General features: G+C 40.1%; 47 protein-coding genes, 1 tRNA gene, 2 other RNA genes and 2 pseudogenes. 13 read left to right on the top strand and 39 right to left on the bottom strand.

The window, feature by feature from the left end; all coding sequences use genetic code 11:
- Positions 1 to 161: 161 nt before the first annotated feature.
- Complete coding sequence (locus tag C6H66_RS21905; RefSeq protein WP_105396715.1) at positions 162 to 740, bottom strand: YceI family protein; 579 nt, start codon at positions 738 to 740, stop codon at positions 162 to 164.
- Positions 741 to 766: 26 nt separating this feature from the next.
- Complete coding sequence (locus C6H66_RS21900) at positions 767 to 1,321, bottom strand: cytochrome b (RefSeq protein WP_046397693.1); 555 nt, start codon at positions 1,319 to 1,321, stop codon at positions 767 to 769.
- A 488-nt stretch (positions 1,322 to 1,809) separates the two neighbouring features.
- On the opposite strand from C6H66_RS21900, the pseudogene C6H66_RS21895 reads away from it, so the two are divergent.
- Positions 1,810 to 2,548, top strand: a pseudogene (locus tag C6H66_RS21895) (cyclase family protein).
- Positions 2,549 to 2,776: 228 nt separating this feature from the next.
- Positions 2,777 to 4,507 (top strand): arginine--tRNA ligase, encoded by a 1,731-nt coding sequence (argS, locus tag C6H66_RS21890; protein WP_046397692.1) that lies wholly within the window; start codon positions 2,777 to 2,779, stop codon positions 4,505 to 4,507.
- A gap of 67 nt (positions 4,508 to 4,574) precedes the next feature.
- Here the strand turns inward: argS and C6H66_RS21885 are convergent, their stop codons facing one another.
- The 3 genes from C6H66_RS21885 to rimJ form a co-directional block, all read right to left on the bottom strand.
- Positions 4,575 to 5,354 carry a thioesterase II family protein gene (locus C6H66_RS21885; RefSeq protein ID WP_105396714.1) on the bottom strand — a complete coding sequence of 260 codons (780 nt, stop codon included), beginning with the start codon at positions 5,352 to 5,354 and terminating at the stop codon, positions 4,575 to 4,577.
- 382 nt (positions 5,355 to 5,736) lie between these two features.
- Positions 5,737 to 7,275 carry a murein biosynthesis integral membrane protein MurJ gene (gene murJ, locus C6H66_RS21880; RefSeq protein WP_105396713.1) on the bottom strand — a complete coding sequence of 513 codons (1,539 nt, stop codon included), beginning with the start codon at positions 7,273 to 7,275 and terminating at the stop codon, positions 5,737 to 5,739.
- Positions 7,276 to 8,510: 1,235 nt separating this feature from the next.
- A complete protein-coding gene (gene rimJ / locus C6H66_RS21875; protein WP_105396712.1) occupies positions 8,511 to 9,095 on the bottom strand; it encodes a ribosomal protein S5-alanine N-acetyltransferase in 585 nt (194 codons plus the stop codon).
- Between the two features lie 313 nt (positions 9,096 to 9,408).
- Here rimJ and mdtH point away from each other — a divergent pair, with 313 nt between their 5' ends.
- Positions 9,409 to 10,614 (top strand): multidrug efflux MFS transporter MdtH, encoded by a 1,206-nt coding sequence (gene mdtH, locus C6H66_RS21870; protein WP_105396711.1) that lies wholly within the window; start codon positions 9,409 to 9,411, stop codon positions 10,612 to 10,614.
- 38 nt (positions 10,615 to 10,652) lie between these two features.
- On the top strand, positions 10,653 to 11,216 hold the full coding sequence (locus C6H66_RS21865; protein WP_046397565.1) for a lipoprotein: 564 nt from the start codon (positions 10,653 to 10,655) through the stop codon (positions 11,214 to 11,216).
- A gap of 65 nt (positions 11,217 to 11,281) precedes the next feature.
- On the opposite strand, the gene C6H66_RS21860 is transcribed toward C6H66_RS21865, so the two are convergent.
- Positions 11,282 to 11,821, bottom strand: a complete 540-nt coding sequence (locus tag C6H66_RS21860; RefSeq protein WP_105396710.1) for a TorD/DmsD family molecular chaperone — start codon at positions 11,819 to 11,821, stop codon at positions 11,282 to 11,284.
- A 72-nt stretch (positions 11,822 to 11,893) separates the two neighbouring features.
- Positions 11,894 to 12,835 (bottom strand): glyoxylate/hydroxypyruvate reductase GhrA, encoded by a 942-nt coding sequence (gene ghrA / locus C6H66_RS21855; protein ID WP_105396709.1) that lies wholly within the window; start codon positions 12,833 to 12,835, stop codon positions 11,894 to 11,896.
- Between the two features lie 326 nt (positions 12,836 to 13,161).
- Between ghrA and C6H66_RS21850 the strand changes: the two genes are divergently transcribed.
- From C6H66_RS21850 to C6H66_RS21830, 5 genes are all read left to right on the top strand, one after another.
- A tRNA-Ser gene (locus C6H66_RS21850) sits at positions 13,162 to 13,251 on the top strand.
- Between the two features lie 48 nt (positions 13,252 to 13,299).
- A non-coding RNA gene (locus tag C6H66_RS21845) (RtT sRNA) lies at positions 13,300 to 13,423 on the top strand.
- Between the two features lie 48 nt (positions 13,424 to 13,471).
- Positions 13,472 to 13,595, top strand: a non-coding RNA gene (locus C6H66_RS21840) — RtT sRNA.
- A gap of 80 nt (positions 13,596 to 13,675) precedes the next feature.
- Entirely contained in the window at positions 13,676 to 13,954 is a 279-nt protein-coding gene (locus C6H66_RS21835; RefSeq protein ID WP_036814248.1) for a type II toxin-antitoxin system RelE/ParE family toxin, read from the top strand.
- Complete coding sequence (locus C6H66_RS21830; RefSeq protein WP_046394548.1) at positions 13,954 to 14,256, top strand: HigA family addiction module antitoxin; 303 nt, start codon at positions 13,954 to 13,956, stop codon at positions 14,254 to 14,256. Before C6H66_RS21835 ends, C6H66_RS21830 begins: the two co-directional genes overlap by 1 nt.
- Before the next feature lie 81 nt (positions 14,257 to 14,337).
- On the opposite strand, the gene C6H66_RS21825 is transcribed toward C6H66_RS21830, so the two are convergent.
- From C6H66_RS21825 to C6H66_RS21745, 17 genes are all read right to left on the bottom strand, one after another.
- Positions 14,338 to 14,760, bottom strand: a complete 423-nt coding sequence (locus C6H66_RS21825) for a hypothetical protein (protein ID WP_082300790.1) — start codon at positions 14,758 to 14,760, stop codon at positions 14,338 to 14,340.
- A complete protein-coding gene (locus tag C6H66_RS21820) occupies positions 14,738 to 15,421 on the bottom strand; it encodes a hypothetical protein (RefSeq protein WP_105396708.1) in 684 nt (227 codons plus the stop codon). The genes C6H66_RS21825 and C6H66_RS21820 overlap by 23 nt, the downstream gene beginning before the upstream one ends.
- Before the next feature lie 361 nt (positions 15,422 to 15,782).
- Positions 15,783 to 16,364 carry a hypothetical protein gene (locus C6H66_RS21815; RefSeq protein WP_105396707.1) on the bottom strand — a complete coding sequence of 194 codons (582 nt, stop codon included), beginning with the start codon at positions 16,362 to 16,364 and terminating at the stop codon, positions 15,783 to 15,785.
- Positions 16,365 to 16,532: 168 nt separating this feature from the next.
- Positions 16,533 to 17,645, bottom strand: a complete 1,113-nt coding sequence (gene luxE / locus C6H66_RS21810) for a long-chain-fatty-acid--protein ligase LuxE (RefSeq protein WP_046394551.1) — start codon at positions 17,643 to 17,645, stop codon at positions 16,533 to 16,535.
- Positions 17,646 to 17,741: 96 nt separating this feature from the next.
- Positions 17,742 to 18,719, bottom strand: a complete 978-nt coding sequence (gene luxB, locus C6H66_RS21805; RefSeq protein WP_105396706.1) for a luciferase subunit beta — start codon at positions 18,717 to 18,719, stop codon at positions 17,742 to 17,744.
- 18 nt (positions 18,720 to 18,737) lie between these two features.
- On the bottom strand, positions 18,738 to 19,817 hold the full coding sequence (gene luxA / locus C6H66_RS21800) for a luciferase subunit alpha (protein WP_105396705.1): 1,080 nt from the start codon (positions 19,815 to 19,817) through the stop codon (positions 18,738 to 18,740).
- 34 nt (positions 19,818 to 19,851) lie between these two features.
- Positions 19,852 to 20,775: an acyl transferase gene (locus tag C6H66_RS21795; protein ID WP_105396704.1), complete on the bottom strand. Its 924-nt coding sequence runs from the start codon at positions 20,773 to 20,775 to the stop codon at positions 19,852 to 19,854.
- A gap of 13 nt (positions 20,776 to 20,788) precedes the next feature.
- A complete protein-coding gene (luxC, locus tag C6H66_RS21790) occupies positions 20,789 to 22,231 on the bottom strand; it encodes a long-chain-fatty-acyl-CoA reductase LuxC (protein ID WP_105396703.1) in 1,443 nt (480 codons plus the stop codon).
- Positions 22,232 to 22,572: 341 nt separating this feature from the next.
- Positions 22,573 to 22,788, bottom strand: coding sequence for a hypothetical protein (locus C6H66_RS21785; protein ID WP_181150261.1), 216 nt, complete (start codon positions 22,786 to 22,788; stop codon positions 22,573 to 22,575).
- A gap of 147 nt (positions 22,789 to 22,935) precedes the next feature.
- Positions 22,936 to 23,904: a hypothetical protein gene (locus tag C6H66_RS21780; protein WP_146111093.1), complete on the bottom strand. Its 969-nt coding sequence runs from the start codon at positions 23,902 to 23,904 to the stop codon at positions 22,936 to 22,938.
- A gap of 87 nt (positions 23,905 to 23,991) precedes the next feature.
- Positions 23,992 to 24,867: a class-II aminoacyl-tRNA synthetase family protein gene (locus C6H66_RS21775; protein WP_105396701.1), complete on the bottom strand. Its 876-nt coding sequence runs from the start codon at positions 24,865 to 24,867 to the stop codon at positions 23,992 to 23,994.
- A gap of 184 nt (positions 24,868 to 25,051) precedes the next feature.
- Positions 25,052 to 26,803 carry a carbamoyltransferase family protein gene (locus C6H66_RS21770; protein WP_105396700.1) on the bottom strand — a complete coding sequence of 584 codons (1,752 nt, stop codon included), beginning with the start codon at positions 26,801 to 26,803 and terminating at the stop codon, positions 25,052 to 25,054.
- Positions 26,804 to 27,017: 214 nt separating this feature from the next.
- On the bottom strand, positions 27,018 to 28,202 hold the full coding sequence (locus tag C6H66_RS21765) for a beta-ketoacyl synthase N-terminal-like domain-containing protein (RefSeq protein WP_046397597.1): 1,185 nt from the start codon (positions 28,200 to 28,202) through the stop codon (positions 27,018 to 27,020).
- Entirely contained in the window at positions 28,192 to 28,938 is a 747-nt protein-coding gene (locus tag C6H66_RS21760; protein ID WP_479687612.1) for an ApeI family dehydratase, read from the bottom strand. The genes C6H66_RS21765 and C6H66_RS21760 overlap by 11 nt, the downstream gene beginning before the upstream one ends.
- A complete protein-coding gene (locus C6H66_RS21755; RefSeq protein WP_105396698.1) occupies positions 28,931 to 29,791 on the bottom strand; it encodes a hypothetical protein in 861 nt (286 codons plus the stop codon). The genes C6H66_RS21760 and C6H66_RS21755 overlap by 8 nt, the downstream gene beginning before the upstream one ends.
- Positions 29,792 to 29,852: 61 nt before the next feature.
- Positions 29,853 to 30,101 carry an acyl carrier protein gene (locus C6H66_RS21750; RefSeq protein WP_046397594.1) on the bottom strand — a complete coding sequence of 83 codons (249 nt, stop codon included), beginning with the start codon at positions 30,099 to 30,101 and terminating at the stop codon, positions 29,853 to 29,855.
- Between the two features lie 393 nt (positions 30,102 to 30,494).
- Entirely contained in the window at positions 30,495 to 31,187 is a 693-nt protein-coding gene (locus C6H66_RS21745) for an SDR family NAD(P)-dependent oxidoreductase (protein ID WP_105396697.1), read from the bottom strand.
- Between the two features lie 751 nt (positions 31,188 to 31,938).
- Between C6H66_RS21745 and dauA the strand changes: the two genes are divergently transcribed.
- The gene (dauA, locus tag C6H66_RS21740; protein WP_036814230.1) at positions 31,939 to 33,654 is read left to right on the top strand and encodes a C4-dicarboxylic acid transporter DauA; all 1,716 of its coding nucleotides are present in this window, start codon (positions 31,939 to 31,941) and stop codon (positions 33,652 to 33,654) included.
- Positions 33,655 to 33,789: 135 nt separating this feature from the next.
- Here dauA and kdsA read toward each other — a convergent pair whose 3' ends face one another.
- The 5 genes from kdsA to hemA all read right to left on the bottom strand — a co-directional run bounded on the left by kdsA (position 33,790) and on the right by hemA (position 38,740).
- Positions 33,790 to 34,644, bottom strand: a complete 855-nt coding sequence (gene kdsA / locus C6H66_RS21735) for a 3-deoxy-8-phosphooctulonate synthase (RefSeq protein ID WP_036814229.1) — start codon at positions 34,642 to 34,644, stop codon at positions 33,790 to 33,792.
- A 78-nt stretch (positions 34,645 to 34,722) separates the two neighbouring features.
- A complete protein-coding gene (gene sirB1, locus C6H66_RS21730; protein WP_046397590.1) occupies positions 34,723 to 35,532 on the bottom strand; it encodes an invasion regulator SirB1 in 810 nt (269 codons plus the stop codon).
- Positions 35,516 to 36,364 (bottom strand): peptide chain release factor N(5)-glutamine methyltransferase, encoded by an 849-nt coding sequence (prmC, locus tag C6H66_RS21725; protein ID WP_105396696.1) that lies wholly within the window; start codon positions 36,362 to 36,364, stop codon positions 35,516 to 35,518. Before prmC ends, sirB1 begins: the two co-directional genes overlap by 17 nt.
- A complete protein-coding gene (prfA, locus tag C6H66_RS21720; protein WP_046397588.1) occupies positions 36,364 to 37,446 on the bottom strand; it encodes a peptide chain release factor 1 in 1,083 nt (360 codons plus the stop codon). Before prfA ends, prmC begins: the two co-directional genes overlap by 1 nt.
- A 31-nt stretch (positions 37,447 to 37,477) precedes the next feature.
- On the bottom strand, positions 37,478 to 38,740 hold the full coding sequence (gene hemA / locus C6H66_RS21715) for a glutamyl-tRNA reductase (protein WP_036778674.1): 1,263 nt from the start codon (positions 38,738 to 38,740) through the stop codon (positions 37,478 to 37,480).
- Positions 38,741 to 39,013: 273 nt separating this feature from the next.
- Between hemA and lolB the strand changes: the two are divergent.
- From lolB to prs, 3 genes and pseudogenes are all read left to right on the top strand, one after another.
- Positions 39,014 to 39,659, top strand: a pseudogene (lolB, locus tag C6H66_RS21710) (lipoprotein insertase outer membrane protein LolB).
- Positions 39,659 to 40,534 carry a 4-(cytidine 5'-diphospho)-2-C-methyl-D-erythritol kinase gene (ispE, locus tag C6H66_RS21705; protein WP_036814224.1) on the top strand — a complete coding sequence of 292 codons (876 nt, stop codon included), beginning with the start codon at positions 39,659 to 39,661 and terminating at the stop codon, positions 40,532 to 40,534. The pseudogene lolB and the gene ispE overlap by 1 nt, the downstream one beginning before the upstream one ends.
- A 64-nt stretch (positions 40,535 to 40,598) precedes the next feature.
- On the top strand, positions 40,599 to 41,546 hold the full coding sequence (prs, locus tag C6H66_RS21700) for a ribose-phosphate diphosphokinase (RefSeq protein ID WP_011146321.1): 948 nt from the start codon (positions 40,599 to 40,601) through the stop codon (positions 41,544 to 41,546).
- A 126-nt stretch (positions 41,547 to 41,672) separates the two neighbouring features.
- Here prs and ychH read toward each other — a convergent pair whose 3' ends face one another.
- The 10 genes from ychH to C6H66_RS21650 all read right to left on the bottom strand — a co-directional run.
- A complete protein-coding gene (ychH, locus tag C6H66_RS21695; RefSeq protein WP_036778679.1) occupies positions 41,673 to 41,948 on the bottom strand; it encodes a stress-induced protein YchH in 276 nt (91 codons plus the stop codon).
- A 463-nt stretch (positions 41,949 to 42,411) separates the two neighbouring features.
- A complete protein-coding gene (locus C6H66_RS21690; protein ID WP_105396695.1) occupies positions 42,412 to 43,380 on the bottom strand; it encodes an Ig-like domain-containing protein in 969 nt (322 codons plus the stop codon).
- A 117-nt stretch (positions 43,381 to 43,497) separates the two neighbouring features.
- Positions 43,498 to 44,823, bottom strand: a complete 1,326-nt coding sequence (locus C6H66_RS21685; protein WP_105396694.1) for a hypothetical protein — start codon at positions 44,821 to 44,823, stop codon at positions 43,498 to 43,500.
- A complete protein-coding gene (locus tag C6H66_RS21680; protein ID WP_040148972.1) occupies positions 44,820 to 45,506 on the bottom strand; it encodes a hypothetical protein in 687 nt (228 codons plus the stop codon). The genes C6H66_RS21685 and C6H66_RS21680 overlap by 4 nt, the downstream gene beginning before the upstream one ends.
- Positions 45,507 to 45,589: 83 nt before the next feature.
- Positions 45,590 to 47,110: a hypothetical protein gene (locus C6H66_RS21675; RefSeq protein ID WP_105396693.1), complete on the bottom strand. Its 1,521-nt coding sequence runs from the start codon at positions 47,108 to 47,110 to the stop codon at positions 45,590 to 45,592.
- 405 nt (positions 47,111 to 47,515) lie between these two features.
- Positions 47,516 to 49,018 carry a hypothetical protein gene (locus tag C6H66_RS21670; RefSeq protein ID WP_248000777.1) on the bottom strand — a complete coding sequence of 501 codons (1,503 nt, stop codon included), beginning with the start codon at positions 49,016 to 49,018 and terminating at the stop codon, positions 47,516 to 47,518.
- A 440-nt stretch (positions 49,019 to 49,458) separates the two neighbouring features.
- The gene (locus tag C6H66_RS21665) at positions 49,459 to 50,964 is read right to left on the bottom strand and encodes a hypothetical protein (protein WP_105396691.1); all 1,506 of its coding nucleotides are present in this window, start codon (positions 50,962 to 50,964) and stop codon (positions 49,459 to 49,461) included.
- A gap of 537 nt (positions 50,965 to 51,501) precedes the next feature.
- On the bottom strand, positions 51,502 to 52,998 hold the full coding sequence (locus C6H66_RS21660) for a hypothetical protein (RefSeq protein ID WP_105396690.1): 1,497 nt from the start codon (positions 52,996 to 52,998) through the stop codon (positions 51,502 to 51,504).
- Positions 52,999 to 53,396: 398 nt separating this feature from the next.
- On the bottom strand, positions 53,397 to 54,902 hold the full coding sequence (locus C6H66_RS21655) for a hypothetical protein (RefSeq protein WP_105396689.1): 1,506 nt from the start codon (positions 54,900 to 54,902) through the stop codon (positions 53,397 to 53,399).
- 728 nt (positions 54,903 to 55,630) lie between these two features.
- Positions 55,631 to 57,671 (bottom strand): Ig-like domain-containing protein (locus C6H66_RS21650; protein WP_248000776.1); only part of this gene is annotated, 2,041 nt, incomplete at its 5' end.

Raw genomic sequence — 57,671 nt, 5'->3', positions numbered from 1 at the left:
ATTTCACTTGGCAGATAAGAAAAAGGCCGCATTAAGCATTCAAAAACTCCCCGACTTTTAAAGCTACTTGAAAGTAAGCATTCCACCCTTGTACTAACAAAACAGGCCACGCAATGCGCAGCCGTTAATAAATTACACTACTGAATTAAGTAATCAGCGTATTACTTTTCCCGGACGCCTTCGATAGAGATCAGTAATTCCGCTTCCTGTGATTTAGGCCCTAAATCTTTTTGGAAATTAAAGTCTTTCAGTTTGATTTTACCGTAAGCGTCAAAACCTGCGCGGTAACCACCCCACGGATCTTTACCTTCACCCAGTAGTTCTGCATTCAGTACCACGGGCTTTGTCACACCGTTTAAAGTCAGATCACCTGTAACAATATATTTATCCCCCTCTTTTTTCACTGCGGTTGAGGTGAATTTTGCTTCAGGATATTTATCCGTATTAAAGAAATCTTTACCACGCAGGTGCTTATCACGTTCAGCGTGGTTAGTGTCCAAGCTGGCTATTTTGATTGTCACATCAACTTTATCCGCAGCCGGGTTTTTCTCATCAAACGTGAAAGAACCATCAAAATCTTTAAATGTTCCATATAGCCAGCTATATCCCAAATGCTGAATACGGAATTGAATAAAGGCGTGCTGGCCTGGTATATCAATTTTATAATCGGCAGCTAATGCCGAACCTGCATTCAGTAACAATGCACCCGCAGTCAGACCAAGTAATGTCTTCTTCAACATATTCTTCTCCATAATCGTCTTTTGTATTATTCAGGACGGAAACCTAGCATCCGCTTTAAGGTTGCATCACGATCAATAAAATGGTGTTTTAATGCCGCAACAGCATGTAATAGCGATAAAATTACTACCGCCCAGGCAAGGTAAAGATGAATCATTCCAGCAGTATCTGCCTGTTCGCCCTGACCCGTTAATGTGGCTGGCACAGTAAACCAGTCAAAGACAGCTATTGACTGTCCATCAGCAGTCGAAATTAAATAACCACTAATCAAAATGCTAAACAGTAAGATATACAACAAAATATGCATTAAAACAGCACTGACTCTGATTAAGCGGCTATAACTGGTTAATGGCTTGGGTGGTGGAGAAACAAAACGCCAGATAACACGTACAACCATCACTATCAGCAGTACTATTCCGATACTTTTATGAATTTCAGGTGCTTTATGATACCACGTATCGTAATACCCCAATGTCACCATCCACAGCCCTAGCGCAAACATGCCGTACACGACCAAGGCAACCAGCCAGTGTAGCAGGACAGATAAATGACCAAATTGGTTAGAAGTATTCTTCCAAAGCATAGTCGTTCCTTTTTAGATCAATGCTGATGAGCTTTTCGGGATTCATTAAATCATAAACGATATTAATTTCTTTTTTATTAAAAATTTCAACAAATAATTTGCAAAAGATTTTCAATTTTAATCAATGAAATTCATTTAAAATAAAAAACATTAAATAACAATAAGATAGAAATAAATCACATTAAAAATAATGCCCCAAAAACATATAATATATATTTTTTTATTATATTTGATTTTGAATTTTAACTAATGTAAAAATCAAATATATTATTTCTTTATAATTTTCCGTTTATAAAAAAAATAATCTGATGTACTCGTACCCGACGAGCCTAACACAAACATGCCTTTATTTCGTATGTTCATTACTGGAACAATAAAAGTGAATAAAACATGAGGTACATCACTATTTACGGCAATAAATCTTACAGCATTAATCATGTAATAGTGGTAAAAATAACATCAATAAATTATCAAAAATGAGGTTTTTTATGTCAAATAGCATTTTACAAGCACTCACTTTGCTGAAATCAAAAAAATGGGTCGACTTGACGCATAGCTTCGATAAAGATTCTCCACATTTTTTTTATGCTTGATTCAGCAGAATTTAAAACACTTTTTGATTATAAAGATGGCTTTTTTGTTCAGAAATTTTCTTTTCCCGGCCAATATGGGACTCACATTGATGCTCCCTGTCATTTTGTTCCGAATACCCGTTATGTTGATGAACTGGAATTAAAAGAATTGGTTTTACCTTTAATCGTGCTTGATCAATCAGAAAGAGCAAAACAGGACCCTAACTTTTCACTCTCTAAAGAAGATATTCTTAAATTTGAAGAAGAATATGGCGTTATTGAGGCAGGTACTTTCGTTGCGCTCAGAACGGATTGGAGTAAACGCTGGCCATCCCAGGAAAAAATGGACAATAAAGATGATTCAGGCAATAACCAAATACCTGGGTGGGGAGTAGATGCCCTTAAATTTTTATTTGAGGAGCGTCATGTTAAAGCCATTGGACATGAAACATTTGATACCGACGCCGCTAAAGACTTTAGAAAGAATAATGCCTTGTTGGGCGAAGATTATGTCTTAAAGCAAGATACTTATCAGATAGAACTGTTGGCGAACTTAGACCAAGTACCTGTACGTGGCGCAGTCATTTTTAATATCGTAGCCAAACCTAAAAAAGCCTCTGGTTTTCCTGTTCGTTCGTTTGCCATACTTCCATGACCGTTCATTCTCTTATGCCGTATATTTATTACGGCATTATAGTCACGATCATAATTTTTCGAGGAAACGCGTTTTTTCTCTTCGCAACTTGGCACAAAGCAACAGTAAAGTGGTATGTCATGTGTTGAATATGGTATAAAACCCGCCGTTTTTTCTTATGAACCATTTTGCAAAGGATATTGTTTGCTACAATATACCTATTTCTTGTTCGTCATTTAAGGTAACCAGGTGAATATTCAGGCGATTCTTTCAGAAAAAGTCAGCCAGGCGCTGATTGCAGCAGGTGCTCCAGCCGACAGCGAAGCTCACATCCGCCAATCCGCGAAAGCGCAGTTTGGCGATTATCAGGCCAATGGAGTGATGGCCGCCGCGAAAAAAGTGGGTATGCCCCCCCGACAACTGGCAGAAAAAGTTGTTAGCCTGCTAGATCTGCAAGGTATCGCCAGTAAAGTTGAAATCGCCGGCCCCGGCTTTATCAATATTTTCCTTGATCAAGCGTGGATTGCAGCGAATATCGAAACTGCCCTGAAAGATGAGAAACTGGGCGTTACTCCAGCCGAATCACAAACTATTGTTGTCGATTATTCCGCCCCCAATGTAGCGAAACAGATGCACGTTGGCCATCTGCGCTCCACTATTATTGGTGATGCTGCCGTCCGTACACTTGAATTCCTCGGTCATAAGGTTATCCGCGCTAACCATGTGGGTGACTGGGGAACCCAGTTTGGTATGCTGATTGCCTATCTGGAAAAAGTGCAAAATGAAAATGCCAGTGATATGGCATTATCCGATCTGGAAGCTTTCTATCGCGAAGCGAAAAAGAATTACGATGAAGATGAAGAGTTCGCCATCCGCGCCCGTGGCTATGTGGTGAAGCTGCAAGGCGGTGATGAATATTGCCGTACCATGTGGCGCAAGCTAGTGGATATCACGATGGCCCAAAATCAACAAACCTATGATCGTCTGAATGTCACGCTGACTAAAGATTCTGTCATGGGTGAAAGTCTGTACAACAATCTACTGCCCGGTATTGTCGCTGATCTGCAACAGCAAGGACTGGCAGTCGAAAGCGATGGCGCAACCGTGGTTTACCTTGATGAATATAAAAACAAAGAAGGTGAACCGATGGGCGTTATTATCCAAAAGAAAGATGGGGGTTATCTTTACACCACAACAGATATCGCCTGTGCGAAATACCGTTATGAAACCCTGCACGCTGACCGCGTTCTTTACTACATCGACTCCCGTCAACATCAACATTTGATGCAAGCCTGGACCATCGTTCGTAAAGCTGGTTATGTGCCAGAATCCGTGTCACTGGAACACCATATGTTCGGCATGATGTTGGGTAAAGATGGCAAACCATTTAAAACTCGCGCCGGTGGTACGGTCAGATTGACCGATCTATTGGACGAAGCCATTGAACGTGCCAATACCCTTATCCGTGAAAAGAACCCGGATATGCCAGAAGATGAACTGAAAAAAGTGGTTGAAGCTGTAGGTATCGGAGCCGTGAAATATGCAGATCTCTCCAAAAGTCGTACCACAGATTACATCTTCGATTGGGATAATATGCTCGCTTTTGAAGGCAATACCGCACCTTATATGCAATATGCCTACACCCGTGTTGCCTCCATCTTCAAGCGTGCGGAAATTGATGAAAGCAGCCTGACATTACCCGTTATCCTCAATGAAGAGCGTGAACAAGCATTAGCCACCCGTTTGTTACAATTTGAAGAGACCATCACCACCGTCGCTCGTGAAGGTACGCCACATGTTATGTGTGCTTACCTGTACGATCTGGCCGGTCTGTTCTCTAGCTTCTATGAACACTGCCAGATCCTCAATGCTGAAAGTGAAGAGTTGCGTCAAAGCCGCCTGAAACTGGCGCTCCTGACCGCTAAGACATTGAAACAAGGTCTGAATACTTTGGGCATTGAGACGGTAGAACGGATGTAACAGGATAATCGCTGTTTTCTGAAAATTGGCGTGATCGGGTATTATATTGCCTTATCACGCCAATTAATTAGACTTTGGCCGATAACACAGCAGTACGTTCCCGCTTGATACTTAATTCAATTCTTGCATGGATGATATTTGCAACCACTTTTGGTATATGCCGGATAAAGAAATGATCAGAATCCACAAAGTGAATATCAATCCCACCACAAGTATAATTTTCCCACGCCAATATATCCTCTTTTGACATCGTTTTATCCTGTCGCCCATAAATCAAAACGAGTTCTGATACACTTTGCTTTGGCAGCAAGTAACGTTTCATATGGTAATTGATCGAGAAATCATTACGAATAACAGGAAAGAACACCGCCTTCAAATCTTCATCACTAATGATCTCATCATGAGTTCCACCATATCTTACCAATAACTCGCTCAATTGAGTATCGGACAAATTAAACGGATCTTCTTTAAAACTGGTAATATGTGGAGCCGCTTCCGCAGAAATAAATACGTTTGCTGGAGACTGATTCTCATTGTTTAATCGGTTAGCTAATTCATAAGCAAATAAGCCGCCGTTGCTGTGCCCAAATAAAGAGAATTGCTTACCATTAATCAGACGCTTCATTTCTTCATGTACTGCTTGCAAAATATTTTCCACATCTCGACTTAATGCTTCATCAAAACGGCTGCCGCAACCCGGTAATTGCAATGCATATACTAATATATTCTTTGTTAAACAGTTACTTAGGCTACGAAAAACTTCTGCCGAACCACCCGCATAAGGAAAACAAAATAAGATATGATCCGTTTTATCTGATTGAATATGACTTAATTTTTCAAACCACATAAATTATTCTCTCCCAATTAAATCTGTCAAAGTCAGCCGATCCATCATAGTAGCCGGCAAACTGCTTAGTCCCAACATTCTTTATATTTATTTGTAAAAAAACACGATCTAACACGCATAATTAATTTTTCATTAAAATATTATTAAACAAAGTGATTATAACTATCAGCTATCAATAACTTATAAATATTTACAACAATAAGATATTAAACAATTTATTTTTATTCATGAAACGGATTCAAGCATAAATTTAAATTTGAGAACATTAATAGTTTTAAATCGAAAAAATAGGAATATGGTAAAGTAACTTAGCTGATATCCCGGTAACTTCAGAAAATTCAAGCGCAGCTTGATCTCATAATAATTACCGGGATATCTCAATTTATTGAAACCCGCGGTGGGCAAAATCTTTTAGCCGAAAACCCATCAATATCAGCGCAGCAAAATAGCTGCCTGCCCCGGCGATAACCACCACCATTAATCGCAACAGGCGCATAGCCATATTTCCCTGATCCCATGCTGGCATCAGCCACAAAGTAACCGCCAATACAGCAATCATCACTGCAATTGCTACTACAAGTTTAAATAAGAACACACCCCAACCCGCTAACGGCTTAAAAATATTTTTCTTACGTAATTGCCAGTAAAGCAGACTGGCATTGAAACAAGATGCCAGACCGATAGACAGGGCCAATCCTGCATGTTTTAGTGGACCAACAAAGGCAAGATTCATTAGCTGAGTCAGAACCAAAGTAGCAATCGCAATTTTCACCGGGGTTTTAATATCTCGACGAGAATAAAAACCCGGTGCCAATACCTTAACAATAATTAGCCCCATCAATCCAAAGCAGTAAGCAATTAACGCTTTTTGGGTCATTGCAGAATCAAATGCCGTAAAATTACCGTATTGAAACAGAGAAACGATTAAAGGTTCTGCCAGCATACCTAAAGCAACAGCACAAGGCAGTGCTAACAAAAAACAGAGCCTCAGCCCCCAATCCATTAATTTGGTGTACTCCTCATGATTTCCGCTGGAAAAACTTTTCGCCAGTGAAGGTAAAAGAATTGTCCCAAGCGCAACACCCAATACACCAGAAGGTAATTCCATTAAACGGTCAGCGTAATACATCCAAGAGACAGAACCGGACACCAAAAATGAGGCGAAAATCGTATTAATAATTAATGAAATCTGGCCGACTGAAACCCCAAGAATTGCGGGTCCCATCTGCCGCATAACCCGCCATACGCCGCTGTCACGGAAAGAAATACGCGGTAATACCAGCATGCCAATCTTTTTTAAATGAGGAAGCTGATATAACAGTTGCAAAATTCCTCCGACAACCACCGCCCAACCCAACGCCATCACCGGCGGATTACAATAAGGGGCGACAAATAACGCAAACACAATCATGCTGATATTAAGTAACGTCGGAGCGAAAGCAGGAACAGAAAATCGATTCCAGGTATTTAATATCGCACCTGCCAATGAGGCCAGTGATATCAGAAAAATATAAGGGAAGGTAATTCTTAACAGATTTGTTGTCAGCGTAAATTTATCGGCGGTATCGGTAAAACCGGGGGCAGTAACATAAATCACCCACGGCGCGCTTAAAATCCCCAACACAGTAACAATGGCCAGAATTAACGTCAACATACCGGAAACATAAGCAATAAACGTCCGAGTCGCTTCATCACCTTGTTGGTTCTTATATTCTGCCAAAATAGGCACAAATGCTTGAGAAAAGGCGCCTTCGGCAAAAATACGACGCAGTAAATTAGGCAGTTTAAATGCGACAAAAAAAGCGTCCGCTGCAACACCTGCCCCAAATATGCGGGCAATAATGGCATCTCGGATAAAGCCCAAAACCCGAGAGAACATGGTCATAGAGCTAACCGCAGCCAGTGATTTCAATAAATTCATCGTATTTATCTCAAAATCATGTTAGTTGATTTCTGAACTGTCTGTATGACAGTGCAAAAATGGAAAATGGATTATACACGACTGAGATACTTGTAAACTGCCGGTGCTTTTTAAGTTGCATGTATTAGTGCAAAAAACCACCAAGCCACACCATCTTAATCCAGCTTGCTAAGCTACCTATCCAATAGTGGACGATTAGATATTAACTTTAACTTACTGATAGTTAAAGCATATATTAATAAAGCGACAAAAAACCTGTTTTAAGAGAAACAATATTCCTTTAAAATCAATAAATTATTATTTAACATAAAATTATGTACGGACTCAAGTTATATGAATATTTATTTTCACTCACTCTTTTTTATCTATTTTTTTCAATTAGATTGTTATTCTTATTAAATAGGCCAATTAGGATAATACCTATTTTTATGGATTAAAAAAACCATTCAAATTATTTTCATAACAATTAGCTAATAATAAAATATCCAATGAATTATTTAAAGGAATAAGAATATATTTACTTCCAAAGTAACAATATTGCATTTATTACGTGAATCTACCAAGGTTAATCATTCACTTTGCTAACAAAAGCGGCGAGTATACATAAATCCACGCTTATGCACTAGAACTCATTAACTTTTATAAGCTGCCAATGTAACATCGTATTCGGCCTAGATGATGGCGACTTGCAACTAGCCTTACTACAGAAAGCTCAAATAGCCACTTCAAAAAACGCACCAACCGAAGTCAGTGCGTCAAATAAGTCAACTCACTAAAGCTTACTCAGGATAAAACTCTTGTTTCTAAGCTGCCTGTTCGGCAGTGAACCTGATGCAGTTTCTTCCGCTGTCGATGAAACATTTCTAAGCTGCCTGTACGGCAGTGAACTATAATCCTTCTTAGGTTTCTAACCTAGCCCTTTTCTAAGCTGCCTGTACGGCAGTGAACAAACAGAGTGTGATGACCAATATTCTCGTTCTTTTCTAAGCTGCCTGTACGGCAGTGAACTGTTACATATTAACTTCAACCTACTGACGATTAAAGCATATTTTAATAAAACAACGAAAAAACCCTTTTTTACAAGAGAAACAATATTCCATTAAAAATCAATAAATTAAAATCAGCCCTTAAAAAAGGGTCAAAAATAAGGTACGGGGAAGGCTAACTTTCAACGATGGTTTAATTCATCATTACTAATTTAATTTACTTTATTTGGTGACAGTACAGCTTAATAATCAACTTTTTCCACTCCATTTGTCATCTGTCAATGCGGTTAATACGTGATCTTGCCAAACTCCATTAATCATCAGGTATTTCTTGGCATAACCTTCACGTTCAAAACCCAATCGTTCCAACAATTTTCCACTACGATGATTATCCGGCATATAATTAGCCATAATCCGATGCATCCCCTGTTGACGTTGCATATAACGAATAGCAGGTTGTAAAGCTTCATACATCAGCCCTTTTCCTTGCCACTTTTCACCAAGCGAATATCCCAAATAACAGGCATGAAAAGCCCCTCGCAGAATATTACTGAAATTGGCAACACCAATAACTTCACTTTCATTTGGATCAAGTAGTAGAAAATGAAAAGCCGCGCTCTGTCTTTGCATTTCTATGATTAAATTCAATCGGTTTATCCAACCGGAAGGCTGACAATGACTTCTATCTCTGGTCGGTTCCCAAGGTTTAAGAAATTCGTGATTTTCTGAATAATACTCAGCCAAACGATAAGCATCCCGCTCGTACACCAAACGTACCACCATTCGTTCCGTGATCAGACGAACTTTCGGTAAAGTGGAACTATAACCAAACATTATTTCTCCCTAACTATACCCGTCATCTTTCAAGTTGCCTCTTTGTTAGCTGCACTCACTCACCCCAGTCACATAGTTTCCTATGCTCCCAGGGATTCGTTCCCTTGCCGTCGCGATGCATCTTGAAATCCATAGGGTATATATTAATTTATCCGTTAAAAATTTAAGCTATTTATCTGTAAAAAACAGCTTCCAACCATTACTTTACGATAAAAAAATATTATCCATAACTCACTATCCTAATGATCGAATTAAGTACAAAATATAAAGCAACTATATGGTCCTCCCTATTTTACTACTCCAATGGTGAGCAATGTCACTGGTTTCACAAGCACGTAGCCTGGGTAAGTACTTCCTGTTATTCGATAACTTGCTGGTCGTTCTGGGTTTCTTCGTCGTATTTCCTTTAATATCAATACATTTTGTTGAGCAACTGGGTTGGGCCGCGCTAGTTGTTGGCTTTGCGCTTGGTCTACGCCAGTTTGTACAACAAGGTTTAGGCATTTTCGGCGGCGCAATTGCAGACCGTTTTGGCGCGAAGCCGATGATCGTCACCGGCATGCTATTACGTGCTCTTGGTTTTGCTTTAATCGCCTTAGCCACTGAACCTTGGATACTGTGGTTTGCCTGCATATTATCCGCACTGGGGGGGACCTTATTTGATCCTCCCCGGACCGCATTGGTCATCAAACTAACCCGACCGCACGAGCGTGGCCGTTTCTTCTCGCTGCTGTTGATGCAAGACAGCGCTGGCGCGGTTATCGGCGCATTGATTGGTAGCTGGCTGTTGCAATACGATTTCCAACTTGTCTGTTGGACAGGTGCCGGTGTTTTCGTTCTGGCAGCCATCTGGAACGCATTATTCCTCCCTGCCTATCGAATTTCAACTACCCGCACGCCCATCTGGGAAGGGATGCGGCGCGTTATTAAAGATCGCCGCTTCTTCACTTATGTCTTAACGTTGACCGGCTACTTTATGCTGTCTGTCCAGGTGATGCTGATGTTTCCGATTATTGTCAATGAAATCGCCGGAACACCTGCTGCGGTAAAATGGATGTACGCGATTGAAGCAACCCTATCGCTCACTTTACTGTATCCGATCGCCCGCTGGAGTGAAAAACGATTCCGACTAGAACAACGTCTAATGGCCGGGCTTTTCCTGATGAGCCTAAGCATGTTCCCTGTCGGTCTGATTGGTGAAATAAATACCTTGTTCGGCCTTATTTGCCTGTTCTATCTCGGTACCGTCACCGCTGAACCTGCCCGTGAAACATTAAGCGCTTCACTGGCTGATCCGCGCGCGCGTGGCAGTTATATGGGATTCAGCCGTCTTGGATTGGCTCTGGGCGGCGCCTTGGGTTATACCGGCGGTGGTTGGTTATATGATACCGGCCATGCGCTGCATATGCCGCAATTGCCTTGGTTCCTGCTTGGGATTATTGGCTTGATAACGTTGTATGCTCTGCATCGTCAATTCAACCAACGTAAAATTGAATCTGCCATGCTGAGTGGCAATTAATGAGGTAAAATCTGCCCTCCAAAATATAAGGAGTTGATATGAGAAAATTTTTCTTGGGGGCAGTATTACTGCTAGCGGGGTTAATCAGTGGTTGCGATCAATTCAAAGGTGTCAGTATCAGCGAAGAACTAATTAATGGTTATCTGGCAAAACACATCCATTACCAGAAACAGATTGAATTACACGGTATTGCTAACGCGGATATTGAATTGACAGAACTATCCAGCCAAATTGGCCGAACAGAACCAGACAAAATAGCGTTAACCGGCCGTGCAAACGTAAATATTACCTCCTTGCTTGGCCCAGCTAAGGCTGACATGAAACTCACCCTGAAAGCACAACCTGTTTTTGAGCAGGAAAAAGGGGCTATTTTTCTGAAAGCATTGGAAATCGTTGATTACCAAATCACACAGGAAAAAATGGAAAAACCGATTAACGCATTAGTTCCTTATCTGAATAAATCACTCAGCGCTTTCTTTGATACTCACCCGGTTTATGTATTGAAACCAGATCACAGCAAAACTGAAGCCGCCGCTAAAACATTAGCAGAAAGGTTAGAAGTAAAACCGGGCAAATTAGTTATTACGCTGACCGATAAATAATTTCCACCGAGACATAGCAAAAAGGCAAATAATTCCAAATTATTTGCCTTTTTATCATTTTAAAATTAAGAATCCAGCTCTTCTCTTAACGCCTGTAACGCTTCACGAGTAATCACTGCTAATGTCCGGTAGAAACCGGTTGTGGCATGGGCTTCCACTTTCCCCAGAAATTGCCCACACCACGGCAGAAGATACTCATCAAACAGCTCAATCTGCCCCTGAACCTCATCTTCTGCTGCCTGATCCTCCAACCATGAAGCACTTAATAGCAGAGAACCAAACTGATCGACTGGCCCATCTGACAACGGCATTCCTCGTTCAATCAGAAACTGGCAAATATCGTTTTCACTCTCCCCGGTATAGTCAGAACGGCAACTTGGTACACTAGCATCATCTCCATAAAACAGTGCCATATAATCAGCTTGCATTGCTGACAGATCACAATTTTGTTGCAAACGATCCAACAACGCATCTTGTTCCAATGGCCATGATTGCTTCAATTTACCTTCGACAACCATCGTCAGAAGCGGTTTCAGGATTGGGTCTTGCGGTTGACGATTAAATAAAGTCCCTAAAATACGGCAGACTATTGAAAATTCATTCATCTCAGTTTCCAAACAAATAGCAATTTTGCCATTATTGTCTCTAATAGCCGCCCCTACTGTAAAGAGACGTTATTAATATCCTAGTTCTATGTCCACAACACCGGTTGGTAATTCCCCCTTTTCAATTCGCCGAATATTTTCACTAATCGTATCCATAGCAATATTGGGAATAGTGATAGCCGAAATATGTGGCGTTACCGTTATACGAGGATGAGTCCAGAACGGGTGCATCTCTGGTAGTGGTTCCTCAACAAACACATCCAATGCAGCCCCGGCGATATAACCTTTATCAATCGCCACCAACAGATCATGTTCTACTAAATGGGCGCCTCGTGCGATATTAATCAGATATGACTTTGGTTTTAGTTGGCTAAACAGCGATAAATTCAGAATACCACGGGTTTTTGGTGTATCGGGCAGCAAATTGATAAGCGCCTTACTCCCGGAAAGAAAATCGCCTAATTGATCCTTACCATGAAAACTAACTATATTATTAATCTGTTTTGGAGTACGGCTCCAGCAACGTACAGTAAAGCCAAGCTCAACTAACGTCTCCGCAACAGTGCGTCCCAGAACACCGGCGCCCAACACGCCCACGACAAAATCCTTGCGATCATGGGGTACGAGTTGTTTCCACATCCTCTGCCCTTGTTGCAACTTATACTCATCCATGCGCCGCAAATAATGTAAAACCATTGCTACCGTATACTCCTGCATTTGCCGCCCCATCCCCGCATCTTCAAGCCGCATCAGTGGCACGCCGGCGGGTAACATCCCTGGTCTTTGTTGCTCCTGTTTCAAAATGGCCTCTACTCCTGCTCCTAAAGTAAAAATCCCCTTCAATCCAGAGCGATTTGCCAACATCTCGTAGGGAGGCGCCCAAACCATTGCATAATCCGCATGCTTATTATCGCCGCGTTTCCATTGACGGACATTGATATTGGGCAGTCGTTGCTGCATACCTTGAATCCACTGAGCAGCATCAAAAAAGGGGTGGTAAAAGATAATATCCACGATTATTTATCCTCATCTTACATTTTCATACAGGTTATCTGATGATTGAGTGTAGGTTGCAAGCCCCTTTGTTAATCATCATTACGAAAATTTTGAGAATGTTAAGTAGTTAACGAATTCATTTTTTTCTTATTGAGGAACTTGTACTTGTCTATTTTAGTGGTGTTAGTGGGTGTGAATTCATCGAATTGATTCTTATTTAGCTAACCAATCAAAAAACCAAAGAAAAGTATCAGAAGAGTGTTGACGCTTGTAACGGTTTTCCCTATAGTAGCGCCCCGTTGCAGCGACGATGTTAAACAAAGTTGCTGGGATGAAAAAAAGATGGTGAGGTGTCCGAGAGGCTTAAGGAGCACGCCTGGAAAGTGTGTATACGTGAAAACGTATCGAGGGTTCGAATCCCTCCCTCACCGCCAGATTCGAAAGAAAGCTCAGGTTAAATACCTGGGCTTTTTTACTTGTATATGCCCCCGATGCAGGGAGGGTCGAGAACCCTCGACTAGGGTTCGACAAAACGGCTTGCCGTTTTGGACCGCCAACGGCGGCCCGCAGGGTGAGCGCAGCGAATCCATCCCTCCCTCACCGCCAGAATTGAAGAGAAGCTCAGGTTAAATACTTGGGCTTTTTTAATTGCATATACCCCCGATGCAGGGAGGGTCGAGAACCCTCGAACAGGGTTCGACAAAACGGCTTGCCGTTTTGGACCGCCAACGGCGGCCCGCAGGGTGAGCGCAGCGAATCCATCCCTCCTTTTCCTCCAGACCTTAGCTCAAATGATGTTGCGTAATAGGGAACACTTTGTTATAAGATTTCTTGTAGCGCAACACGGAGCGATAAGGAATGATAAAGAGTTTCAAGCATAAGGGACTGCGCCAATTTTTTGAAAAAGGTGTTTCTATTGGAATTAACCCTCAACATGCAAACAAACTCCGCCAACGACTCGCTGTTATTAACGAAGCTGAGGATATAGGGGAAATCAACCTTCCCGGATACAATCTACATCCTTTAACGGGAAACAGGCAGGGACAGTGGGCAATTACCATTTCAGGAAATTGGCGTGTGACATTCGAATTTATCGATGGTGACGCGTACATCGTTAACTATGAGGATTATCATTAATGAAAATGTTTAACCCACCTCACCCAGGCGAAATTATTGCTGACTCTTTGGAAGAACTAGGTTTAGGAATTCGTGATCTAGCGCGAGCATTGAATGTTGCTCCGTCTACGGCTCAACGTCTAGTATCGTGCAAAGCAGCAGTCACGCCAGAGATGGCAATAAAACTGTCTAAAGTACTTGGTAGCTCTCCACGATTGTGGCTAAAACTGCAAGAAACTTATAGCCTTGATAAAGCAGAAAAGATAGTTGATATCTCCAAACTGACACCATTATTTAAACCTATCCATGTATCTCATACCTAAAAGTCAACAACCTGAGCTCAGATTTACCACCTGGGCTTTTTTACTTGCATATACCCCCGATGCAGGAAAGGCCGAAAATTCTTAATTCTTCTCAACTAAAAACAAAACGGTCCGCTTCGTATCATTTTGTTTTATATTTATGAGTACATTATCTTTACGCCAATATTCATCACGCCAGTATTCGTCAAAATATTTTTCAAAACCCATACTTTCAACATATTTTATCAACTCTGATTTACTATTCAAATTCACATTTGAAAAAACAATTTTGTTAGTCATTGCCGGTGTTCCATCAGGTGAATTATAGTATATGAGATAATCATTTGAAATTAAGGGGATATTTTTAATCTCATCAAAGGTAAATATATTATAATAAATAAAATTCTCTTTTGTATATGACAAGTTAATATTTGCAAGCGACATAATAAAAATCAGAGCACATCCAATGAGGATGGATATCACAACAATTATACGGATAAAACTACTCAATCGAAATCCCAGCATATTCCACACCTAAATTAACCCCGGTCTTTTCGCTAATATGTATGATATCATGACTTGTTTTTATATCACTGATGGGTGATATAGTATTTAAAAAACCAGGTAGAGACGTATAATAAGGTCTTGCATTATTTGGATATTTCTCAGGATTAGGAAACAATAATGGCTTAAAAATTTTATTTTTATATTTTCCTATCGGGCCATAATAATCCCATCGTTTAAATGCTTCCTCTTTACTTACTACGCCTAACTGAGATAAATAATCAATGCCATTTACAGCCCGATAAAAACCAAGCAAATTAGAAATTAAATCTTCACCACTATAACCACTATCCGTAACCCAATTAAAAGGAAAAGAGTCTTGGTAGGATTCAAATAAATGAGTTGTATACATCATAATAGTAAGAGCAGCTTTCTTCTTACCATGTAAAGACAAACCCCGCCTGACTTTCCATCTTGTTATTTTAGATGTCCCATATTTACGCCCCTTCCCCATATATTGGACATATCTAATAGTAAAATATGACTCCTTAGTATCATCACCTACATTTATAGCAGCCATGAGTTTTCGTGCGTCATCACCTTTAGCATGTCCCAAATCTACCCATCCTAACTTCTCTGTGTAAACCAGTCTTCCGTGTTCTATATCAAACCTTGTGGTCATTATAACTCCTGTAATTTATTAGTGAGCTGTATGAAAACTTCGGTTCACGTACGGTTTCGTTCCACCTGTCAAACTGTCACTTTCTGTAGAATATGATTATCCACTGTACCTGTAAAGTTTATCCATTTAGAACTGGGTGATAAGACACTGTTTTCTACCTATCATACTTTATTTCTAAATCAGCTATTTTTTCTTCTGAATTATTGGGAACCTGATTAAGTTTCCCTGCCAGAGAATTAATCTGCTTTTTGATAAGTGGTGGCTACCGTGTTGTCATTTCTATCCAGTGTTTGGGGTTATTTCATAAATATCCGTGCTTTTTGCTTATATAAAAAACCACCCGAAGGTGGCTATTGTCGCCTCAAACATCTTCATCCAGTTTTTCACGATCTAGTTCCAGTAACTCTTGGAATTCCTTTAATCCCCTTAATTCCTGGATTTTATTCTCGAAATCTGGGATCGTATGAACATCTGGACTCGTATAAATCAGTCGACTGGTTTCTATGCCTTCTTTGCCACACATTATATGTATATCAACTAATACCGTATTATTATCATAACCTATAGACATAGTTCCATTGTATTTGAGCGCATTTTCAAATTCTTCTTTTGATGGATACGATGATGCATCTCCGTACTTTTTCTCTAACGATTTGCTTACTGGTTTCACCAAGCGGCCAATATTAATCTCTAATCTTTTAAATTTTCCATTTAAAAAAAATGCCATTGCTTCCTGCTTTTTGTTAGCAAACGAAAAGTCAGAACATGAATAAAGTGATACTTCTTTTATTTGCGGGCTTCCCTCAAATTTTTCAAAATCACATAATCTCTTCGAGAGAAACTCTTCTTCTGTCATGCCAAACTTTGCATCTTTATACCCATCAACTGCCATTGCACCAAAGCTCATCATTCCCAATGCAAGCATAACTGCCAATTTTTTCATATTATCTCCTTTTGCTTAACGCAATGATAACAATGAGAACAGTGTTAAGCCAACCCCACAAACCTCTATCAAGTCTCCAAATGTGGATGTTTGGGAGAATTTTTTCGCTATGCTCCCGGGGGTTCGCTACCTTGCTATCGCAATGCATCTTGAAATCCATAGGGTATATCAACTACCAAATGCTTCAGTTAAACTTAAAGCACACCCCTTTTGCGCCCTCGTATTAACGCGACGTAAAATTTCAACGAGCACGCCGGGATAGTTACCATATTCTCTGCTAATTATCCCGACATCATCGGTGACAATAAATGCGGGATAACTCGTTGATGACGCATCCATATAACTCATCAAACCCGGCGTTCCATCAGGTACAGGTTTCAACGTTTCAGGATCAAGCGCTCGCGCATATACCCACGGCGGAACATGTTTACGTTGCATCTCATCTTCAAAGAAACAAGTGTTGAGTTCAACTTGATTAAATATATCGCGGATTTGATTAATATCACTGAGGCTGAAAGTATCGAATAAAAGATGATTAAAGTCATCGCGTTTCAGGGATTCTTTTTCGTAATTTTTCCAGCCGCCCCCCGTTATGATATAAAGGTTCTTATCTCCAGAAAACAAGATATTTTTATCTTTCATATAATGACAGAGCAAATAAATAAAATATGGCGAACCGATAAGACAAATATCTTTCCCTTGATCTTTTATTCGCTCAAGATTATTCAATGTTTTAACAAAATCTACTCGCTCTTCTGTTACGGTGAATGTCGTAGGATATAGCAACTCCACCAAGCTCATAACATATTTAAACCAAATGTTATGAGCATTAAATCTATCAGGTCCCAAGTTGACCAACTCCATTTGGTGATCAAACCAACTACCAACATATTTCATGCCATAACTCACAGAGCCTAAAAGTCTCTCAATACTTAATCTGTCACGTGCCACCTGACTTTTTAAACCATTCGTGCCGCTACTGGTAAACCAACTTTCAATCTCGTTTTCATGAGACGTTAATAAGCGAGTAAACTTAAAAACTGATGTTGGGAATACAGGTATGTCATCAATGTCCATAATATTGTCATCGACTTTGTGTGCCTGACAGTAGTGACGATATTCTCGACAATGTTTGTAGTGATGACGAAACGCATCAAGCACAAGTTTTTTCCTGATTTTTTCTTGTTCATCATAAGACCAAGCCAACGGATCGCTCGAAAAAATCAAATCATCAATTTCTGAGCTTGCTGTGATTTCTTGTTTATCAACATATGAAGTCATACCTGTTTCACCTCTCCAGATAATATTAGAAAGTATGGCGGTACTGCTGTCATACTCTTTATTCCATGTAGTACTTATTATTCCATATAGTACTTATTATTCCATGTGATACTTCTTAATATTATCATCTACAATATCGATTACCTCTTTTTGGCGCATCAAGTCACTGATTGGTTCAAAGGATAGCAATACATCTTTTGCTCCGCACTTTTCAATTGCCAACTTAGCCGCGGTTATACATTCCGTATAATCTCCGACAGCGTTTTCTGTAATTATTTCTTCAAGTTTCTTTTCCAAATTTTCATTCGGATGCATTTCAAGAATATAATCACAGATAAATGAACGTGTCTCCTCTTTGGCTTTCTTACTATCTTCGTTATAGTTAACCAAGATCATTAACTGATGGTCTATCTCTGATAAGTCAACACCATGTTTATCAGCAATGGCTTTATACCTCTCAGCATATTCATGTCTAATATCATTAGAATCATCCCACTTAAAGATGAGGGGAATGCCTTTTTTAGCCGCCCATTCAACAATATGATGACTCGTTGCTGTTACATATTGCTTAGGCCCGCCGGGCGTATAAGCATGGGGGTTGACTGATATTTTAGGGAAACTATAAAAGTCGTTATCTGGATTACAATAACCCGTTGTTAAAGCATCGTTAATAATTTCATAACACTCTTCAAATAATTGCTGTTGATATCTATCTGGGCGATTAAAAAAATGCATTTCATCTTTCTTTTCGCAATCACTAAATCCTAAAACAAATCTCCCTTCACTCAACTGATCTAATAAGCCAGCTTCCTCCGCTATTCGGACAGGGTGATGAGTTGTAATGATATGATTCAATGAGCCAATTTTGATTTTTTCTGTCAGACCGAGTAAAAAACCAGAAACAGTTAAAGGAGCACCGACAATACCATTAGCTGAAAAATGATTTTCATATACCAAAATCTGTTTAAAATTCAACTTATCAACATATTCGGTTATTTCCTGCATGCGAGCTAAACTTTGCTCTTGAACAGTTGTTGAATTGATGAAGTTAAGGAAGAACAATCCAAATTTCATTTTATTTTCCTTAGCTAATTATAATAGCGAACGTTGTTTTTCTTTAAGAAACGGCATGACATCAGACTGGAAAAGCTTCATGGAAGCAATAATTTCGCCTACTGTTCCATTAGCTTCAAACCCACAACAAATATTTGATATTCCCGTGGCGTCAATGTCTGTTTGGATGATGTCAATGCACTCCTTCGGGGTTCCTACAGGATTAATTTCATAACTGTAATCAATGCGGCGGTTAGTATCTTTATGTCCTTTTAATACAAAGTCACGCCACTGCCCCTTATTGAAATCATAACCTTTTGTTTTATCTGAATCGTCAAAAATGGTCGTGGCATTCACATAGGAATCATACCAATGCCCCAGGAAATTCCGGCAAATTTCTTTCGCCTTAATTGAGTCATGATCTACAGATGTTATATATGATAAACAATGGTCGATATTATGAATATCGTGCCCATGTTCTTGAGCCACCTCATTATAAAGCTCCATTTGAGCTATCTTTTCGTTAGTATTTATGATCCAACTTAAGATCATCGGCAAACCGTGTTGAGCGGCCCATTCAGTGGTCGAGGCTGATTCAGCCACCACATAAACAGGCGCTCCACTTTTACTATATGCGGTCGGGTTTACTTTTACCTTATGGAACTTGATATGTTCATTGTCAGCTTCTACATATCCTTCCGTCATTCCGTTCTTTATCAACCCATACCAGCACTCCGTTAAGGCGCGAGTGTTATCCATATCTACGCCAAATACACGAAAGTCTTTGTTGTAAAGCCCCCGACAAATACCAAACCTGAATCGCCCTTTTGACATTTGATCCAATAAATTCACATCTTCAAGTTGACGTACTGGATGGGCTGTAGGAAGAACAATAGCCGCAGTCCCTACATTCAATTTTTTGGTTGCACCCAGTAAATGCGCAGCAGCGACATAAGGGTTACCCAGCAAACCAAACTCCGTGAAATGATGCTCAAGTAACCATACAGTATCAAAACCGCACTCCTCAGAGACGCGGCCTAATTTAACCAAACGCTGCATTACCTCTGTTTGAGAAAATTGGGGCGGTTGGTAGGTAAGTAAAAAATTGCCAAATTTCATAGGGAATCCTTATATTTCTATCCGAGCGATAGCGTTAAGATAGCGAAATCGTTTGATTCTCAATCTCAATTTTCATTCGGCGTTCATTGACTGTCGCAATAGTTAAATGTTCAAATGATGGTTCAGTGATATTAATATCAATATCCAAACTACCCTTATCCATCGCGATAGCGGCTTTCGTAACCGATTGATAAAAATTACGCAAGACTACTAAGTTCTCACCCAAATCATGTGAGCTTCCTAGCAGAGAATATATCTTGCATCGATTATTACGAATATTTGATAACAATGTGATGACTTCATCTTGCTTTACCCAATTGTCATTATTTGCAGTAAAAGCAATAAACGGTATATCCAGAGACCTCATGCTATTGATTGTAGAAGTTAAATCCTCCCAACCAAAATCAAGGCAATCTCTCGCAAAGACTTCAGCACCCAATTTATGGCCTTCAAAATCCAGATTATTCGGCAATTCATCAATAGGTAAACTGAGATAATCAAACCCTAACGCTCTTTCGAGAGTATATCGTAAGTTAACAACTCCAACCGCAGTAATTAAAAACGAAACATTGATTTCAGATAGGCTTGCGTAAACTATCCTTGCGGATAAGCTGGAAGCCAAAATACCACGGTGAGTTATTTTTCGTGCATTTAACCAATCAACCACGGCTAACAGGCTCTGTTTTCCTATAGACATGGTAAATTCATCTATTGTCCCTGAACTCAATCCAACATGGTGAAGTGAATCATAGCGGATTACATGAAACCCATTCCGCGATAAATATTCCGCCAGACCAGCAAAATGATCCATCCTTCGGGCAAAGCCAGACGCAATAATAATGGTATTCTTTCTCTTTGGGCTATTTTCTTCTGGCAGCGTTTCCCAGACATGAATTTTTTTATTTCCTTCAACGCAAATCACATGGTCGATGGTTTTATATCTGGCTTCATTTTCCATATTTTTTTACCTATTAAGGGACAAATACAAGGAACTTATCTTCTTCCAGGAATCGAGTCTGTTCTATTTCAACCGCAACATCCTTAGCCGTATAGTTAGCAGGTCTTTCATGAGAAATATATGTCACTAATCGTTGTAATGGCCTCATTCCGTCATGAGAACCACCAACTCGAAATATGTTACTCATTCCTGCTTCTACAATTCTTTCCGCACCTTTTAATGCTAATGCATCCCGATATTTAAATGATGACTCCCAGGGAAAAATAGAGACGGTTTGCGTCTTATTTTTTTGAACATAAGGTAATATTTGCTCAATATTATCGACATGATGAAGATACACACATCTGCCAAGTGGTTGATTAAATTCCACACCTGCACTCGACTCAATAATCATCCAACGTTGATGAACATCCACTTCTACTTTTAATCCAGCAAACAAGCTTTCTTTTTGGACTAATGAATAGGCCGCCTTTTCATCAAAATCTTTTTTGGCGTTTGGTAATATATGAGCATATAGATTAAGTTTTTCTATCAACGCTAGCTTAAATTCTTCATAATGATTTCCCATGTAATATATGTTTTGGGCAGAAAAACAAGCTTGTTGATCGTAAAAACAGACATCATGAGCCGCACCTGTCGCAGCAGACGTCAAATTATCAGGATTATCAATAATGCAAAAACTCTTCTTATGCCCAAATTTAATCACATCAATATAGGGTGGCGCATGCTCTACAGCCCAATTAATTGCCTCTTCCCCTCCCCAAGCAACAATAACGTCCGCATGTTGCATAATCTCTTTCGCGAGTGATGTATCACCTTGATGTTGCCAATATACAACAGACAAAGAGCGCGTTATTGGATGATTAGGGTCCACATCGATAAAACTCAACGCTAATGCACTGGCTGTAAAAGGATCGGCTGACGAGGTTTTTATAATGCATTGATTCTTGGTTAAAATGGCGCGCAATATAGACATAATCCCAGATAATGGGACATTACCTGCTAGTAAATGTACAGACTTACCTTTCGGAAAAGCCTTAATATAACTTTCATCCTGAGGTATCCACTCATCCATAATATGACGAGAACCTAGTTCATTGTTTACAACATCATAAAGACCGCCTTTAGAGCACAAGATCATAGCTATCCAGTTAGCTTCTAACTTGGCCATTGCTTCTGAATATCCCATATATTTTTTTAGGTCACGAATGTATGTCCTGCGTCTTGAATATTCTTCATTTTTCCATCTTTGTCCTACCGTATAGAGAAAAGTGATAATGTTATGCAACCGTAATTCATTATTTTCATTATAATCAATAATGTTTTTCACTTGAGAATTATTCAATATTGGCAGGTAAACACTATTATCACCAAAATTAATGGATTGCACTGAATCATCACTTTCGGGAAAGATTTCGACTTGGCCGTTAATAATGAATGAAATTTTTTTACTCATATTTGCCATCCATTTAATGGGGTTATTTCAACTTAAGTTATTGTTTAATCATCTTGCAAACTGGTCGTACCAATACTTGTTTTTTTATATTTTTATGTTACGACGATGTAAGTAATAAAATATACAGAAAATCAGATTCTGATTACGGGACACCTGACCTGTAACTTTCGTCAGAATATGATAACACTCTGAATTTTCTACCCAAATCTGTTAATGTGACTGAACGGATCGTCAATATAATATCTACCTCAGCTTTAATACTTGTTAAAATAGCAAAGGAAAATTTTCATATCAACAAGATTTGTTAATGAAAAGTTTAAATTAAAAGAGTCACTATTCTTCTATGCGTGATAATACTCATGCAAATTATTAGCCTGATAGTGCGATAGGTACCGGTCTGCAAAGTTGCGCAAAGCAAGGTGTGCGATCTCAGTTTTACTCATACCAGTGACTTTAACCAGTTCATCAAGCGTTCCGGCGCTGATCTCAGTGGGCGTATCCTTATTACGTAAACGGATCAGGAAACTGGCTGGGGTTTTTCCTTGAGTATTGTGCATAGTGTGTTCTCCGAACCATGTCAAAGTAATGTATATCAATTCCATATCATGATAGTACGTTGATATATCGTTACCAAATCCCCATCACTTATTCAACGTAATTATTAATTAACAGTATCCCTAAACACTGATATAATAGATTCAAACTTAACCTTTATACCGATATAACTCTTCCCACATCATGTTAGTTATTTGCTCAATATGCCCAAAACGCCCTGCTATTTTTTCCAATACTTGCGGTGATAATGTGGCTTCAAACTTCAACGCTAAAATAGATAAAGCTTTCCAGTGATCAATCAATTCCGTGCACTGTTCAATCAGAGAAGGCGCAATATCAGCTCTGATTAAAGAGTGTTTTAACAGGTTCAAATTAGGGATCACATACAATACGCTAATATGATCAAACAATCTTTTAGCCGCCCGGCAAGCTTCTTCCTCTGCCTGCTGAAACGCATTCAGACATAATTTGCCATAATTTTTCAACGCGTCATAATATTCAGGCAAGGTATTAAATAATTCGGCCTGACGCGTCAGTAATTCCCTTACCGGCATAGGCTCCTGATCTTTCAGTGAATCAACAATATAAAAATTACCCATATGATCATAAGTTTCATTGGGCACTTTATCAGAAAGCGCTAAATAAAATTGCTCAGATGACATCCATGCCTCACAAGCATAGGATTCCCGATCAACTACTAAAGAATCGAAGATACGCACTTGTGAATAATCATCTGCAATAGCGCTGATCAGCACGGCATGTAGATATTCTGGTTTATTGGCGTAAGCCTCAGAATAAGATAAATGCGCCGAATTAACCCAAGCAACGACGCCTTTCCTGTGGTGTAATAATTCATACAATTGACGACGCCAATGGACGTAATCTATCGGTAGTAAAACTATATCTGCACCCAAATTTGCTGTGCCAGTTAGCCCAACAATTTCAATCGAACAAGTATATTCAGGCATATTCAGTGCATCATAACCACTACGAAATAGATAACCATTGCCTGCTTCAAAGATCTCTGCCTCAAAAATCTCTTTACCCTGTAAATTAAGTAATCTTGTCAGGCTACCGGTAAAACAATTTATCGCGACATTTGCGTATGATTTATCCATCACATTTTCCATGAGCATTTTATCACCTCGATACAATGGATTAATTTATGAATAGCGGACCAGATATATTACGCCCTGTAATCACTATTATTTTTCCTCCAATATTATTTCAGCGGCTTGTGCTATATTTTCGACGAGTAAGTCAGGTTCATAATTCAAAGTATGTGCTAACAGCGCCAGAAGTAATCTCTCCATCCCAAACGCAATACAAGCGGAATGCATAGGACAGTCACTGGCACGACTGACAATATTGAAGTTGGTGGTAAATAAATCTCGGTGTAAATTCCGTGAACCAACGCTAACGTTGTATTTATCAAACCAAGGAATAAGTATTTCACACTTGACGCCCATTGATAACTGTACTTTACGAGTAACTTTAGAATGCTCTCCATAAAATACATCACTGGCTTTTTCTACCGAAAGAGAAGGAAACAATAATCGTAAGAATTTAACAGCTTGCCCAAATATTATTTCACAATGTGTTTCTACTTTTTCCTGTAGCCCCACCAATATTAACTCCCGCATGGTAAAATTCCCCATACGGGTCGGCTCATCTTTGGCCGGTTCATATCGATGGCACTGCCCTTTAGCCGTAAAATATTTCAGTTCCCAATCATGAGTACTCTCTGCTAAATGAGCAAAGGTATGATAGCAAGTCGATGGACTCAATACCCATGCATCCCCGCTATTTTCACTCATTGCATCGTGAGTTAAATGGGGATAAACATGCAATGGATTGCTAGGCAATTTATCAAAGAAACTGATGCGCTCTAACGTGGATCGAGGCAACAATGTGGTACATGTGTGTGAAGTAACAGATATTCCCTTACTTAAAACTTGTAAAAGCGCCTTATCAAGGAGTTCAGCAGCAGCATATAAACTGTCAGAAAACCGGTACCCGATAAGGCCATTCTGCGATTGCACAATTGATAGCAGCTTACGCTGTTGAAGTTCTTTCATCATATTTTTATATTACCTTTGCTGATCGATAGTTACGTTATGCTGCCCAGTAGACAATCTCTGTTTTGCAAAAGGATGTGTTTCTATATCATCAAATATCATCTCCAGATATTTTTCTAAAATGATAAAGAAACACATTTGATGCCAAAATCAGTTAACTGACATCTCAATCAGGACGCCATCAAGGTTATTCTTTCCATACGACAAACCCCTCAATATAAAGCTTATCCAGTGAGGTTTTCAAAAATGTCTCTACTGCAACCTCCGGTGACATAATAAGCGGCTGCCCCCTAACGTTAAATGAAGTATTCACCAGACAGCCATAACCGGTTATTTTCTGTACCTCTTTCAATAATCGCCAAAAAGTTGCGTTAATAGTACGTTCAACAAGCTGAATACGCGCCGTTCCATCAGCATGGACAATACCTGACACCGGCTTCATCATTTCTGGTTTTACTTTGGCGGTGCAAAGCATATATCGAGTTGGCGTTAAATTGCGGGTCTCAAAAATAGTGTCGCAATCCTCATCCAAAATTGCCGGGGCAAATGGACGGAAAGCCTCACGGAATTTCACTGTGCTATTAATTCTATCCTTTATTTTTTCACCTGCCGGCAGAGCTAAAATTGAACGGTTGCCAAGTGCCCTTGGGCCAAATTCCATTCGATCATGGAACCAGGCAATGATTTTATCTTCTGCGATATCTTGAGCCGCAGAAGCAAAATAATCATCATTCAGCCCCAAATAACGCCATTTCATGCCCGCATTGCCGCCATGCCGGAATAATACATTACGGACTTCATCGGTGGAGAAACGAGGGCCGAGATAAGGATTAAAGTAAGGATCTACGCCATTGTGGTATCCACCAGCCACAAAAAGCGCAGCGCCCAAAGCCGAACCATCATCACCCGATGCCGGTTGAACAAAGACGTTTTCTACACCATCAAGCTGACAAAGGGCTTGGTTTGCTTTGCAGTTTAAGAATGATCCTCCAGCAAGGCAAAGTGATGTTTCTCCCGTTTTTTGCAGCCAATAGGTCACTAGCTGTTTCAGCAACAGTGTAAATTTCTCCTGTAATCCGGCTGCAAAATCCTGATGAACATCCAGCAGAGGGTCATCTTCATTTCTCATCGTCAAACCAAACATATCGCTCAGTTGTGCGATTGCACCGGGAAAACCATATTCCGAATTGTCAAATGCTTGCGGTAACCAGTTTATCTGTATCGTTCCACTCTCTGCATCGAATTGAGCCAATTTATTGAAGATATCGCGGTATCGCTCAGGATTACCATACGCAGCAAGTCCCATGACTTTATATTCATCACTATTAAATACAAAACCAAGGAACCGAGTACAGATAGAATAAAATATTCCTAATGAAGAGCTAATTGGCTGACTGTACAATTTCTGGAATTGCTGGTCTTTAGCAAGATAAACACTTAAGGATTCTATTTCACCCATACCGTCTGAAATGACGCATAGTGCAGACGGGAAGCCACTGGGATAAAAGGCTGACGCCGCATGAGCCAGATGGTGATCTACCCCCTGAAAACGTGATTCAATATTCTGCCACCCCTCTGAGGCCAATGCATTAATCACAGTTTTTCCACTAAAAGCCTCTTCAAACATTTTCTGATTCGACATGAAAAAACGGCGATAATTATCATAATTAAAACCGTGGGCAATAACCTGTATATCATCTTGCGTAAGACCCGCTTCCGCTAAACAGTAATTAATGGCATTAGCAGGAAATCGGCCTGTTCCTTTTTCTCCGGTAAATCGCTCTTCCGCAGCCGCGGCAACAATTTTTCCATTAACCATCACACAGGCCGCACTATCGACTCCCTGACAAATACGCTCGTCTAATTTACCTACGCCTGGGTAATTTTCTCGCATAAAATGTTGAGAATTGGGAAGGCCGCTGATACCTAATATAATCATTTTCTTCACCTCCAAATTATTATACCCGTCATCTTTCAAGTTGCCTCTTTGTTGGCTGCACTCACTCACCCCGGTCACATAGTTACCTATGCTCCCGGGGATTCGCTCCCTTGCCGTCGCGATGCACCTTGAAATCCATAGGGTATGTTTTTCTTTCATAAAAATTAAACTATGCACTGCTTTATACTAATAGCCCATTTTGCATTACGAAGAATCAAGTCACCTTGCCAAATAGAGTAATGGCATTATTACCACCAAAACCAAACGCATTATTTTGTATATATTTTAAATTATTCTTCATTTCCATTTGACGAGTGATTAAATTAAATTGATATTCAAAATCCTCCGGTAAGATATTTGTTAGCGGCATAATTTGGTCCCTCAAAGATAAGCAAGCACTGACTGCGCCAATTGCTCCCGCTGTCGCCATCATATGTCCGATAGTGCCTTTAATTGCTGAAACCGCCGAATTCGGGAAATATTCAGAGAATATCGATGCTTCTACAGCGTCATTAGCCTTAGTCCCTGTACCGTGTGCATATATGCCACCTATATCTTTGGCTTCCACCCCTGCCGAATCTAATAATTTTTTATGGCACTGAGTGACACTGTTAATATCAGGATTGGTCGGATGTAATGCGTCATTATTGCTGGCAGTAGCGATCAATTCAGCATAAGGCGATTGATATTCACCAACGTGTTTTCTATTCTGCAACACCAAAAAAGCGGCACCCTCAGATATCGTAATAAAGCGTCTTAATTTCGAAAATGGACGGCACTGTTCCGCACCTAATGCATTAAGCATGTAAAAACCTGACCACACCTTTTTTGAAAAAGCGTCTCCGCCTCCAATGACGGATGTTGAGACAATGCCGGCATTCATCATGCGTAGTGCTGTTTCAAGCGCAATATTTGCTGACGCACAAGTATTATGTATCGTCATGGAAGGCCCGAATGAACCAATCGCATGAGCAACATTATCGGAAACGGCATGACTCGAATAGATATTCGAATGCCAATTTACCGGCATACCTTCAACTAATTGATCAAGAATATCCGCCTCAGCCTCATTATTGCCCACACACACCAAGGCATTGCGCAATTCAGCACACCCAGGCTGTAATCCTGCGTCCGCTATCGCTTGAAGTGCGGCATCGACAGCATATAGAGAAGAATCAGGGACCTGTGGGCCGGTACATTTCGGCGCTCTGGCTTTTATATCCAGACGCCGTTCAGCCGAAATTCTTCCAGCAATAAAATTTGGCTTCAAAGAGGGATAAATCGGTTCCAGTCGAGTAAAATTTGACTCGCCGGCACATAAATTTTTCCAATAACTTTCGACGTCTATACCAATTGGAGTAACGACGCCAAGACCTGTAACATATATTTTATCCAACATCGTTCTCCTTCTTCTTAATTGATACTGCGTCAGTTATCCAAAGTAATTTTTCCCCTTCACGATATGCCCTGGAATCCCAACACATTATTGAGCCAAATCGGGTTACTTTAGTCTCAATAAACACAGGAGAGTTAATATGCTCGATATCAGGATCGAAGGCCAACTCACCAAATTTGGCAAAAACATAATCGCCTGCTGTTGAAATACTCTGTTGCTGATGCTGCAAAATTAATGCTAAATTTCCCATTGCCTCGACAAGAATAATCAAAGGGGAATAATGGTATTTTTGCAAATAAGCAGCCTCATCGCGCAATGATTTCATATCCAGGCTGCAATTCGCTCTGCTTAATCCATCATTAACATAGACTATATTCGGTAAAAACCAAAACTCGGGTTCACGCAATGAGGGTGATAATAAAGAAGATGCGTAAAAAATTTTTTTACTTTCACCTTTTGCATCTTTGCCAGAATAATTCAGGAGAAAAGAAAAACAGCGTTGTTCCGATACCATTGCAGAAATTTTATTTTCCTCTTGGCGATATTGGATATTTTCATCAGGACGTATAAATTGGTGAAAAAATAGATTTCTTAAACTGATAAAATCGGCAGATGTGTCAGCCATCTCTTTACAAAAAGCAGCAACTGGCAAGATCCCCGGAACAACAGGATTACCGGGAAAATGATATTTGAATATTTCATCTTGAGGTGAAAAAACATGGTTAATATGATTAATCATCATTGTGTATAACCCTTACGCCTGAAGCATTCATGTTATCGATTACAATAAATACAACCGCATCTCCTTTTTTACTGAGCTTAATCGTCCCCATAAACTCATGAAACAAAAAGGCGCTGTTATATTCTTGATATTCAATGACATTATTATCTTTAACAACATGAATTAATGCGTCATTCTGATCCAACGTATTGTATATAAATACCTTCGTATCCGGTGACAAAGCATCACACCGTTTTTTTATCTCCCCCACTGTTAACCCGAAGAAAAAATCTGCCGTAAATTGTTTTCCACTCAATAGCGTTGCACACATCACACCAGAAGATATTGACTTCTGATTACTGATTTTCTTTCGTATATCATCAAGTGCTTCTGTGCAATAAACATCACCGAAAAAAAGGTAGCTGGCGCCTGTTGATCTATTATGCAAATTAAGCAACGCCTGCATGAATACCATTACAGGGGTTTTACTGCCTGCATTTAATGTACAGTTTCCTCCCGTCACCTTCTTGTCAATGTTAATAAAGGTTGAAGCTGAACTGGTGGTAGCATAAGGGAATTGTTGAGCCGATACCGTTTTATCATTGTTCATGACCTGCCGTTGAAAACGAAGCATCGCTTCAAGGTTGCCGTATTCTGTCCCCACAATCACCGATTCATTTTCTGCATGTCTATCTTCTGCAATAAACTGATTCGCCAAGTAGGTACAAACGCGGCTAAAGTCGTCACGAAAACGATCACCTTTATTGCTTACAAATTCAGAAATATCAGCGGGAAGAGAAAATTCCCCCTTTCTCTCACTCCGAAATATCTTCGGATAAATAGCTAAATTTTCCACGTTAAAAGTCAACATTTTCCCTCAACTTATTATTTGAAAAATAGAGAGTTTTTGATTATTGGTTAAGTCAACCCGATCATTGCAGGTTATTTTTTATTTCCTCCCATAACTCACCTACAGTTTGAATACGGGCAAGCGCATCTTCCGAAATCTCTTTGCCAAAGGTTCGCTCAACTGACAAAATGACATCAATTAACTTTAATGAGTCAATGCCGAGATCACTTTTCAACACTTTATTCGATGTTATCTTAAAATCGGAGTCTAACTCAGCAACATTCACCAAAATACTCGCTAATTCTTCATTAACCATGTCAATATTATCCATATCACATCCCCAATGATGTTTATTCAAATCTAATGGTTTAAAGATCTATTTATATCAAGTATATAAATTTCTCCTGAATCTCTTTCCCCATACATACATCAAAAGACGCACTCCAACTAACGGCCTGCAACAATTATGCCTGCTGGGGTAGGTTCTCATTTACCCAGGAAAATAATTCATAAACGATATAAAAACAGAGATATCTGATAATTCAGTTTCGGCTCCTATTCCAAATAGCGTAACCAAAATTGGAATAATAACCAATAACCTTTTCTCATTAAAGCGATTGGCAACATTGGGCTAGGTGAAGAAATACATTTATCATAAATCCAGCCCGATATTCTAGCTAATTGATGGAAACATGATTGCAGATCACGATTTATGATATTGTTATTAACCACTTAATCCCCCATCAATGCAAAGAGATGTTCCTGTGATATAGGTTGATGTACTCAATGTCCCCACACAAAAACTGGCAATTTCATCAACATCTGCCATTCGTTTTAATGCGGTGCTTCTGGCGAATTCCATTTTCTTTTCTGGAGAAATATGCCGCAACATACCACCATCAACATATCCCGGCATTACAGTGTAAGCCCTAACATTAAAACGGCCGTAGTCATTAGAGATGTTTTTTACCAATGCATTCATGGCTGCTTTCGAACAAGAATAAGCGGTGGCGCCTGTCTCTCCACGTAAACTCGCTGTAGAAGAAATAAATTGCATCACGCCATTACGATTCTTCATAAAATGGGGCAGCAAATATTTTGCTACTCTTGCTGCGCCAAACAAGTTGACATTAAAAACATCATGCCAACCCTCAATATCCTGAGCATGCAATAAACCATCCAATGACATTGCCGGCGTATAGATAACTGCGTCAATACATTTCATCTTGTCAACTGCAATGCCAATGGCTTCTCTAACACTGTTATCCGACATAACATCTAAATAAATTTCTTCACTACACGGTTTACGTGAAGTACCTAATACTTCATAGCCGCTGGCAACCGCATGTCGGCAAATTGCCTTCCCAATTTCACTTGATGAACCAATAATAAGTATCTTGCTGTTATATTTATGCATTCAAACATTCCTACCTTATCTAAAAGTTATTTTCCAACAGTAAACCCTACTTTAAATAAAGCATTCAGAATAAATATTATCTAAACAAGAAAACATTTTTAACTTATATATTTCTAAATACATGTACTTTTAACGCATATATTTTTAGCTTACCTATTTTCAACTCATTTAATCCATCTAATTCTATGAGTCATCCTAAATAGTAGGATGAGTTCTTATATCTGTCAAATTATTAATCTAATATTTCAGCGATATCAATGCATTGGTTAAATTACATCCAAAAATTAAATAAAAAACATCATGCGTAAAAATATCCAATATAGCTAATTTAATCTAGTCATAATCAATACATGTGGTGAATGCATAATTAATTATTTAACTTTCTGACAATAACAATTAAAAATTGTAATTAATTCTGTTATTTTATTATAAAGATAAAACATTATATTTAATAGAATAAATATATAGATTTAAGTTTGAAAATATTAATTAAATTCTTTATGAAGTTAATTCAATAATATTCACTAATAAGAATAGATACTTAATAGAATCGGTTTCAGCCTATTTTATGGTGATAAGAACACTATTCTCCCTTTTACTTTTCACTTTCCTGGCGTTAAGCTATTAACATTAAGTTTGATCTAATAGCGCTATCGCGTTGAACTAAAAGCACTATTTTTACAATTCGGTTTGCAGTTTGGTTGTAACAACCCTATTGCTTTTTCCCTCTATATTTTTGGTTTATGCACAGATGAAAACTCGTAGAATGAACGGTATACGGCCGTTTAGTGCTGTAATTGATGCTTGTTGGAAAGAACCTTACTCTTTTGCTCGTTTAACTAAAGATATTATTGCCGGTATTACTGTCGGTATTATCGCCATCCCACTCGCTATGGCGCTAGCAATCGGAAGTGGCGTCCCACCACAATATGGGCTTTACACCGCCGCTATCGCCGGGATGGTAATCGCGATAACCGGCGGCTCACGCTATAGTGTTTCCGGCCCTACCGCCGCTTTCGTTGTCATTCTCTATCCAGTCTCTCAACAATTTGGCCTGGGCGGTTTGCTCATTGCAACATTAATGTCAGGCATTATTTTGCTGGTGATGGGATTAGCCCGCTTTGGTAAATTGATCGAATATATTCCCCTCCCCGTCACTCTCGGTTTTACTTCTGGAATCGCGATTACTATCGCAACCATGCAAGTAAAAGATTTTTTTGGCCTGCAATTGGAACATATGCCAGAGAATTATATCAATAAGGTTGCGGCTCTGTTTCAAGCGCTGCCAACACTGTATTTGAGTGATACGCTGATTGGCTTAACGACACTCGCCATTCTGATCTATTGGCCTAAGCTTGGGCTGAAATTACCCGGGCATCTTCCCGCCCTCATTGCAGGAACCGCTGTGATGGGGATCATGAACTTATTCGATCAACATGTTGCTACTATTGGTTCTGAGTTTAGTTATATTTTGAATGACGGTACTCAGGGGCAAGGCATTCCCCCCATCCTGCCGCAATTTGTTTTACCGTGGCATTTACCTGATACGGGGTTCCATCAAGTTGATATAAATTGGGCAACAATTTCAGCCCTATTACCCGCCGCCTTCTCAATGGCAATGTTAGGCGCTATTGAATCACTGCTTTGCGCCGTGGTTTTGGATGGTATGACCGGTAAAAAGCATCACTCAAACAGTGAATTGATTGGTCAAGGCTTCGGAAATATTGTCGTGCCATTCTTCGGCGGTATTACGGCTACCGCCGCAATCGCCCGTTCAGCCGCCAACATCAGAGCTGGCGCGACATCGCCGGTTTCAGCCATTGTTCACTCTCTGCTCGTGTTATTAACTTTACTGGCATTAGCTCCCATGCTCTCCTATCTTCCTCTGGCCGCTATGTCTGCCCTGTTGCTCATGGTCGCCTGGAATATGAGCGAAATACATAAAGTTATCGACCTCATGCGCCGTGCGCCAAAGGATGACATTATTGTGCTGGTACTTTGCATGTCGCTCACAGTTCTGTTTGATATGATTATTGCCATTACAATCGGTATCGTATTAGCTTCACTGCTGTTTATGCGCCGAATAGCCAATATGACTCGCATCAGTCAATTGCCGCAAACAAATGTCGATAAAGGTCTGCTGGTTGTCCGTATCAATGGCCCGCTATTCTTTGCCGCTGCTGAACGTATCTTCACAGAATTAAAGGAAGAAAGCGCCAGTTATCAGACGATCATTATGCAATGGGATGCCGTTCCCGTGCTGGATGCCGGTGGGATGCACGCTTTCCAACGCTTTATCGATGAAGTGGGTAAAGATAAATATATTGCTGTTTGTGATATTCCATTCCAGCCTTTAAAAACACTGGCCAGAGCTAAGATCCTATTGGTTGAAAATCACCTTAGCTTCCATGCGACATTGCCACGAGCAATGGCAGAATTAAATTTCAATGGCAAAATGGATAGCTGAAATTGCCAGACAAAAACTTGCTAACTCTTTTTCCAATACTTTTTTCCCCATAATTAATGGCGCTGTAAACCAGCGCCAAATCTATTCATCACCAAATCTTGTCATCATTTGATGTCATGGCATCAGAAAGCCACTTTATTTACTGGTATCCAGTTGAGGGAAGCTTTTCACCACATCATCAATGGTTTTCATCTGGTTCAAGAATGGCTCTAGTTTTGCCAACGGCAATGCTGATGGACCATCGCACATCGCATTCGCAGGATCAGGATGAGCTTCAAGAAACAAGCCGGCAATACCGACCGCCATTCCCGCACGCGCCAGTTCAGCAACCTGAGCGCGACGCCCACCAGAAGCGGCGCCAAATGGATCGCGGCATTGGAGTGAATGAGTGACATCAAAAATTACCGGATGCCCCCCGGTCGCCTGGGCCATAACATTGAAGCCCAGCATATCCACCACCAAATTGTCATAACCAAAGTTGCTGCCACGGTCACATAAGATCACTTGATCGTTGCCGCCTTCTTTGAATTTTTCCACAATATTTCCCATCTGACCCGGGCTGATAAACTGCGGTTTTTTAACGTTGATCACCGCACCGGTACGCGCCATCGCTTCAACCAAGTCAGTCTGACGCGCCAAAAATGCAGGCAGTTGGATGACATCAACCACTTCCGCCACTGGCTGCGCCTGTGCCGGTTCATGCACGTCAGTGATGATTTTCACACCGAAAGTTTGTTTCAACTCCTGAAAAATTTTCATTCCCTCTTCCAGACCTGGGCCTCGGTAAGAGTGAATCGATGATCGGTTTGCTTTATCAAAGGAGGCTTTGAAAACATAAGGAATGCCCAATTTTTGTGTCACTGTGACATAGTGCTCACAAATACTCATGGCCAAATCCCGTGACTCAAGGACATTCATACCACCAAAGAGAACAAACGGTAGATCATTCGCGACCTTGATATCACCAATATGAACCACTTTCTGTTGCATACTTATACCTTCCGTTAGGGACCAATAAATTAATGAAATAAATCAGTGTAAAGCAGTATTTCAATACAAAACAATATCTTAGTGTAAAACAACGCATTGCTGCTTAATGGCGTATATTTGCATTCTGATCATTTCTGCCACCGGGTCTTCCGGGCAATTCTCGACAAAATAATTTAAATCAGAAACCGCAATATGATTACAATCAAGTTCCGCATAAATCAGCCCTCTATCACGTATTTCATAGGGGTTATCGGGATCAAACATCAGCACAGCTTCACTCGTCCTCAGCGCCAATTCCATTTGTCCTTCGTCCATTAATGCGACTTTTATCGTATCTAGCATTTTACGTATAATGCTAGCGTTATCAGCGCTTTGCAAATCATCTGCTGCTAATTCCGCTGTCTGGCTAATATTACCTTTCAGCCATACATCAAGCACACGTTCGCTTAGCGCTTCTCCATTGATTGGATTAATAAACTTTGCCGTGTTATCTGGATAATCAACACGCAAAATCAACTGCGTCGGAAAAATAACCGGCATAAACGGCAGTTCTAAAGCCTGAGCAATATGAATCAGAATTGCCCCTAAAACAACAGAGGAACCTCGGCGGGTTTGCAATACTTTATCCAGCCATAATGTATCTGACAGGCAATAAACACCACTGGCGCCGCCGAATTTCCAGGTTTGATAAAAAAGCCTCAGTAATTTTTCCAGTCGTTCTTCTATATTTAGCTGCGGAGATATTTCACGTCTGGCTTCATCAATCAATACTTGAAGCTGCATTTCCACTGAATGCTGAGGAAAATCAGCACGCAAGATTCTGGAAATTAACAGGATACCGCTACTCAACGATGCATCATTAAATTCATAATCAGCTATGGCTTTCATCACTTTTCCACTGACCCAGTGTTATTCGCTCATTACCGCCATAATCCTGAAAAGTAGTCACCTGCCGATAACCACTCTCAGAAAATAGGCTTCTTACAACATTTCCCTGTCTCCAACCATGTTCCAATAACAACCATCCACCAGGCAACAAAAAATGGCGAGATAGATCAATAATGGTATTCAGATCAGCAATTCCCTGTCGCGCCGCAATTAATGCACTATCCGGCTCGAACCGAACATCGCCCTGAGATAGATGTGGATCGGTTTCATCTATGTAAGGCGGATTACTGACAATCATACCAAACTGTTGATTATTCAACGAAGAGAACCAATCGCTTACCCCAAAATCCACATTTTGTATTTTGAGTTTTTCAGCATTGCCCTGCGCCAACATGACCGCATCAGGATTGATATCAACCCCGATAACCCGGCAATCAGGACGCTCACTGGCGATTGCCAGTGCAATTGCGCCGGTTCCCGTTCCCAAATCCAGAATGCGGCAAGGTGTCAGCGATAGCCGTTCAAGCGCCTTTTCTACCAGACATTCAGTGTCAGGACGCGGGATCAACGTGGCAGGAGAGACATTTAATGGCAACGACCAAAATTCACGCTCACCGGTGATGTAGGCAATAGGTTCACCTTTCACCCGGCGAGCGAGTAAAGCCTCAAGCTGGCTGAACTGCGCCGAAGCTAGCTGCGTTTCACCGAACGCCAATAGGTAAGTTCGGGAATGGCGAGTGACAAACCCCAACAAAATTTCCGCATCTCGTTTAGGGCTGTCACTTGCCGATAGCTGTATTGCGGCTTGTTTAAGCCAAGATTGATAATCCATCAATCTTGCTCTGACAAAGCCGATAAGAGATCAGCTTGATATTCATTCACGATCGGCTGAACAAGCATATCTAATTTGCCTTCCATCACTTCATCAAGGCGGTATAACGTCAAGTTAATACGGTGATCCGTCACTCGCCCTTGGGGAAAATTGTAAGTGCGGTTGCGATCTGAACGATCACCGGAACCTAATAAGTTACGACGCTCAGACGCCTCGGCCTCTTGACGCTTACGAACTTCCGCCGCATGAATACGCGCGGCCAACACGGACATCGCTTTCGCTTTGTTTTTATGCTGAGAGCGCTCGTCCTGACACTCAACCACAATACCGGTTGGAATATGAGTGATACGAATAGCGGAATCCGTGGTATTGACGTGCTGACCGCCCGCCCCGGAGGAACGAAACGTATCAATACGCAAATCATTTGGGCTAATATCGGGCAACTCCGCTTCCGGAACCTCCGGCAAAACCGCAACGGTACAAGCAGACGTGTGAATGCGCCCTTGCGATTCGGTTTCCGGCACACGCTGAACACGATGACCACCCGATTCAAATTTTAAATGACCATAAACCTGCTCACCGGAAACTTTAGCAATAATTTCCTTATAGCCGCCATGCTCGCCATCATTAGCACTGATAACCTCGACTTTCCAACGATGGGATTCCGCATAACGGCTATACATACGAAACAGATCCCCGGCGAAAATAGCCGCTTCATCACCACCGGTTCCGGCACGTACTTCGAGAAAACAGTTACGTTCATCATCAGGATCTTTCGGCAACAACAATAATTGTAGTTGTTGCTCTAACTCTTCATTGCGGGCCTTGGCGTCCCTGATCTCTTCCTGTGCCATTTCCCGCATTTCAGGGTCATCAAGCATTATTTCGGCTGCTTTAAGGTCATCCTGAACAGCACGCCAGGCCCTAAAACAGCTCGTCACATCAGTCAGTTGAGCATATTCCCGCGACAAAGCACGAAAACGCTCCTGATCAGCAATCACATCGGCATCACCGAGATGAGCCAAAACTTCCTCGTGACGTTCTTGCAATGCTTCCAATTTAGCAACAATAGAAGGCTTCATTCTTGGTTTCAGACCCTATTCCGAGATATGGTTAATTATGTTCCAGCCCCAGGCTGTCACGTAATAAATTAAGGCGCTCCAGATCACCATTGCTGGCGGCTTGCTGGAGTGATTTGGTAGGAGCATGTATCAGACGGTTCACCAATTGATGAGTCAATTGATTAACGGCCTGTTCTACGTCAGCTCCCTGATTGATAGCAGTCAGTGCCTTAGCTGTCATTTCAGCCCGCACTCGTTCTGCCTGATTACGATACTCACGGATTGAATTTACTGCGCTCTGCGAACGCAACCAGTCCATAAAATAACGGCTTTCCTGTTGAACAATACATTCAGCCTGAACCGCCGCCGCTTTGCGCTGCGCAAGATTCTGCTGAATAATTGCTTGTAAATCGTCAACACTGTAAAGATAAACGTTATCCAACCTTTCTACATCAGGCTCTATATCACGAGGAACCGCAATGTCAATGAGTAACATTGGTTGGTTACGACGTAACTTTAATGCGCGTTCAACCATCCCTTTACCAATAATAGGCAAAGGACTGGCAGTCGAACTGATAACAATATCCGCTTCTGCTAAACGTGTGTCAATTTCAGGCAGGGTGATCACTTCCGCCTGAACTTCATCAGCCAACACTTGTGCCTTCTCTTTCGTCCTGTTAGCAATCATCATATGGTGCACGCGATGCTCTTTCAAATGACGAGCCGCCAGTTCAATCGTTTCTCCGGCACCGACCAGCAAAATATTTAGTTCAGAAAGTGATTCAAAAATCTGCCGCGCCAGAGTGCAAGCGGCAAATGCAACGGAAACCGCGTTCGAACCAATTTCTGTTTCCGTTCTGATGCGCTTGGCGACAGAAAATGATTTCTGAAACAGTCGCTCCAGTTCACTCGATAAAGAGTCGCTGTGCTGCGACTCGGCAAATGCTTTCTTCACTTGCCCAAGAATCTGAGGTTCTCCCAGCACCAACGAGTCCAGCCCACTCGCCACTCTCATCAAGTGGCTGACAGCTTCATTATCACAATGCCAGTAAATACTGGATCTTAGATCTCTGGGATTTAGCTGATGATATCCACACAACCAGTCAATTAACTGCTCATACAGATTATCTTGCTGTTCTACGCTGAGATAAAGCTCCGTACGATTACACGTTGACAACACAACCCCCCCTTTCACCAGGGGATGCTGGAGAAGGTTATCAAGCGCTTCCCCAATAGTACCCGGAGAAAAAGTGACCCGTTCACGCAGGGATACAGGAGCCGTTTTATGGTTAATACCAAGTGCTAACAAAGTCATATCAACTTCATTGAGTTATCAGCAGAGAGACAGTTCATCGTAAAAAACATTCTATTTGATGAAATCATCACCCTTAATAAGGACTCTTATAAACTGTGCATTCTACTTGATACCTCAGATCAATAAAAGACGATCGCAGTGTCTGGTATCATTATTCAGAACATTTTTTTGAAATTTAACTGGATTAATAGTTCATTCTTCATTATTAAGTGACGTAAAAGTTTTCACGTTATTAAACAGAGATTGCCGATGAAATCAATGCCGATAAAACCCATGTCGATAAAATCAGCGCCGACAAAACCGATACAAAAATTATCCCTATTCCGTCTATTGCCGCTCTCTTGTGTACTGTTGACCGCCTGTACATTAACGCAACCTGGCGGAACAGGTTCGGCAGATTCTCCCCAATGGCGAACACGTACCCAACAGCTACAGCAATTAAATCAATATCAAACACGTGGCTCTTTTGCCTATCTGTCTAATGAGAAAAAGGTTTATGCCCGCTTTTTCTGGCAACAATATCATTCTGAACGCTACCGTTTATTACTAACTAACCCGCTAGGCAGCACTGAATTAGAGCTGATCGTTCAGCCTGGTATGACGCAATTAACTGATAGCCAAGGTAAAAAATATTTTAGTGATAATCCCGAAGAGATCATTTATCAGCTCACCAATATGGATATTCCATTAGATAATCTGCGGCATTGGATAACGGGTCTCCCCGGTGATGCCAAAAACTTCAAACTGGATGCTAACCATCTATTGAAAACCGTCAATTACCAGCAACATGGCGCGACATGGCAGGTTAATTATCAATCCTACGATACCTCACACAACCCCCGCCCTTCCCAATCGCCTGGAACTGATTCAAGGAGATCGTCGCATCAAATTGAAAATGGATAACTGGACGACAAAATAATGACATTAACCTGGCCTTCGCCGGCAAAACTTAACCTATTTCTCTATATCACCGGTCGTCGCGCTGATGGTTATCACCAGTTGCAAACGCTATTTCAATTTCTTGATTATGGTGATGAAATTACCATTACCCCTCGTCAGGATAATGAAATCCGTTTACTGACGCCGGTAGAGGGGGTGGAACACGATAACAACCTGATCGTTCGCGCCGCGCGTCTATTGCAATCCTACAGCGATAAACACCATACCGGGATTGCTCATAAAGGCGCTGACATCCATATCAACAAACGTCTGCCAATGGGCGGTGGATTAGGCGGAGGTTCATCCAATGCCGCTACCGTACTCATTGCGCTGAATTATCACTGGCAAACCGGTTTCACAGACGAAACACTGGCAACCCTTGGCGTGAGCCTTGGCGCTGATGTGCCGGTCTTTGTCAAAGGACACGCCGCATTTGCAGAAGGTATTGGTGAAATTCTGCACATGGCAGAGCCGGCAGAAAAGTGGTATCTGGTTGCACATCCCGGTATTGAAATCTCAACTCTGCGCGTCTTCACAGATCCGGAATTAAAACGTGATACGCCAATTCGCCCTCTGGCCGCATTATTAAAGGCTCCGTACCTAAATGATTGTGAATCTCTTGTAAGAAAACGTTTTCGTAAGGTTGAACAGCTTCTTTCATGGCTGCTAGAATACGCGCCGTCACGCCTGACCGGAACCGGTGCCTGTGTATTCGGTGAGTTTGAATCAGAAGCATCGGCCCGTAAGGTGTTAAATCAAGCCCCTGAGTGGTTGCAGGGTTTTGTTGCGCGTGGCGTTAACAATTCACCTTTGCACAGTTTTCGCTCTGGGATACCCGTGTTATTGAACCAATGAATAAATATTTGTTATTTACATTGGTCAACAATATCTCTCTGGACGCAAGCCTGAGGTCTTTCTCGTGCCCGATATGAAGCTTTTTGCTGGTAACGCTATTCCTGAACTAGCACAACGTGTTGCCAACCGCCTGTACACCAACCTTGGAGACGCGGCTGTCGGCCGTTTCAGCGATGGTGAAGTCAGCGTGCAAGTTAATGAAAATGTGCGTGGTGGTGATATTTTCATCATCCAGTCCACTTGTGCACCGACTAACGACAATTTAATGGAATTAGTCGTTATGGTTGATGCGCTGCGTCGTGCTTCCGCAGGACGTATTACCGCAGTAATCCCTTATTTCGGTTATGCTCGTCAGGACCGTCGAGTCCGTTCAGCCCGTGTGCCAATTACCGCCAAAGTTGTTGCGGATTTCCTCTCCAGCGTTGGTGTAGACCGCGTACTGACCGTTGACCTGCATGCTGAGCAGATCCAAGGGTTCTTCGATGTTCCGGTTGATAACGTATTTGGCAGCCCAATTCTGCTGGAAGATATGTTACAGAAAGAGTTGGAAAACCCTATCGTTGTTTCCCCGGATATTGGCGGGGTTGTCCGCGCTCGCGCTATCGCTAAGCTGCTGAATGATACCGATATGGCTATCATCGATAAGCGTCGGCCACGCGCTAACGTTTCTCAAGTGATGCATATTATCGGTGATGTCGCTGGTCGCGACTGCGTGTTGGTCGATGACATGATTGATACCGGCGGCACCTTATGCAAAGCGGCGGAAGCATTGAAAGAACGCGGAGCAAAACGGGTATTCGCCTATGCCACTCACCCGATTTTCTCCGGCAATGCTGTGGACAACATTAAAAACTCGGTGATTGATGAAGTGGTTGTCTGTGACACCATCCCGCTGTCTGCCGAGATCAAGGCGCTCAATAAAGTTCGTACTCTCACTTTGTCCGGTATGTTAGCTGAAGCGATCCGGCGTATCAGCAATGAAGAGTCAATTTCTGCAATGTTTGAGCACTAATAAATAAGTTGTACTCATAATATTGCTATTTAAGAAAAAACCCGTTGTACAAGAGATTCAACGGGTTTTTTGCTTATCTGGAATATACTTTTCCATTAGCACAAACTATGACTAACTCTATTTTTGTTATGGATACCGATGATCACCACGACGATAACGCTCATCATAGTTTCTTAACCACCAATAACGATCTGCCACACCTTCCCGGCCTCCCACACCGGCACCAGCCAACCAAACAAGCGCGCCAATAAAAACACCCAATAGCGCGGCTTCAGATAAAAACTCAGGCCAGCCAAAACCGAAGATGTGAGGCAGTAATGTATAAGCCAGGCTACTCACTATGGTGAACATACCGACACCCATTAATACATTACCGACTATGAAAGCACTTTGACGTTTCATATATTACCTCCAACACTCTTCGTGAATACACACTCTCCGTGAATACACACTTCTCCGTGAACACTAAGAACCTATAATTCAAAAGTTAACGTTAATTGACTCGATATAACTATAAAGCTTATTTATAGTATAGCCCTATTTCACAAAAGGTCATTGCGGGCGCGATCACAACTAAAGGAGATTTAATAACAACACCCTAATCATTGTAAGAAATAACATGAAGAAATAATGAGTTAGTAGCCTGAACTTCACTTAAAGAAAAGTTCAGGTTTTTAACTAAATATTGACATATAACAATGATAGTTGTGAAATTCCATCCAGGTTATATATTTTTAATCAATGATTCCTACCGGGATAATAAAAATCATCTTATTTTCACACTGCATGATAACGGCTAAAAACAGGGGATTTTTCTAATTTTTCAATGCGTAACCATCAATCAGCATCCCCAAATATCCAACGCCTAATATAGCCCTGGGGTTAATTCTATCCACGTTTGAGAATATACTCGCCCATCAATACAACTTATATACACCGGTGCGGATTCATTCATGGGAGGTACATGATTATGAGGCGAATACCCTCGAGTATAAGAAGAAGAAACTCTAAAGCTGAAATAGCCATCTTTATCGGTAGTCATATGTTTGTCTTGATCACTCAATGACAGATAAAATCCCATAGATACTGATATAGTTACATTAGGTTCACCTACGCCATTCTTATATAAATATCCAGCTATAATACCGCTTGAAAATGAAGACAGAATAGCCGGAGATTTTCCAATCTTTAACTGATATGGATTATACGTGAAACACATAGCTATAGCCTTTTCAATAGCTCCCGCTTGTGCCATTAGCATCACTTCACCAGCACTATTAGATTGTATTGACGCCGTTATTTTACCCTCTTTATCTGTCATACCCGACGACGGAACTACTGTTGCCCCACTATCTGCATAGAAGGTTATTTTTTGGTTTTCAATTCCCTTACCCAACCGATCATACACAGTTACAACTACCTTATTCTCATCGGCACTATTAGTCCATGCATTATTTTTTTCTAAATCAAGATTAAGATCTGCCACAAATTGAGGAACAGCAGTAAACTCGACCTGGAGAGGAGGGGCTGCTATTTGAGTATCATTTTCCAAGTAAGCATATACATTCCCTTGACACGGAGTTAAATCAGTAGAAACTATTTCAACTGATACCTTACCCATTACTCCTGTGTTTTTTATAATTTTACGATCATTATTCTCTTTAAATACCATAGATTTATTATCTAAAGTGAAACTTACATTCACCCCATGCAATAAATAACCATCTTGCATTACGTTTACACCGATATCTATAGGCTTATCCGCAGTCTCCGTTTTTTCACTTGATATCCAATTTAATGTTTTAGCCTCTTTTGGTGCTTGTTCGCCATTCATTTCATTCTCCTAAATTATCACTAACATGTATATTTACACATGTTATCATTGATTTAAAGTTAAAAAACAAAATGGTTCAACATGATAATATTATGCCAATTAACAATAACCCTTATGCTAAATAGAAGGAAAATGTTTAAAATTAATAGAAAATTGAATCGACTTATCAACATCGGGTAAACTTATTATCACATTATTTTTTTCCGCTTTAGTATTAGTTATATGGAAAGTTGTACAACCATCCTGACTAATTGCAACCTGCAACTCTCTCTCATTATCACCATAACCTGAAATTATCGCGGAGCCATCAGTACGAACAAGTAATCTTTTGCCGGAATAGGCAGTACGGTCCACAATAACATAACCACTACAAACACTCACGCCATCAGCAGGTACCTCAGAGGTAAATGCATAAGCCTTGATAATATCCCCTCCATCTCTCCACTCACTAAATACTGCCTGACCTACACCCGGTGTTATAGAACCATCCTGCGCCGAAACAGTACAACAAAAACTACCCGTTTCCTCAGATTGCAAATGGAAATAAGCCAGCCCGAAACTATCAGGGGCAAATTGATATTGTGTGCCATCCCCTTCAACAATACTTCCTGATTCAACACTAGCCGATAATCTCTTTCCTGGCGGCCCATAAACCGCAACCAAATTTTTCGGCCTTATTCTGGGATATTCATTAGACACCATCGGCGCACCTGCGCTAATTGATATCATGGCAGATGACATATCCATTAATGACAATATCACTGAACCTGGAGCAGAAATATTATTGCCAACCTCATAATATCCTGTTCCCACCCCCTCTTGCCCCAAACAAAGCACGTTTTCCACCGGTACCACTAAAGAGACATAACCCTTCTTAATATCCTCATCACTGACTGTTATTGGTTGTGCATCCCAGTCAGACCTCGCAATTGGCTCATAATTAAAATTATGTCCTCGCCAGTGGAATATGACGCTATCGCCTTTCCGCATATGCTGATAATTGATATGCACATTTAACCCATGATGTTGTACAAGAGATGAATAGTGAATAACGCCAGATGTTGAATCTGGGTAAATTGATGGTAATAATTTTATCGATGGAGAATTAATAACTTTAATAACAGTCGGTTCAGAGAAATTTTCATTCTCGAAATCATCAGCTGATGTATAAGTCACATTATAGCAACCATCAGGTATTTCAGAGAACGGTATAGCTATAGTGAAAAAAATAGTATTAATATTCTGAACATAATAGGGTCTAGAAAAAATCCCCCCAACACTGACCACGATCACATCCCAGATTTCCATATCCTCATAATAGGGTACTTTGATAATTAAATCTTGATTCTGTTGAACAGAAACATCAATCAAGCCATCTTTATCTGCTTGCGGCAATTTTGGCGACGATAAAAGAATAAATGTATTTTCATGATTGGTAATCATATTTCACCTCCCATTGGAATCGGCCTGAACGATAAAACAAAATTGACTTTATCCCCTGAATCTGAATCAGGCGCTGTTAGCCAAACACTAACTTTACCTACTGTATCGCTAGTCACATTCACTGTCGCACTACCATCCTCCTTTAATGGAATATCTGCCCAGTTCTTATTATAACCATCGATGAGTGCATTATTATTAACTCTTACACGGATTTGATTAATATCATCATTATTTTTACGATCAATAAAAAGATATATCGAGCAAGGCGTCTTCCCATCCGCCGGAGCGCCTGTAGTATAATTATAGGCGGTAAAGACTATAGCTTCATCAGACTGACGATAATTACCAAAAATAAGCGGAAAAGATATTACTTTATTGATATCCTTTTGTGGAGCAATCATCAAAAAAGCCGAAAACTCTTCGCTATTTTCAATATTTTTATGTTCAAACGGAGAACGAACATAAAAATGTCCTTTTCCAGTCTCATCTAACGTCAATATGATCTGATCCACATTAATGTTATCGTCGACAATAGAAGCCCCAATAGATGTCGTAGCATAAAATTTATGCCCAGGCAGACCATATATAGTCACAATATTTTGAGGGTTAAGATTAGGGTAATCGGTTAAATCACTTATCGCCGCATTTTCTGTGATAATCACACTTGATATGCCGTTATTCATATTGTCACCATTAACTCCATGATTTATTAATTGAAAATAAAATGATAACGCTTAATAAAATATTAAAGCTCAATCGGTTAAATTTACTGTCCGGGAAGAACCGTATCAATACGTCCATACCAAATCTTAGAGTCCTTTGTACTTTCACTATATTTCATGCCTACATTATAAGTGATATAAACTGCTCCTGGCGCACCATCACTATACGAATCTACATTAGTAAAAGGCGCTTGACCAAGCTGAATAATCGCCTCCCCAGCCGCCACTTCGTCGGCAGTTACCGTATGAGGATCAAGAGAATAAGTTTTTGAAGATGGATTCTCATTTACAATGCCGTTAACGTAAACATGTATCTTGATAACACTATTTACCTCTATTCCATTCTTTTTACCCACAGCAATATGCGCATCCAATCCCCCGCCTAAAATAGTTTCAAGATTGATTCTGGCTTTCTGCCCAAGTTCCTCCTGATCTTTATGAGTGAAAATTCTGGGTACCGCTAATGTACGCTCAATTTCAGGTGGCACATTCGGTACTGCCTCTGTTAAATTAAAATAGCGGACAGATGACTTAGTTGTTTTCCCCGTCTTATCAGTTACATAATAATACAATACATTATCGCCAACATTCGGAATACTGGCATACGGAACTAAAATAAACGGCTTATCCAACTGGCACAACTCAGTAATTACCGCAGACTGGCTTTTTGTTTCTTTATCACCTTCTCTAATTATTAAGAAGATTTGATCCAGCGGTTCAGCTCCTTCATAGAATGGGATAATCGCATTAAAACTTGTGATCCTATTTCCTGGCGGTGGTGTTAATTTATCACCAGTCAGTTCTGCAATATTTGGCGCTGGAAGCGTTGGAGCAATATCTTCTGTAATCATCAAAATGCTTGATGAAGAGTTTTTCGAAAAAGATGGCAGTTTTGTGAACATGCTCACCGAGTAACTCCCCTCAGATTTCTTAGGGAAAACTCTTAAGGCAACAAAACCATTACTATCTGTATTAATATAATATTGATAATTATCTTTTTCACTAATAAAAGGCGATATTTCTGTCGTAAGTTGTTCTCCATCATCCCCAAAAATACGTACTGCCCTATCAGTTACCAGAGGAATTTGAAAATAGGGAAGTGGATCATTTGTCTCATTCAACGCATACATATTAATGAGCAGGCTGCCATTGAATGATGAAGGTCGCTCATTATCTGCTGCCGGAGATAAATCTTTTACCCATGAATCTCCAATAATTATAGGGGTAAACCCTTCGTATGAAAAACCATTTTCATCAATAGAATGAAACGCAATCTCCAATTTAGCATCAGGGTCCGTAGCCTTATCCATTGAAAATGTTATGGTGAAATCACTAGCGCCAGAATCAGCGGCAACAACAAATTTTGCAGTACAGATATTTTTCTCAACATCTCTTGAAATACGAGGAATCTCACCAAAATTACGATCTTGTGGGTAACTGCATACTATATCAGTCGTTTCCGTTACTTTATGGGTGTCATCACCTGAATAAGTCACAGTAATGACAACTGGGCATTCTTCTAAAACCGTTATTCCTGAAACGATATCTGCTGTCAATGTCGACATATTAAACCTCATATTAAAGTTAAACATCAATAAGTAAAAATCGCCAGTAATGCGTTTACACAACGATACTTACCATCTATTACCCCCTTTCTACTTCTCACATAAATAAATTATTTACTTTAGCCGTTACTGTAATAACAATAAATCCCCACTCAAAGCATAAGCCTTATATCCAAGTATACCCCATATAGTCACAATATCTATATGGTTAAGATTGCGGTAATTGTTAAATCATCTTTCACCATGTTTGCCATTATTCATACTGTCGCCATTAACTCCATGATTCATCGATTGAAAATAATCCATAATAAAAAATCGCTAGTTCACCAATAATAAACATGGCCGGGGAAATGGAAAACGCTTACGCATTTTCCAATAAACAAATAAAAGCCCAATCAGTTAAATCTACTGTCCAGGAGGAACCGTATCAATGAGTCCAAACCAAATCTTGGAGTTCTTTATTCTTACACTGTAAGTGACATAAACTAATCCTGGCCCATCACGATATGAGTCTACACCCGTAAAAGGTGCCTGACCAAGCGGGATAATAACCTCTCCTGCCGCCACTTCATCGGCAGTTACCGTATGAGGCTCAAGAGAATAAATTTTTGAAGATGGACTATGATTGACAATACCATTAACGTAAATACGTACATTGATAATACTATCCACATCTATTCCATTTTTTTTACCCACAGCAATACGCGCATCTAGCCCTCCCCCTAAAATTTTTACAAGATTGATCTTACCTCTCTGTTTAAGTTCGGCCTGATCTTTATGAGTGAAAATTCTAGGTGCTGCTAATGTACGCCTGATCTCTGGTGGTTGATTTGGTACTGACCTCGTTAAATTAAAATAGAGGGCAGATGACATAGTTATATTTCCCGTTGTATCAGCCATATAATAATATAACTCATTATCGCCAGTATTTGGAACACTGGCATATGGAACTGAAATAAACGGACTATCCAACTGATTCAGATCAGTAATGACAGTAGACACACTTGGCGTTTCATCATTATCTTCTCTGATCATTAAGAAAATTCTATCTCTCGGCTTAACACTTTCATAAAATGGGATACTCACATGAAAACCTGTACTACTATTTCCTACTGATGGTGTTAAGCTATCACCGTCCAACTCTTCAATATCTGGCATTGCAAGCGTTGGAGCAATGTCTTCTGTAATAAACAGAATATTTGATGAATATTTCCTTAAAAAATCCTGCAACTCTGTAAACATATTGACTGTGTAGTTACTCCCCTCCCCTCTACTGGGGAAAATTCTTAAGGCAGCAAAACCTCTACTATCCGTATTAATGTAATATTTATTTCCATTGAATCCTCTAATAAAAGGCAATATTTCTGTTGTAAGTTGACCTCTACCATCTTCAAAAATACGAACTAGCTTATCAGTTACCAAAGGAATTTGAAAATAAGGTAACGGATCATCTGTTTTACTCAGCGCATATATATTAACAAGGAGGCTGCCGTTAAACTCAGAAGGTTGCTCATCATCCGCTGCCGGAAATAAGTCTTTTACCAGCGAATCGCCAATAATCACAGGTTCAAACGCTGCATGCGAAAAACCATTTTTATCAATAGGATGAAATGCTATCTCTAATTTAGCATTGGGGTCCGTAGTATTATCCATTGAAAATATTATGGTAAAATCACCGGCACCAGAATTGGCAGTAACAATAAATTTTGCAGTGCAGGTATTACTCTTGATATCCCTTGAAATACGAGGAGTCTCATCAAAACTGACATCTTGCTGGTCACTGTACACTATATCAGTCATTTCCGTTACTTTATGTAACTCATCACCTGAATAAGTCACCGTAATGACAACTGGGCACTCTTCTAAAACCGTTATTCCTGAAACAATATCTGCTGTAAGTGTCGACATATTAAACCTCATATCAAAGTTAAACATTAATAATAAATAAGCATTTGATTTTTATAAAAATAATGCGCTCCCACAACGATACTTACTACTTATTACCTCCTTCCTACTTCTCACATAAATAAATTATTTACTTTAGCTGTTACTGTAATAACAATAAATCCATCACTCAGTGTAGAAGCTACATATCCAAGTATACCCTATATAGTCACCCTATTTTTGGGTCAAAATTAGGATAATTGTTAAATCACTTTTCGCCATGCATGGCATTATTCATACTGCATCCATTGACTCCATAATTTATTATTGAAAATAAAACATTTAATAAAATATTATAGCTCGGTAATAAAGAAATCACCAGTTCACAAATAAGCAACATGTCCTGTAAAATGGAAAACGCTTACACATTTTCCATAAACAGATAAAATCTCAATCAGTTAAATTTATTTCCTAGGGGGAACAGTATCAATCTGTCCAAACCAAATCTTAGATTCTTTTTTGCCTACGCTGTAAGTGATATAAACCGAGCCTAGCGTACCATCACGATATGAATCTACATTAGTAAAAGGCGTCTGACCAAGCAGAATAATAGTCTCTCCAGCCTCTACTTCGTCATCAGTTACCGTATGAGGAGCAATAGAATAAATCTTTGAGGATGGATTCTCATTTACAATACCATTAACGTAAATACGTATATTGATAACACTATTTACCTCTATTCCGTTGTTTTTACCCACAGCAATATGAGCATCCAACCCTCCACCTAAAATATATTCAAGATTAATCTTACCTGGCCAACCAAACTCCTCCTGTCGTTTATGATTAAAAATTCTAGGTCTCGCTAATATACGCCTAATCTCTGGTGGTTCATTCGGTACTGAACTCGTTAAATCAAAATAGAGGGCAGATGACATAGTGACATTTCCCACTGCATCAGCAATATAATAATATAACTCATTATCACCAACATTTGGAATATTGGCATATGGAACTGGAATAAATAAATTATCCAACTGATTCAGATCATTAATGACAGCAGACACACTTGGCGTTTCATTATTACCTTCTCTGATCATTAGGAAAACTGTGTCTTTCGGTTTAACACCTTCATAAAATGGGATACTCACATGAAAACCTGTACTGCTATTTCCTATTGATGGCGTTAATTTATTACCATTCAGCTCTGCAATATCTGGTGCCGCAAGGGTTGGATCAATGTCCTCTACAATAAAAAGAATATTTGATAAAGGTTTCTTTGAAAAATCAGGCAATTCTGTGAACATATCAACTGTATAATTACCATTCTCCTTCTTGCTGGGGAAAATCTTTAAAGCAACAAAACCATTTTTATCCGTATTAATATAGTATTTATTATTATCGTAATTTAGAACAAGAGGCAATATTTCTTCCGTAATTTGATCTCCATCATACCCAAAAACACGCACTAAATTATCAATTACCAGAGGGATTTGAAAATAGGGTAACGGCTCATTTTTTTCACTCAACGCATAGATATTAATAAGGAGGCTGCCATTAAATTCAGAAGGCTCCTCATCATCTTCTGCCGGAGATAAATCTTTTATCAACGAATCGCCAATAATGATAGGCTCAAACGCTGCATGTGAAAAACCATTTTTATCAATAGGATGAAACGCAATTTCCAATTTAGCATTCGGGTCCGTAGTATTATCCATTGAAAATACTATGGTGAAATCACCAGCACCAGAATTGGCAGTAACAACAAATTTTGCAGTACAAGTATTATTTTCGACATCTCTTGAAATATGAGTAGTCTCATCAAAACGGATATTTTCTGGGGTATTATACACTATATCCGTCGTTTCCGTTACTTTATGAGACTCATCACCTGAATAAGTCACCGTAATAACAACCGGGCACTCTTCTAAAACCGTTATTCCTGAAACGATATCTGTTGTAAGTGTCGACATATGAAACCTCATATTAAAGTTAAACATCAATCAGTAAAAAACATTTAATTTTCTGTCAAAATAATGCGTTTATACAACGATGCTTACTCTTTATTACCTCCTTCCTGTTTATCACATAAATTATTTATTTACTTTAGCTATTAACGTAATAGCAACAAATCCACTACTCATAACATAAGCTTTATATCGAAATATACCCTATATAGTTACAATATATCTGGGATTAAGATTACAATAATTGCCAAATCGCTTTTCGCCATGCCTGCCATTATTCATACTGTCACCATTAATTCCATGATTTATTGTTGAAGATAAAATGACAACGCCTAATAAAACATTATAGCTCGGTAATAAAGAAATCGCCAGTTCACAAATAAGAAATATGTTCGGCAAAATGGAAAATGTTTACGCATTTCCCAATAAACAGGTAAAAGCTCAATCAACCAAATCTATTGTCCAGGTGGAACAATATCAATATGTCCAAACCAGATCTTAGATTCCTTTTGACCTAGCTTGGCACATCACCACGATATGAGTCTACGGAACAGTATCAATGTATCCAAACCAAATCTTAGATTCTTTTTGGCCTACACTGTAAGTGATATAAATCGAGCCTGGCGTACCATCACGATGTGAGTCTATATTAGTAAAAGGTGCCTGACCAAGCCGAATAATAGTCTCTCCTGCCGCCACCTCTTCGGCAGTTACCGTATGAGGATCAACAGAATAAAGTTTCGAAAATGGATTCTCATTCATAATACCATTAACGTAAATACGTACATTGATAACATTATTTACCTCTATTCCATTGTTTTTACCTACAGCAATATGGGCATCCAACCCCCCTCCTAAGATACCGTCAAGATTAATCTTTGCTGGCCACCAAAATTCCTCCTGTCGTCTATGATTAAAAATTCTAGGTTTCGCTAATATACGCTGAACCTCTGGTGGTACATTTGGTACTGACCTCGTTAAATTAAAATAGAGGGCAGATGACATAGCTATATTTCCCATTGTATCAGCCATATAATAGTATAACTCATTACCACCAATATTTGGAACGCTGGCATATGGAACTAAAATCAACGGATTATTCAACTGATTCAGACCAGTAATTACGGCAGACGCACTTGGCGTTTCGTAATTATCCTCTCTGATCATTAAGAAAACTGTGTCTTTCGGTCCAGCACCTTTATAAAATGGGATACTCACATGAAAACCTGTGCTGCTATTTCCTACTAATGGCGTTAATTTATCACCATTCAGCTCTTCAATATCTGGCGTTATAAGCGTCGGAGCAATGTCTTTTGTAATAAACAGAATATTTGATGAAGATTTCTTTGAAAAATCCGGCAATTCTGTGAACATATCAACCGCATAATTCCCCTTCCCTTTCTGACTGGGGAAAACCCTTAAAGCAACAAAACCGTTTTTATCCGTATTAATATAATATTTATTAATACTTAATTTTCGAATAAAAGGAGATATTTCTTCCGTAATTTGTTCTCCATCATACCCAAAAATACGCACTATCCTATCTGTTACCAGAGGAATTTGAAAATAGGGTAACGGCTCATTCGTTTTACTCAACGCATATATATTGACGAGGAGGCTGCCATTAAACTCAGAAGGCTCCTCATTATCTTTTGCCGGAGATAAGTCTTTTATCAACGAATCACCAATGATTATGGGTTCAAATGCTGCATGTGAAAAATCATTCTTATCAATAAAATGAAATACTCTCTCCAATTTAGCATCGGGGTCCGTAACCTTATCCATTGAAAATGTTATGGTGAAATCATTGACACCAGAATTAGCAGTAACAACAAATTTCGCAGCGCAAGTATTATTTTCGATATCTCTTGAAATACGAGGAGTCTTATCAAAACGGATATTTTCTGGGGTACTATACACTATATCAGTCGTTTCCGTTACTTTATGAGTATCATCACCTGAATAAGTCACAGTGATAACAACTGGGCACTCCTCTAAAACCGTTATTCCTGAAACGATATCTGTTGTAAGTGTCGACATATTAGACCTCATATTAAAGTTAAACACCAATCAGTAACAAACACTTAATTTTCTGTCAAAATAATGCGTTTATACAACGATGCTTACTATCTATTACCTCCTTCCTGTTTGTCACATAAATAAATTATTTACTTTAGCCGTTAATGTAATAACAATAAATCTCTACTCGAAACATAAGCTTTATACCCAAATATACCCTATATAGTTACAATATATCTGGGGTTAAAATTACGGTAATTGTTAAATCACTTTTCACCATATTGACCATTATTCATACTGTCACCATTAGCTCCATGATTACTTGGTTGAAAATAAAATAACAACGATTAATAAAACATTATAGTATGCAATAAAGAAATCGCCAGTTCACAAATAAGAAAAAGCTCAATCAGTTAAATTTATTGTCCAGGTGGAACAGTATCAATGTATCCAAACCAAATCTTAGATTCTTTTTGGCCTACGCTATAAGTGATATAAACCGAACCTGGCCTACCATCACGATACGAGTTCACATTAGTAAAAGGTGCCTGACCAAGCGGAATAATAGCCTCTCCAGCCGCCACTTCGTCAGCAGTTACCGTATAAGGCTTAACAGAATAAAGTTTCGAAAATGGATTCTCATTGACAATACCATTAACATAAATACGTACATTAATGACATCATTTACCTCTATTCCATTGTCTTGACCCACAGCAATATGGGCATCCAACCCTCCTCCTAAGATATCGTCAAGATTGATCCTCGCTGGCCAGCCAAAATCCAACTGTAGCATATGACTAAAAATTATGGGTGCAGCTAATGTACGATTAATCTCTGGTGGTACATTTGGTGCTGACCTCGTTAAATTAAAATAGAGGGCAGACGACATATTTATATTTCCCGTTGTATCAGAAATATAATAATATAACTCATTACCGCCAATATTTGGAATGCTGGCATATGGAACTAAAATAAACGGACTATTCAACTGTTCCAGATCAGTAATTACGGCAGACGCACTTGGCGCTTCGTAATTACCTTCTTTGATCATTAAGAAAATTCTATCTTGTGGTCTAACACCTTCATAAAATGGGATACTCACATGAAAACCTGTACTACTATTCCCTATCGATGGTGCTAATTTATTACCATTCAACTCTTCAATATCTGGCGTTGCAAGGGTTGGAGCAATATCTTTCGTAATAAACAGAATATTTGATGAAGATCTCTTTGAAAAATCCGGCAATTCTGTGAACATATCAACTGCATAGTTCCCCTTCCCTTTCTGACTGGGGAAAACCCTTAAAGCAACAAAACCGTTTTTATCCGTATTAATATAATATTTATTACTACTTAATTTTCGAATAAAAGGAGATATTTCTTCCGTAATTTGCTTTCCATCATACCCAAAAATACGCACTATCCTATCCGTTACCAGAGGAATTTGAAAATAGGGTAACGGATCATTTGTTTTACTCAACGCATACAGATTAACGAGGAGGTTGCCATTAAATAATGAAGGTTGCTTGTCATCTTCTGCCGGAGATAAGTCTTTTATCAACGAATCACCAATGATTATAGGTTCAAACGCTGCATGCGAAAAACCATTTTTATCAATAGTATGAAATGCTCTCTCCAATTTAGCATCGGGGTCCGTAGCCTTATCCATTGAAAATTCTATGGTGAAATCACCAGCGCCAGAACCAGCAGTAACAACAAATTTTGCAGTACAGGTATTATTCTCGACATCTCTTGAAATACGAGGGATCTTATCAAAACTGATATTTTCCGGGTTATTGTATACTATGTAAGTCGATTCCGTTACTTTGTGAGTATCATCGCCTGAATAAGTCACAGTGATAACAACTGGGCACTCCTCTAAAACCGTTATTCCTGAAATTATATCTGCTTTAAGTATTGACATATTAAACCTCATGTTAAAGTTAAACACCAATAAGTAACAAACACTTAATTTCTATCAAAATAATGTTCTTCTACAATGATGCTGACTACCTATTATTCTCCTTCCTGTTTGTCACGTAAATAAATTATCTACTTTAGCAATTACTGTAATAGCAATGTATTCTTTATCCAAAAGGTATTATAAAGTGGGATACAGCGCTTCTTCCTCATATTCAAGAAACTAAGTCAGAAACTACCAGCATATGAGTCCACATATAAAAAAAGCGACTGACCAAGCTGAATAACACCTACTCCAACCTCCGCATCTTCCTTGATTCATGTATGAGGATCAATAGCAATAAATACTTAATCTAACTCCTCTCACACAATATCATCAGCGTAAACACTTACATTAATAACATCATCTACATTGATTTCAACTTCCGGCCCTACCTTTGTGATCGCTCATTAGGGACTGAATCGCTTAAAATAACGAGAAGGTAGCATGTCTATGTTTTCACTATAAGTCACAGTAATGGCAATTGGGCACTCTTCTAAAACCGTCATTCCTGAAATTATATCTGCTGTAAGTGTTAACATATTAAACCTAATATTAGAATTAAACACCAATAAGTAACAAACGCCTAATTTTCTATCAAAATAATGCGCTTCAACAATAATGCCTACTACCTATTATTCCCTCCCTACTCCTCACATAAAACTACATAAGCCACTGCATTTACATCTTTCTTATCCAACAAATGAGCTTGAATTTTTTTTGTTATTTATTTGTAGCCCTCCCATTGTTATTCCCTCAGCAGGTAGAGTCTGGCCTAATAAACCTTTCTCAATAAGATTCAAATTCAAACTATTAACCAGATAATCAATTGAACTACCAAGATCACTCTCCTTTATCCTATTTCCTCTTGTACACCAAGGTAAAGGTTGACTCTCGTCAATACGACTCTTTACATCAGGGTAACCAATCCCCGCCCCTATGTAGCTAGAATCATCAATAATTACAAAGTGGTCAATTTTCACATTGGGAATAACATATTTTAAATATCGACCAGATATTGAGTGTGTAAACGTCGCAGTTAATGTAACCGTTCCTGCTTTTTTAACGCTAAAATCACCTTGTAACGCCTCAACATCAACTACACTCTTATTACTTGAATCATATACTTCATTATAATCAGCCATATGTGATTCCCTCGACAAATACTCAGGTTTAAACATCATTCCTTCCCAGCCAAAGTTCATTCTTTCCTTTGGTACTGAACGCCCGAGCGATTCTCCATCTTTATGGTGATAATCCAATATAAAGAAGTTAGCAACATCCTGCTCATTAGCCTTAATTTCTACCGTTTTATTCTTAGAACCAACAGATGAATCATTCACTTTGGCCGTTACCATAACAGCAACAAACCCGCCACTTTTGCTATATATCTGATATTGCGCTTTCCCATCAGCATCTGTTTTACCATCACCCACTACCTGAGTAACTAGGTTTTTATCAGTGATGGTAACTCCCTTACTATTTGTTGCACTCCAGGCCACCGCAACACCGCTTTTCGCCTGCCCGGAAAAATCTTTTACTGTGGCAGTAAAGGTATAAGTATGCCCCTCGCCTTCTCCTTCTGTTACGTGATCTGGGCTAACAGTAAGAGAAGCAAGCTCATCAGGGCTAATAAAACTGACTTTTTTATCAGCGTTCTCCGCCGTCTGCTGGGTAGCCGTTTTCGCCGACACCTGCACATCCTTCACCACCGCCGTGCTGGTTAAGGTCGCCGTCACCTGCCCTTGCGCATTACTCACCGAATTGCCCTGTTTCGTCAGGGTTAACCCATCAACCTTTGGATCAGTCTGCCAGTCAATATCGATTGATTTATCCACCACCGGCTTGCCATATGCATCTTCCACTGTCGCCGTGAAGGTGTAAGTATCAGTGCCTCCGTTGTAGAGTGGACCCTCTTTGTCCACCGTTACATGGGTAACATGATAGCTAGTGCTCAGATCCTCAAAACTGACCTTTCGATCAGCCTTGACCCACGACGAGTTACCCGCCGTCTTCGCTGATACCTGCACATCCTTCACCGCCGCCGTGCTGGTTAAGGTCGCCGTCACCTGTCCCTGCGCGTTACTCACCGAGTTGCTCTGTTTCGTCAGGGTTAACCCGTCAACCATTGGCTCTGTCTGCCAGTCAATGTCGACCGGTTTACCCACCACCAGATTGCCATGCCCGTCCTTCACCGTCGCCGTGAAGGTATAACTGTCACTGCCGTTGTTGTAATGCGCCTTGTCTTTATCCACTTCCACCGTCACGCTGGCGACATAATAGCTGGCGCTGTACTCCGTAAAGCTGACTTTTCCATTCGCATTCACCGCCGTCTGCTGGGTAGCCGTTTTCGCCGATACCTGCACATCCTTCACCGCCGCCGTGCTGGTTAAGGTCGCCGTCACCTGCCCCTGCGCGTTACTCACCGAATTGTTCTGTTTCGTCAGGGTTAACCCGTCAACCGCTGGATTGGTCTGCCAGTCAATATCGACCGGCTTACCCACCACCAGATTACCGTGCCCGTCCTTCACCGTCGCCGTGAAGGTATAACTGTCAGTGCCGTTGTTGTAATGCGCCTTGTCTTTATCATCCGCATCCACCGTCACGCTGGCGACATAATAGCTGGCGCTGTACTCCGTAAAACTGACTTTTCCATTCGCGTTTTCCGCCGTCTGCTGGGTAGCCGTTTTCGCCGATACCTGCACATCCTTCACCACAGCCGTGCTGGTTAAG

Origin of the sequence: Photorhabdus hindustanensis (genome assembly GCF_002968995.1) — a bacterium.
Classification (GTDB): Bacteria; Pseudomonadota; Gammaproteobacteria; order Enterobacterales; family Enterobacteriaceae; genus Photorhabdus; species Photorhabdus akhurstii.
This window is presented reverse-complemented; position numbering and strand designations above follow the sequence as displayed.

Excerpts from the sequence above, each read along its gene's own strand:
- C6H66_RS21795 (WP_105396704.1), bottom strand. The coding sequence starts at position 20,775 with ATGGAAAATGAAGCCAGATATAAAACCATCGACCATGTGATTTGCGTT.
- C6H66_RS21755 (WP_105396698.1), bottom strand. The coding sequence starts at position 29,791 with ATGTTGACTTTTAACGTGGAAAATTTAGCTATTTATCCGAAGATATTT.
- prmC (WP_105396696.1), bottom strand. The coding sequence starts at position 36,364 with ATGGATTATCAATCTTGGCTTAAACAAGCCGCAATACAGCTATCGGCA.
- C6H66_RS21835 (WP_036814248.1), top strand. The coding sequence starts at position 13,676 with ATGATAAAGAGTTTCAAGCATAAGGGACTGCGCCAATTTTTTGAAAAA.
- C6H66_RS21830 (WP_046394548.1), top strand. The coding sequence starts at position 13,954 with ATGAAAATGTTTAACCCACCTCACCCAGGCGAAATTATTGCTGACTCT.
- C6H66_RS21750 (WP_046397594.1), bottom strand. The coding sequence starts at position 30,101 with ATGGATAATATTGACATGGTTAATGAAGAATTAGCGAGTATTTTGGTG.
- C6H66_RS21820 (WP_105396708.1), bottom strand. The coding sequence starts at position 15,421 with ATGACCACAAGGTTTGATATAGAACACGGAAGACTGGTTTACACAGAG.
- rimJ (WP_105396712.1), bottom strand. The coding sequence starts at position 9,095 with ATGTTTGGTTATAGTTCCACTTTACCGAAAGTTCGTCTGATCACGGAA.
- C6H66_RS21660 (WP_105396690.1), bottom strand. The coding sequence starts at position 52,998 with ATGTCGACACTTACAACAGATATCGTTTCAGGAATAACGGTTTTAGAG.
- C6H66_RS21675 (WP_105396693.1), bottom strand. The coding sequence starts at position 47,110 with ATGTCGACATTGACAGCAGATATCGTTTCAGGAATAACGGTTTTAGAA.
- C6H66_RS21745 (WP_105396697.1), bottom strand. The coding sequence starts at position 31,187 with ATGCATAAATATAACAGCAAGATACTTATTATTGGTTCATCAAGTGAA.
- C6H66_RS21905 (WP_105396715.1), bottom strand. The coding sequence starts at position 740 with ATGTTGAAGAAGACATTACTTGGTCTGACTGCGGGTGCATTGTTACTG.
- C6H66_RS21775 (WP_105396701.1), bottom strand. The coding sequence starts at position 24,867 with ATGATGAAAGAACTTCAACAGCGTAAGCTGCTATCAATTGTGCAATCG.
- C6H66_RS21680 (WP_040148972.1), bottom strand. The coding sequence starts at position 45,506 with ATGAATAACGGCATATCAAGTGTGATTATCACAGAAAATGCGGCGATA.
- C6H66_RS21685 (WP_105396694.1), bottom strand. The coding sequence starts at position 44,823 with ATGATTACCAATCATGAAAATACATTTATTCTTTTATCGTCGCCAAAA.
- dauA (WP_036814230.1), top strand. The coding sequence starts at position 31,939 with ATGAAAACTCGTAGAATGAACGGTATACGGCCGTTTAGTGCTGTAATT.
- ychH (WP_036778679.1), bottom strand. The coding sequence starts at position 41,948 with ATGAAACGTCAAAGTGCTTTCATAGTCGGTAATGTATTAATGGGTGTC.
- mdtH (WP_105396711.1), top strand. The coding sequence starts at position 9,409 with ATGTCACTGGTTTCACAAGCACGTAGCCTGGGTAAGTACTTCCTGTTA.
- C6H66_RS21655 (WP_105396689.1), bottom strand. The coding sequence starts at position 54,902 with ATGTCAATACTTAAAGCAGATATAATTTCAGGAATAACGGTTTTAGAG.
- C6H66_RS21865 (WP_046397565.1), top strand. The coding sequence starts at position 10,653 with ATGAGAAAATTTTTCTTGGGGGCAGTATTACTGCTAGCGGGGTTAATC.
- C6H66_RS21690 (WP_105396695.1), bottom strand. The coding sequence starts at position 43,380 with ATGAATGGCGAACAAGCACCAAAAGAGGCTAAAACATTAAATTGGATA.
- luxA (WP_105396705.1), bottom strand. The coding sequence starts at position 19,817 with ATGAAATTTGGCAATTTTTTACTTACCTACCAACCGCCCCAATTTTCT.
- prfA (WP_046397588.1), bottom strand. The coding sequence starts at position 37,446 with ATGAAGCCTTCTATTGTTGCTAAATTGGAAGCATTGCAAGAACGTCAC.
- C6H66_RS21815 (WP_105396707.1), bottom strand. The coding sequence starts at position 16,364 with ATGAAAAAATTGGCAGTTATGCTTGCATTGGGAATGATGAGCTTTGGT.
- C6H66_RS21785 (WP_181150261.1), bottom strand. The coding sequence starts at position 22,788 with ATGCACAATACTCAAGGAAAAACCCCAGCCAGTTTCCTGATCCGTTTA.
- C6H66_RS21885 (WP_105396714.1), bottom strand. The coding sequence starts at position 5,354 with ATGTGGTTTGAAAAATTAAGTCATATTCAATCAGATAAAACGGATCAT.
- kdsA (WP_036814229.1), bottom strand. The coding sequence starts at position 34,644 with ATGCAACAGAAAGTGGTTCATATTGGTGATATCAAGGTCGCGAATGAT.
- C6H66_RS21665 (WP_105396691.1), bottom strand. The coding sequence starts at position 50,964 with ATGTCGACACTTACAACAGATATCGTTTCAGGAATAACGGTTTTAGAA.
- luxE (WP_046394551.1), bottom strand. The coding sequence starts at position 17,645 with ATGACTTCATATGTTGATAAACAAGAAATCACAGCAAGCTCAGAAATT.
- C6H66_RS21900 (WP_046397693.1), bottom strand. The coding sequence starts at position 1,321 with ATGCTTTGGAAGAATACTTCTAACCAATTTGGTCATTTATCTGTCCTG.
- luxC (WP_105396703.1), bottom strand. The coding sequence starts at position 22,231 with ATGAGTAAAAAAATTTCATTCATTATTAACGGCCAAGTCGAAATCTTT.
- C6H66_RS21825 (WP_082300790.1), bottom strand. The coding sequence starts at position 14,760 with ATGCTGGGATTTCGATTGAGTAGTTTTATCCGTATAATTGTTGTGATA.
- murJ (WP_105396713.1), bottom strand. The coding sequence starts at position 7,275 with ATGAATTTATTGAAATCACTGGCTGCGGTTAGCTCTATGACCATGTTC.
- C6H66_RS21765 (WP_046397597.1), bottom strand. The coding sequence starts at position 28,202 with ATGTTGGATAAAATATATGTTACAGGTCTTGGCGTCGTTACTCCAATT.
- ispE (WP_036814224.1), top strand. The coding sequence starts at position 39,659 with ATGACATTAACCTGGCCTTCGCCGGCAAAACTTAACCTATTTCTCTAT.
- C6H66_RS21860 (WP_105396710.1), bottom strand. The coding sequence starts at position 11,821 with ATGAATGAATTTTCAATAGTCTGCCGTATTTTAGGGACTTTATTTAAT.
- hemA (WP_036778674.1), bottom strand. The coding sequence starts at position 38,740 with ATGACTTTGTTAGCACTTGGTATTAACCATAAAACGGCTCCTGTATCC.
- sirB1 (WP_046397590.1), bottom strand. The coding sequence starts at position 35,532 with ATGAAAGCCATAGCTGATTATGAATTTAATGATGCATCGTTGAGTAGC.
- C6H66_RS21670 (WP_248000777.1), bottom strand. The coding sequence starts at position 49,018 with ATGTCGACACTTACAGCAGATATTGTTTCAGGAATAACGGTTTTAGAA.
- luxB (WP_105396706.1), bottom strand. The coding sequence starts at position 18,719 with ATGAAATTTGGATTGTTCTTCCTTAACTTCATCAATTCAACAACTGTT.
- C6H66_RS21780 (WP_146111093.1), bottom strand. The coding sequence starts at position 23,904 with ATGGATAAATCATACGCAAATGTCGCGATAAATTGTTTTACCGGTAGC.
- C6H66_RS21770 (WP_105396700.1), bottom strand. The coding sequence starts at position 26,803 with ATGATTATATTAGGTATCAGCGGCCTTCCCAATTCTCAACATTTTATG.
- C6H66_RS21760 (WP_479687612.1), bottom strand. The coding sequence starts at position 28,938 with ATGATTAATCATATTAACCATGTTTTTTCACCTCAAGATGAAATATTC.